Here is a 54,465-nt window from a genome sequence, read left to right as displayed (position 1 = left end):
CCGCGTCGTCCTGTGGGACTTCGACGGCCCCATCTGCCGGCTGTTCGCGGGTTACTCGGCCGACCGGGTGGCGGGCGAACTGGTGGACTGGCTGGAGCGGCTCGGCCTCAAGGAGCTGCTCACCCAGGAGGAGCAGGTCCAACCGGACCCGCACGTCCTGCTGGCCGCGGTCGACCGCAGACACCGGCGGAGCGACCTGGTCGCCGAGTTCGAGGAACGGCTGACCCGGGAGGAACTGCGCGCCGTGCCCACCGCGTGGCCGACCGCGTACGCGGACGCCCTGATCCGCACCTGGTCCGCCCTCGGCGTGGGCCTCGCGGTCACCACCAACAACTCGCCCCGCGTGGTGAGCGAGTACCTGGAGACCCGGGACCTGCTGGGCTGCTTCGCCCCCCACATCTACGGCCGCACCGGGGACCCGCACCTGCTCAAACCCGACCCCCACTGCCTCAACCGCGCCCTCAGCGCGATGGGCGCCGCCCCCGCACGGGCCCTGATGGTCGGCGACTCGGCCTCCGACGTGACCGCCGCCCGACGGGCCGGCGTGCCCTTCCTCGGCTACGGCCACAACGAACGGAAGACCAAGCTCCTCAAACAGGCGGGCGCGGACACGGTCGTCGACTCCCTGGAGCCGGTCCTCAGACTGCTGTGGGAGAACGGGACACCCGCTCCCGCCTGAGCTTGGGAACACCTTCGTCACGCGGCCCTGGGTAACGGGCCGGAGGCGCTACTCTCCGGCCATGCACCGTCTGCCACACCGGGCGCGCAAGGCGCTCGTGCACCACCTCGTGGAGTCGCGGAGACTCCGCGGGAGAGGTGAGGTGCTCACCGGGCACCACAACGTCAACTACGTCCGGCGCTCGGGCCTGGTGCTGGCGCTGCTGTTGGGCGCCGTTCCCTTCACCCGGTTCAAGTACCGGGTTCCGTTGCGGGCGGTCGAGGTTGTGCCGCGCATCTGGCAGAGGGAGGCGGAGGTGCTCGGTGTCGTCTGCCGATATCTGCGTGAGGTGCCGCGCTGCCTGGCCGACCTCGGGAACGGCTCCGTACACGGCTACCGGGCGGGCCGGGTGCTCAGCGACAGCGGTCCCACCGGGCGGGTGGGCGAGGAACTCATGCGATCGTTCGCGTCGTTCTTCGTCCGGACCGCGAGCGTGCCCGTGGCGGAACTGCCGGCCCGCCCCGAGGGGTGGCCGCGGGACGGGGACACGCAGGGCTTCCTGGACTGGCTGGTCCACTTCACGGAGCGGCGGGTGCACCGGCCGAACCGGGACCGCTTCGGCGCACTCTTCGACGCCGTCGGTGTCCCGGAGGACGCGATGGCGCGGTTCGCCGCCGGGCACCGCTGCCGCGCGGTGCGCCCCTTCCGGCTCCTGCACACGGACGTCCACCGGGCCAACGTCGTCGTGCGGGGAAGGCGCCTCGCGGTGATCGACTGGGAGCTGGCCATACTCGGCGACCCGCTGCACGACCTCGCGACCCACCTGGTGCGCATGGCGTACGGGAAGGAGGAACAGGGGCGCATGGTGGACCTGTGGGCCGAGGCCATGGCGGATGCCGGGTTCACCGACCTCACCGCCGGGCTGCACGAGGACCTGCCCGTCTACGTCGCGTTCGAGTACGCCCAGTCGGTGTTCCCCGACGTGATGCGCGCGGCGATCGACCTGCCCGAGGACGCGCGCACCGAGCACTTCCGGACCGCCGCGGACCGCGTGGAGCGGGCCGTACGGCGGGCCCGCGAGCCGCTGCGGCTGGTCGACGTACCGGACCGGGAGCAGGTGGTCGAGGCTCTGCGGGTCTGGCACGCCACGGCACGCTGATCGGTTCCCGCCCCTTCCTGTTCGCCCCGACAGCGGTCACCATGATCTGGCGCGCCAGAACTCGTGGGCCTGTGGGGGGACTTGATGTCTGAGGGCGGATCTTCGCTGAGCGGCAGAATGGCGGCACTCCGGGGCCGTGCCGAGACGACGCTGACCAAGGGGCTGCTCCTGGCGGTCTTCTTCGTCGGCCTCGTCGCCCAGTTCGTCAAGCCCGTGGGAGACGCGCTGGAGGGCAAGACCTACATCGGCGGGGCACTGCTCAGCATCGTGGGGTATGTGCTCTACGCCGAGGTGCTCCGGCTGAACGCGGCGCGCGACGCCGACGGGGAGCAGACGCGGCAGCTCCACGAGGCCGTCCGGCGGCTGAGCGGCGAGGTCCAGGAGCTGACCGCGCGACTGGGCCCGCAGTCGGGTGACGCCGCCACGATGGACCGCTTGATCGAGGAGTGCGCCCAGGCGGTGCTGCGGGGCGGTGAGACCCAGCTGTCGGGCATGTGCTTCACCGGGGAGACCTTCGTCGAACCGCTGCGCCGGGTACTGGAGGACTTGCCGCCCGATCCCTCGAGATCCGTGTCCGTGCGCATCCTGGTCCCGGACTTCACCCGCCCGACCGGAGTCCCCGGCCTGGTAAGGGCCGCGGACGGCAAGCTGACGGACGCGCCCGGATTCCGCCGGCACCTGACCGGAAAGATCGCGGGCTACGCGCAGGACCTCAGGACCACGCGCGGCAGGATGCTCCACAAGAACCAGGGCACGCTGTCGGTCGAGTTCAGGGCGGTGCACATCTCGCCCTTCCTCAAGCTGTACGCCATCGGCGACGACGTGGTGTACGAGGGGATCTACGACACGCTCGAAGTGCGGCCGGACGCATACGTCACCTCCGCTCCCCTCCCGCAAGGACCGGGACCCGAGGAAGGGCAGCTGCTCGACCTCATCGGCCGCGGATCGCTGCTGACCCGCTGGAGTCGCTACGACGGTGAGCCGGGAGGTGTCCTCGTCGACCGCCGGTGCGGCTTCTTCGGCACCCTCTGGGACGCGGCACGGCGCCTGGAACCGGAGGCCGCCCCCGGCGGAAGCGGTGCGTAGGCTCGCCTGCATGAACGCCCCCGGTCTGCGTGAGCGCAAGAGGCAGCGGATGTTCCGGACCCTGTCGGACATCGCCGTCGAACTCTTCCTGGAGAAGGGCTTCGACGCCGTGTCCGTCGCGGAGGTGGCGGCCGCTGCCGAGGTCTCCAAGCCGACGCTCTTCCGGTACTTCCCGGCCAAGGAGGACCTGGTCCTGCACCGGATCGCCGACCACGAGGACGAGGCGGCCCGGGTGGCCGGGGAGGGGCAGCCCGCGCCGGTCGACGCGCTGCGGCGGCACTTCCTGGCGGGGCTCGAGCGGTGCGACCCGGTGACCGGGCTCAACGACCACCCCGCCGTACTCGCCTTCCACCGGCTGCTCTACGGCACCCCCGCCCTGGTCGCCCGGATGCACACCCAGCTGGAGCGGTCCGAGGCCGCGCTCGCCGAGGTGCTCGGCGGCGACCTGGACGCCAGGCTGGCGGCCGGGCAGATCATCGCCGTGCAACGGGTCCTCGCCCTGGACAACTGGCGGCGGATCGCCGCCGGGGAACGGGTGGAGGACGTCCGGGAGGACGCGGTGGCGGCGGCGGAACGGGCGTTCGCCGGGCTGGCCGCCGGGCTGCCCAGATTCGTTACGACAGAAAATATGTAACTCGGTAACGTCGTTCCCCTATGCTTGCCGGAATGACGTCGACCGACACCGCCCTCCAGCGCGCCCTCGACCGCGAACGCGCCCACCACGAACACTGCCGGACCGTCCTCGCCGCGATGGTCGAGGGCGCCCAGGAGCACGTCGTCACCGGCGAGGACGTCTCCGCCTCCGGTGCCGACGCCGAGGTCCTCGGGTACCGGCTGCGCAGCCGGGCCAAGGAGATGCGCGAACTGCCCGCGGGCCCGCTGTTCTTCGGACGGCTCGACTTCGCCGAGGGGGAGGAGACCGGGCGGGCGCTGCACATCGGGCGGCTGCGGATCACCGAGCACCCGGCCGCCCCGCCCCTCGTCGTCGACTGGCGCGCCCCCGTCTCCCGCGCCTTCTACCAGGCCACCGCGGGCGACCCGCGCGGCGTGGCCGTCCGCCGCCGCTTCGGATGGGCGCCCGGCAGCCGCGGCGACGCCGCCGACCTCACCGGCCTGGAGGACGAGCACCTCGGCCGGGGCGAGTCCCGGGCCAGTGCCATCGTCGCGCGGGAGATCGAACGGCCCCGCGTCGGGCCCATGCGCGACATCGCCGCCACCATCCAGCCCGAGCAGGACGACCTGGTCCGCGCCGCTCTCGGCACCACCGTCTGCGTCCAGGGCGCCCCGGGCACCGGCAAGACCGCCGTCGGCCTGCACCGGGCCGCGTACCTGCTCTACACCCACCCGCAGCGCATCAAGCGGGGCGGCCTGCTGATCCTCGGCCCCAACCCGACCTTCCTCTCCTACATCGCCGAGGTGCTCCCCGCCCTCGGCGAGAGCGGCGTACGGCAGTCCACGCTGGACCGGGAGATCGCCCGGCACCCGGTCACCCGCACCGACGACGCACCGGCCGCCGCCCTCAAGCACGACGCCCGGACCGCCGAGGTGCTGCGCCGCGCCCTGTACGCGCGCGTGGATCCGGGCGCCGCGGGCGACCTCGCCGTGCCGGACGGCTCCTACCGCTGGCGGGTCCCGGCCGAGGCGCTGGCCCGCATCGTCGCGGAGGTCCGGGAGGAGGAGCCGCCGTACGGCGTCGGGCGCGAGCGGGTCAGGGCCCGGATCGTGCGGTACGTCCAGGAGCGGGCCGAACGGCGCGCCGGGCCGCAGAGCAACGCCTGGCTGCGCCGCGTCGAACGGTGCCGCCCGGTCGGCGCGGCCCTCGACGCCGTATGGCCACGGGTGCGCCCCGAAGAGGTCGTCGCGCCGCTGCTCGGCGACCCGGGCGAACTGGCGAGGGCGGCCGAGGGGGTGCTGGACGACGACGAGCAGCAGGCCCTGCGGTGGACGGGGCGGGCGCCGCGGTCGTGGAGGTCGGCGCGCTGGTCCGCCGCCGATCTGCTCCTCCTCGACGAGGTCGCCGGACTCCTCGGACACCCCGAGGGCTACGGCCACATCGTCGTCGACGAGGCCCAGGACCTGTCCCCGATGGAGTGCCGGGCCATCGCCCGCAGGTCGGCCTTCGGTTCGCTCACCGTCCTCGGCGACCTCGCCCAGGGGACCACGCCGTGGGCCGCGCGCTCCTGGCGGACCGTCCTCGCCCACCTGGGCCGCCCGGACGCGGCCGTGGTGCCGCTGACCACCGGATTCCGGGTGCCGCAGGAGGTGGTGGGCCTCGCCAACCGGCTGCTCGCACGGCTCGGCGTGGACGTGCCGCCGGCCCGTTCGCTGCGCGGCGACGGCGAGCTGACGCTGCGCGCGTGCGCGCCGGGCGCCGTGCCGGAGACGGTCGTGGACGCCGTACGGCACGCGCTCACCCGGGCGGGCTCGGTGGGTGTCGTCGCCGCCGACCCGGACGTGCCGGGGCTGCGGGCCGCCCTCGACGCGGCCGGCATCGCGGCGGCCGGGCCCGAGGCGCTGGGCGCCCGGGTGGCCGTCGTGCCGGCGAGCGTGGTCAAGGGCCTGGAGTACGACCACGTCGTCGCCGTCGAACCGGCGGCGATCGCGGCGGCGGAGGGCCCCGGCGGGCGGGGCCTGCACCGGCTGTACGTGGTGCTCACCCGCGCGGTGTCCCGGCTGGACGTGGTCCACGCTCGGCCCCTGCCGTTCTGAGCCCCCGGGGACGGTCCCGCCCGCCGCCCACGCGCGCCCGCGACGGGACGCGGCGGGGTCAGGCCGCCAGGCGGGTGCCGCGGCGCCAGACGGCGCGCGTGTTGAGGGTGTCGCCGATGTCGCCGGTCGGATCGCCGTCGACCAGCAGCAGGTCGGCGCGCAGTCCCTCGGCGACGCGGCCCCGGTCGCTGAGGCGGAAGCGCCGGGCGGTGGTCGCCGTGGCCGCGCGCAGGGCCCGCGAGGGCGTGAGGCCGGCCGCCACGAGGTACTGCAGTTCGTGGTGCAGGCTCGCTCCGTGGGCCAGGCCCCCGAAGAACGTCTCGGGCATGGAGACGTCGGTGCCGGCCAGCACGTCGACGCCGGCGGCGTCCAGGGCGCGGACGGTGGCGCAGACGTCCTCGAGGCTGCCCTGCGGGTAGCGGTCGTAGCTGGACCGCAGGGTCCGGTCCCAGCTGTCGTCGAGGCGTGCGGCGACCCGGGGGTCGTCGGCGAGTTCGCTGCCGGTGACGCCCATCATCGAGGCGTTGAGGGTGATGCAGGGAATGACGAACATGCCCGCGTCCCTGATGAGGTCGATGATCTCGGCGGTGTGCGGCTGGTCCATGAACACGTGGGTGACGCCGTCGACGCCCGCCTCCGCGGCCATCCTGGTGGCCTCCACGGTCAGCGCGTGGGCCACCGTGAGGGCGCCGTACTTCCTGGCCTCGGCCACACCGGCGTTCAGGGTGGCCCGGTCGAGCGACGGCAGCCCGGGATGTCCCTCCACGGTGCCGTCGTCGATCATGAACTTGATGAAGTCCGAACCCCGGGCGAGGAGTTGCGGCACGTAGGCGGCGGCCTCCTCCGGGGTCGTGGAGAACGGCATCAGCGGCATCACCGGCGGGAGGTCCCACTTCGGCCGGAACCCCTCGGGCATCAGCTCGCTCGGGTGACCGCCGGGCGGGGTGATGGCGAACCCGGAGGAGCGCACGTCGGCCAGGGTGTCGTCGTCGGCGATGGACCCGCGGTTCTCCCGGGTGTTCATCCCCTGCATCTCCAGCTCGGTCGTCACCCCGAACCGCAGGGCGAGCGCCAGGGAACCCGGGGCGGAGTGCACGTGGGCGTCGATGAGTCCCGGGAGCAGGGTGGCGCCGCTGCCGTCGACGACCTCGCAGTCCCGGGGGACCTCGCCGCCGACGCGGGCGATCCTCGTGCCGTCGATGACCACGGTCCGTACGCCTACGGTCTTCTCCCCGTCGAATACCTGCGCGTTGGTGATCGCGGTGAGTGCCATGGCAGTCCGCCTCGTTTCCTGGCTCGTACACATTTACATACCCGATGCTATGGAGTTGTCGACAGGTATGCAAATGTGCGGGGGCGGCCTAGACTCGGGGCATGAGCAGTGTGTCTTCCTCCGGCCGGTCCGCCGACGATCCGGCGCTGGACCAGATCGGCCCGGCGTTGTCGCGCCTGCGGCGGCGCACACCTGCTTCCAGCAAGGACCTCTCCCGCAACCTGGTCCTCAACGTGATCGCCGACGCGCCGGGCGAGACGACCGTCGGCGGGCTCGCGGTCGAGATGGGTGTCGCCCAGCCGGTGGCCAGCCGGACCGTCGCCGCCTGCATCGAGGACGGGTTGCTGCGCCGGGTGGCGTCCCAGTGCGACGGACGCCGTAGCGTCCTCGAACTCACCGAGTACGGCGAGGCCGAACGCCGCCGGTTCGCCGCCGAGCAGCGGGAGGCGTTCCAGGAGATCACCGCCGCCTGGACGCCCCAGGAGCGCATCCAGTTCGCCCGCCTCCTGGTCCGCTACGGCGCCGACGCCGCCACCTGGTCCAGAAGCAGGACCGCGAGCCGCGACTGAGCCGCCCCGACCCGGCGTGAGCGGCGGACTGTGAGGACGGGGCGACGCGCACACCGCCGGGGTCGAGCCCCGTGTTCCCCCTGCCGTCGCCGGCCCGGCAGGGGCGCCGGGGTGAGGATCGGGTCGGCGCTTGCCGCCTCCGTGGTGCTCGGAGCGCAGGCCGGTCGGGGTCACCCGGTCCGTCGAGCCGCAAGGGCTTCCCGGGTGCGGAGTGCACGGGACCGACCGTACAGGCGTGGATTCTTCAGGGGCCGGACGCACTATTGCAAGCGCGTTGCTTGCAATAGTTAGCAAGGTGCTGCATGGTGGAGGCATGGCATCGCTCAACGTCGGCAATCTCGGTGAGTACCTGCGCGAGCAGCGGCGCAACGCGCAGCTGTCGCTCCGGCAGCTCGCCGACGCCGCGGGCGTGTCCAACCCGTACCTGAGCCAGATCGAGCGCGGGCTGCGCAAGCCGAGCGCGGAGGTGCTCCAGCAGGTCGCCAAGGCGCTGCGGATCTCCGCCGAGACGCTGTACGTCCGCGCGGGGATCCTCGATGCGGAGCGGGACCGGGAGGACGTGGAGACGCGTGCGGTCATCCTCGCCGACCCCTCGCTGAACGAGCGCCAGAAACAGGTGCTGCTCCAGGTCTACGAGTCCTTCCGCAAGGAGAACGGGTTCGGGGCCGACGCGGAGCCGGGCGCCGACGCCGACATCGCCGTCGACGGGGCTGAAACGACACAAAACCCTCATTCGTAAGCAATTCCGGAGGACCATCACCATGGCCATCACCGACGACCTGCGCAAGACCTTCAGCGACCCCACCCCGCTCTACTTCGCCGCGGGCACCGCCGACCTCGCCTTCCAGCAGGCCAAGAAGGTGCCGGTGCTGGTGGAGCAGCTGCGCGCGGAGGCCCCGGCGCGGATCGACGCCGTACGCAACACCGACCCGAAGGCCGTCCAGGAGAAGGCGACGGCCCGCGTCAAGGAGACCCAGGGCAGCCTCCAGGCCAAGGCCAACGAGCTGTTCGGCAACCTCGACGCCGACTTCAAGAAGCTCGGCGAGACCGCCCAGGACCTCGCGCTGCGCTCCGTCGGCGTCGCCGCCGAGTACGCCGTCAAGGCCCGGGAGACCTACGAGAAGGTCGCCGAGCGCGGCGAGCACGCGGTGCGCACCTGGCGCGGCCAGGCCGCCGACGGCATCGAGGACCTCGCCGAGGACGTGGAGGACCTCGCGGTCGCCGTCGAGCCGGCCAAGCCCGCCCCTGCCAGGCCCGCGACGCCCAAGCCGGCGACGGCCAAGTCCGAGCCGGTCCGGGTCACCGAGGACAGGTCCGCGGCGGCGAAGAAGACGCCCGCCCCGCGCAAGGCCCCGGCCAAGAAGAACACCACCGCCAAGAAGACGACGCCGCCCGCCAAGTAGGGCAGGGCGCGACGAGCGGACAGCGGGCCGGGCACCCTTGGGGTGTCCGGCTCGTTCTGCGGGTACGGTGACCGCGTAATGACGATCCGATTCTGGTGGTGGACGTTGTGCTGATGCAGGGGTTCGCAGGCTTCATGTGGCTGCTGAGCATCGCCCTGATTCTTTTCAGCGGCTTCGCTTTGATCGACGCCGCCACGCGCCGCGAGGACGCCTACCGCGCGGCCGACAAGAAGACCAAGCCCTTCTGGCTGATCATCCTCGGGCTCGCCTTCGTGGTGAACCTGATCTTCAACATCCTGTCGTTCCTGCCGATCATCGGTCTCATCGCGACGATCGTGTACATGGTCGACGTACGGCCCGCGCTGCGCGGTCTGTCCGGCGGCGGCCGCAGCAGCCGCCGCGGCTCCAGCAGCGACGGCCCGTACGGCCCGTACAACGGCGGACGCTGACCCCGTACGACGGCGGCGGACACCGGCGGGAGGACCCGCGCGGGATCACCGGAACCGGGACCGGGCGGCTCAGGCCGTCCGGTCCAGCAGGACGACGGCCAGGTCGTCGGCCAGTTCGCCGCCGTTGAGTTCGCGGACCTCGTTGACGGTCGCCCGCAGCAGCTCCTCGCCGGTCAGACCCTCGGCGCGCTGACGCCGCACCAGCTCCACCATGCCGTCCTGGCCGAGCCGCTCCCGGCCTCCGCCGACGTGGCCCTCGATCAGGCCGTCGGTGTACAGCATCAGGCTCCACTCGGCGCCCAGCTCCACCTGCATCCGCGGCCAGCGGGCGCCCGGCAGCAGCCCCAGCGCCGGGCCGTTGTTGTCGTAGGGCAGCAGCCGTGCGGGCATGCCCGGGCGGCTGAGCAGCGGGGACGGGTGCCCGGCCAGGCACAGGCCCGCGCGGCGGCCGTCCGGGGTGATGTCCACGGCGCACAGCGTCGCGAAGATCTCGTCGTCCGAGCGCTCGTGCTCCAGCACCTGCTGGAGCGTGCCGAGCAGCTCGTCGCCGCACAGCCCCGCCAGCGTCAGCGCCCGCCAGGCGATCCGCAGCTCCACGCCGAGCGCCGCCTCGTCCGGGCCGTGCCCGCAGACGTCGCCGATCATGGCGTGCACGGTGCCGTCCGGGGTGCGCACGACGTCGTAGAAGTCGCCGCCCAGCAGCGCGCGCGAGCGGCCCGGGCGGTAGCGGGCGGCGAAGCGCAGCGGGGAGCCGGCCAGCAGCGGGGTCGGCAGCAGGCCGCGCTCCAGACGGCGGTTCTCCTGCGCCCGCAGCCTGCCCTCGGCCAGCCGCCGCTCCGCCGAGTCGGACCGCTTGCGCTCGACGGCGTAGCGGATCGCCCGGCTCAGCAGGCGGCCGTCCAGCTCGTCGCGGAACAGGTAGTCCTGCGCGCCGACCGCCACCGCCTCGGCGCCGCGCTCGGCGTCGCTGGAGGAGGTGAGGGCGAGCACGGCGTGCCGGGGCGCCAGCTCCAGGACGTGCCGGAGCACCGCCAGCTCGTCGTCGCCCTCCGCGTCGCCGCCGTTGCCGCTGCCACCGCCGTCGGTGTTCGTGCGGGCCGGGGCGGGGGCCGACAGGGCGAGGTCCAGCAGGATGCAGTGGACGTCGTCGGTCAGCAGCCGCCCGGCCTCGGTGAGGTTGCGCGCGGTGCGGACGCGGATCGGCTTGCCGGACTGGTCGAGCAGGTCCGGCACGATCGGCGAGCCGGCCGGATCGTCCTCGATCAGCAGCACCGTCAGGTTCGTGGGAGCCGCGCTCTCGGCCCGGACGCCGGGCGCCGGGGTCCGGTCGGTGCCGGTGCCGGTGCTCGTGCCGGTGCTGGTCTCCGTGCTGGTGTCCGTGGGCTTCTCGCGCTTCTCCGTGGGGTTCTCTCGGGTGTTCTCTCGCCGGGTGGCGGCGTTCTCGGCCTGGTGCGTCCCGGGCGGGGCCTGTTCCTTGGAAGGGCCGCTGTCCGGGGACGCGGCGGGCGCCTGACCACACTCCACGGCCGGGATCGCCCTCTGCCGCGGTACGGGTACGGGCATCGTCTTGGGTTCCTTCCCTCCCCCCGAGGGCATGGCGGGGCGAGGGACCTCGACCCACCGACGGGGACCATAGCGGGTGACGGCGCCGCTGCGGAATGGTCCAGAACACGTCGGGCGGCCGAGGGCCACTGTCATATGCCGCGTTTTCCCCCGCAGTTGGACACGTCGGCCCGGGTACGGGGATGACGAAGGTCACGCGGGGGCGGGTGCCGGGCGTGGACTGGGTCACGTGGTCCTTCTCACGCGCCCGGCGCCGGTCGCGTGGCCCGCGTCACTCCTTGGGGGTGGAAGTCCGCTCCGGGGCCGTGTCCGGGCGGACCACGCCGAGGATCGGCATCGAGCCCGCGCCCGCGACGGTGATCGAGCGCCCCGGGCGCGGGGCGTGCACCATGGAGCCGTCGCCGACGTACATGCCGACGTGGCTGGCGTCGTCGAAGTAGATGATCAGGTCGCCGGGGCGCATGTCCTCGACGGCGACGTGCCTGAGCTGCTTCCACTGCTGCTGCGAGGTGCGCGGGATCGTCTGTCCGGCCGCCACCCAGGCCTGCGAGGTCAGACCGGAGCAGTCGTAGGACTTCGGGCCCTCGGCGCCCCACTGGTACGGCTTGCCGATCTGGGCGGTGGCGTACTCGACCGCCTTGCGGCCCCGCTCGGTCGCCCCGGTGTCGAGGTCCTTCAGGATGCCGGAGTCGAGCCAGGCGGTCTGCGCCTTGGCCTGCGCCTCCCGCTCCAGCCGGGCGAGGCGTTCCTTCTCCTCCTTCTCCAGCTCGGACTCCAGCTTCTCGGCCGCCGCGATCTGCTTCTCGATCTTCTTCTGGGCGGTGGCCTTGGCCTTGCGGTTCGCCTCCAGCTCCTTGAAGCGGGCGGAGGCGTCCGCCGCGTAGGCCTTCAGGTCCCGCTGGGCGCGGGTCAGCTCGCCGAGCAGGCCCTTGGTGGCGCGCTGGCCCTGGATCACCCGGCCGGTGCCGTCGAGGAAGTCCTCCGGGTCGTCGCTCAGGATGAGCTTCGCCCCGTCGGGCAGGCCGCCGGTGCGGTACTGGGAGCGGGCCGCGGCTCCCGCGCGGTCCTTGAGGCCGTCCAGCTTCTCCTGACCCTTGACGATCTTCTTGGCCAGCTCGACGATCTCGGCGTTCTGCTTCTCGGCCTTCTCCTCGGCGGCGTTGTACTCCTCCGTGGCCGAGGCCGCCGCGCGGTAGAGCCCGTCGAGCTTCTCGCGTACGGCTTCCAGGTCCTTGCCCTTGCCGGGCGGGGCTGACGGGGCGGCGGGGGCGGACGGGGTGGCGGAGGCGCCGGGAGTGCCCGGCGACTGCGACGGCGAGGACGAGGCCGAGGGGCCCGGGTCCGCGAACGCCGTCCCCGGCGCCGCCAGCACGGTGATCGCGCAGACCACGGTCACGGCAGTCGTCGTCAGGACACGCTTCCCCGTACGCATACCTCGCCCCCAACCTGATTAACCGTCAGTAACATAGCTCGCTCGGGGGATCGTGCCATGCCGGCGCGAAAAGCGACAGAGGCCGTGCTTTCCTCCTGCTTCCCCTCGGGGTGTGACGAACGCCGCAGGGAGATCGTTCCCGGCCGCGGCCTCCGCTCGGCCCCGCTCGCCCCGCCCGCCCCGCTCGCACCGTCCGCGCCGTGGGCTCACCCGCGGGGCGCCAACGCCTCCCACCGCACCGTCACTTCGCCCTGCCGCCACCGCACCGGCCCGTCCGTCACCGGCCAGTCGGCCGTCAGGTCCCGCACCGCCCGCATCCAGCGCTGCCGCGCGCCGTAGGAGGCGTAGGGCGCGGCGGCGGCCCAGGCGCGGTCGAAGTCGCGCAGGAAGGCGTGCACGGGCTCGCCGGGGACATTGCGGTGGATGAGCGCCTTCGGCAGCCGTTCGGCCAGGTCGGAGGGGCGGTCCAGGGAACCGAGCCGGGTCGCGAAGGTGACCGTGCGCGGTCCCTCGGGCCCGAGCGCCACCCACACGTGCCTGCGCCCGATCTCGTCGCAGGTCCCCTCGACCAGCAGTCCGCCGCGCGAGTGCTCCGAGGCCGGCGCGAGCCGCGCGCACAGCCGCCGCCAGACGGCGGCGACCTCGCCCTCGTCGTACTGGCGCAACACGTTCGCCGCGCGGATCAGCAGCGGCGGCGCGGAGACGGGGACCTCGAAACCGCCGTGCCGGAAATCGAGCCCCACGCGCGCGTACGGCTGGGCCGCCGCCACCCGGGCCGGGTCGATCTCGACGCCCACCACGCGCGCGTGCGACGCGACCGTGCGCAGGCGGTGCAGCAGTTCGACGGCGGTCCAGGGCGCCGCGCCGTAGCCGAGGTCGACGGCGACCGGGTCGGCCGCGCGGCGCAGTTCGGCACCGTGCGCGGCCGCGATCCAGCGGTCCATGCGGCGCAGCCGGTTGGGGTTCGTCGTCCCGCGCGTGACCGTGCCCACGGGGCGGGTGGCGGTGGCGCGGGATGGCATGCCTACGAGGGTATGCGGCCGGCCGCCCGGCATTCGGCCGCGGAATGGTGGTACCCGCACACCAGGCGGGGCTTCCGTCGCCGACGACTCGGGCGGCGACCGGGTGGGGACCCGAAGGGCCCTCGAACGGTTGAGCGATCGGCGGTAATGATTCGGCAAAGGCCGGAAAACCGGAATGGAGCACGGCCCGTCCGGTGTTCCCAACCCTTGGAGGGCGACCCAGGGTCCTCCGACCGGCATGCCCGCAGCGAGGAGGAACGGCTCGTGAGCCAGTACGTCAGCAGGCTCGGGCGCCGCTCACCGGCGGCTTCCCCGCGGCTGAGGCTGAACCGAAAGCCCCGCCGCGTCGCCATGCTCTCCGTGCACACCTCACCGCTCCACCAGCCCGGCACCGGCGACGCCGGAGGCATGAACGTCTACATCGTGGAGCTGGCGCAGCGCCTCGCCGCGATCAACATCGAGGTCGAGATCTTCACCCGGGCGACCACCGCCGCCCTCCCGCCCGCCGTCGAACTGGCCCCCGGCGTCCTCGTGCGGCACGTCGACGCGGGCCCGTACGAGGGGCTGGCCAAGGAGGAGCTGCCCGCCCAGCTCTGCGCCTTCACCCACGGCGTGATGCAGGCCTGGGCCGGTCACCGCCCCGGCCACTACGACCTCGTGCACTCCCACTACTGGCTCTCCGGCCACGTCGGCTGGCTCGCCGCCCAGCGCTGGGGCGCGCCCCTGGTGCACGCCATGCACACCATGGCCAAGGTCAAGAACGCCAACCTGGCCGACGGCGACACCCCCGAACCGGCCGCCCGCGTCATCGGCGAGACCCAGATCGTCGCCGCCTCCGACCGGCTGATCGCCAACACGGCCGAGGAGGCCGACGAACTCGTCCGCCACTACGCCGCCGACCCCGACAAGGTCGCCGTGGTCCATCCCGGCGTGAACCTGGAGCGGTTCCGCCCCTTCCCCAAGGGCCGCGTGCCCGGCCCGGGACAGCACGGCAACGCCCGCGCCGCCGCCCGCGCCCGCCTCGGCCTGCCCCAGGACGCGCTGATCCCGCTCTTCGCGGGCCGGATACAGCCCCTGAAGGCGCCGGACATCCTGCTGCGCGCGGTCGCCGTCCTCCTCGACGAACGCCCCGAGCTGCGCTCCCGCATCGTCGTCCCCGTCGTCGGCGGCCCCAGCGGCAGCGGCCTCGCCAAGCCGGAGGGCCTGCAGAAACTCGCCGCGCGGCTCGGCATCGCCGACGTCGTACGCTTCCGCCCGCCCGTCGGCCAGGAACAGCTCGCCGACTGGTTCCGGGCCGCGTCCGTGCTGGTCATGCCGTCCTACAGCGAGTCCTTCGGGCTGGTGGCCATAGAGGCCCAGGCGGCCGGTACGCCGGTGCTCGCCGCCGCGGTCGGCGGCCTCCCGGTCGCCGTACGCGACGGACACACCGGCCGCCTCGTCCACGGCCACGATCCCGCCGCCTACGCGCGCGTGCTGCGCGATTTCGCCGACAACCCCGATCTGACGCCCCGCATGGGCGACGCCGCCGCCCGGCACGCCCAGTCCTTCGGCTGGGACAGCGCCGCCGCCACCACCGCCGACGTCTACACGGCCGCGATCCAGTCGTACCGCCGTCGCGTACGCTCGCACCATGGCTGAGGCACCACAGCAGAAGGCAGCGCAGGCCCTCGAGGAGGCGCTGAAGGACGCCGAGCTGGAGTGGGAGAGCCCCGAGTCCGGCACCTACGTCGTCAAGCTCCCCGGCACCCGCAAGCTGTCGACGACGGTCTCCCTCCGCCTCGGACGCCACTCCCTCTCCCTCAACGCCTTCGTCGTCCGCCACCCCGACGAGAACGAACCGGCCGTCCACCGCTGGCTGCTGGAACGCAACCTCAAGCTCTACGGCATCGGTTACGCCGTCGACCGCCTCGGCGACATCTACGTCACCGCGAAACTCCCCCTGGCCGCCGTCACCCCCGACGAGATCGACCGCCTCCTCGGCCAGGTCCTGGAGGCCGCCGACGGCGCCTTCAACACCCTGCTGGAGCTGGGCTTCGCCTCCGCCATCCGCAAGGAGTACGAGTGGCGCACCGCGCGCGGCGAGTCGACGCGGAACCTGGAGGCGTTCCAGCACCTGATCGAGCGCTCCGGCGACTGACCGGAGGCTGTGGGACGGCTGACCGGCGTCAGGTCCGGACGCCGCCGGCCCGGTACCGCCCCGGCGTGACCCCCACCAACCGCTTGAAGTGCCGGGTCAGATGGGCCTGGTCGTAGAACCCGGTGGCGCCGGCCACGTCCGCCGGAGCCCGTCCGGCCAGCAGCAGCCGCCGGGCCCGGTCGACCCGCCGGGACATCAGGTACTGGTGCGGCGCGATGCCGTACGCGCCGCTGAACGCCCGTACGAGGTGCGCCGGGTGCGCGGGCACGAGCGCGGCCGCCTCCGTCAGCCCGATCCCCGCGACGACCCGCTCGTCGAGCAGCTCCCGCAGCCGCCGGGCGAGCACGGGGTCCCGGCGGGCGCCGGCCGCGCCGGTCCCGGGCCGCAGATGGTCGCGCAGCCGGTCGCCGATCAGGGTCAGCCGGCTCTCCGCCTCCAGTTCGTCCCCGGGCAGCGCGAGCGCCGCGTGCAGCTGCCCGACCCGCCGCCGCAGCACCGGGTCGCGCAGGTCGGGCGCGTCCACCGCCGGTCCGATCAGCTCGTCGCCGAGCCGGGATGCGTCCAGGTACAGGACGCGCTTGCGGAAGCCGTCCGGGGTCGCCGGGGAGCCGTTGTGCGGCACGTGCGGCGGCAGCAGCGACACCGTGTCGTGCGGGGTGCCGTGCTCGTGCCGGTCCAGGTCGTACCGTACGGCGCCGTCGTCGACGATGAGCAGCGTCCAGGCGTCGTGGACGTGCATCGGATAGGCGTACTCGGTGTAGTGGGCGTGGAAGACCTCGACGACGCCGGGGACGCGGGGCCGCCAGGCGGAGACGTTCCGCTGGTCCTTCGATCGGCCGCCCATGCAAAAAACGTACAAGACCGGGCGGGGTGCGGGTCGGCAGTCTCACCGTATGAGCACGCACGAAGCAGCCCCCCAGACTCCCAGGGCTCCCGAGGCCGAGACCCCCGTCCGCTTCGACACCAAGATCGCCGTACTGCTGCGCGAGGACCTGGAGACCTGGCAGCGCCTCAACGTCACGGCGTTCCTGGTCAGCGGCCTGGGCAAGCAGTTCCCCGAGGTGATCGGGGAGCCCTACGAGGACGCGGACGCGGTCGGTTACCTGCCGATGTTCCGCCAGCCTGTGCTGGTCTTCGAGGGCACGAAGGAGACGCTGACGACCGCCCACGCGCGCGTACTGTCCCGCGCCCTGCCCCGCGCCCTCTTCACGTCCGACCTCTTCGCCACGGGCAACGACCGCGACAACCGCGCGGCGGTACGGGCGGTGGCGACGGCGGACCTGGACCTGGTGGGTCTCGCGGTGTACGGCCCGAAGAACGCGGTGGACAAGGTGCTGAAGGGTGCGCGGATGCACCCGTGACCGGATGTACCGGGATGCACCCGGGACCGGACGCACCGGGGCGCACCCGGGACCGGACGCACCGCCCGGCGAGCGGCGGGGTCAGACGGCGCTCGTGTCGGCCCGGGGCACGGGAGCGGCGGACGTGTCCTGTGCCACCGGCGTCTCGTCGCCGTCGCCGCCGTTCGGCAGGCCCCGCATGAGCCCCCAGTACCCGGCCGCCGCCACCGTGCCGACGACGGCGCAGATGCCCCACAGCCACTCGGCGCCCCAGTGGTCGATGACGAACCCGGACATCAGCGGGGCGACGAGCGCGGCGACCGCCCAGGACATGGAGTACATCCCCTGGTACCGCCCGCGCCCGTGCACCGGCGACAGCCGGACGACGAGCCCGGTCTGCGTCGGCGCGTTGACGACCTCGGCCAGCGTCCACACGCACACGGTGAGAGCGAACACCGCGACCGACCCGGCGAAGGCGGTGAGCCCGAACCCGTACCCGGCCAGCAGCGCCGAGCCGATGAGCAGCAGCCGCGGATCACGGTGCTGGATGAACCGCGTGACGGGAATCTGGAGCACGACGATCAGCACACCGTTGACGGCGATCGCCATGCCGAAGTCGGCGGGCGTGAACCCGGCCTCGCCCATGGCGACGGGCAGCCCGACGTAGGCCTGCTGAAAGATCAGCGCGATGAGGAAGGACAGCCCGACGACCCCCATGTACCGCCCGTCGCGCAGCACGGTCCCGAGCGAGACGGGCACCGCGTCCCCGCCGCCGGACGTCTCGGTGGCGTGTTCCTTCGGCCGCGACTCGGGCAGCTTCACGAAGACGAGCACGGCGCACACCAGCGTCATACCGGCCTCGATCATGAACCCGGCGAGATAGCTGTACTCGGCGATGAACCCGGCCGCCATGGAGGAGATCGCGAAGCCGAGGTTGATCGCCCAGTAGTTGAGCGAGAACGCCCGGATACGGTCCTCGGGCCGCACGATGTCCGCCATCATCGCCTGCACCGCCGGCCGGGAGGCGTTGCTCGCCATGCCGACCAGGAAGGCGACGGCGGCGATGGCCACCGGGTCCCGCATGAAGCCGAGCAGCGCGACCGACAGCGCGGTGGAGGTCTGCGCGACCAGCAGCGTGGGCCGCCGCCCCAGCCGGTCGGTCATCACCCCGGCGCCCAGCGAGGACACGACTCCGCCGAGCCCGTGCAGAGCGGCGACCAGACCGGCGTACGAGGCGGAGTAGCCGCGGTCGATGGTCAGGTACAGCGCCATGAAGGTGGCGACGAAGGCACCGAGCCGGTTGACCAGGGTGCTGGTCCACAGCCACCAGAACGCGCGGGGGAGCCCGGAGACGGTCTCGCGTGCGGCACGTCCGAGTCCGGCGACAGGCATGGGTCCCCCGAGGTGATTGAGATCGCCGTAAGCGGCTGATGCGGTAGGCACAACTTACAAACGGCTCTCTCGGGGAAGCCATCCAATTAACACTTCCCGTCAACCGTCCGCCCACCGGGCGCACGCGCGGGGGATCAGGGCCTTGGATTACGCTCGGAAGCATGGCCGACGCACCGTACAAGCTGATCCTCCTCCGCCACGGCGAGAGCGAGTGGAACGAGAAGAACCTGTTCACCGGCTGGGTGGACGTCAACCTCACCCCGAAGGGCGAGAAGGAGGCGACGCGCGGCGGCGAGCTGCTCAAGGACGCCGGCCTGCTGCCCGACGTGGTCCACACGTCCGTCCAGAAGCGCGCGATCCGCACGGCCCAGCTCGCGCTGGAGGCCGCCGACCGCCACTGGATCCCGGTCCACCGCCACTGGCGCCTGAACGAGCGCCACTACGGCGCCCTCCAGGGCAAGGACAAGGCCCAGACCCTCGCCGAGTTCGGCGAGGAGCAGTTCATGCTGTGGCGCCGCTCCTACGACACCCCGCCGCCCGCGCTGGACCGCGACGCCGAGTACTCCCAGTTCTCCGACCCGCGTTACGCGATGCTCCCGCCGGAGCTGCGCCCGCAGACGGAGTGCCTGAAGGACGTCGTCGGCCGGATGCTCCCGTACTGGTTCGACGCGATCGTCCCCGACCTCCTCACCGGCCGCACGGTCCTGGTGGCGGCGCACGGCAACTCCCTCCGCGCCCTCGTCAAGCACCTCGACGGCATCTCCGACGCCGACATCGCGGGCCTGAACATCCCGACGGGCATCCCGCTCTCCTACGAACTCAACGCCGAGTTCAAGCCCCTGAACCCGGGCGGCACGTACCTCGACCCGGACGCGGCCGCGGCGGCGATCGAGGCCGTGAAGAACCAGGGCAAGAAGAAGTAGGCCCGCACGAATAGGCCCCCTACCTGCGGTTTCTCCGCCGGGAGGGGGCTTTTCGCTACCTCTGGGCCGTCGCTGGGCCGTGTTCGGTCATGAGCGGGGCTTCGTGAGGATCTCGGCCTTCACCTGGAAGGCCACCAGGAACGTCGTCAAGGCAGCGGCCGCCATGGGTGCTGCGGACCAGGCGCCGAGGGCGCCGATCGCGCCGCCGACGAGGATGAACGGGAGCTCTCGGGGTGCCAGGTAGAGCGCGAGGCCAGGGCGTGACAACATGTCCTTCTCCAGTTGTGCGTTTCGGCATCCTGCTACGGATCTTGCAATGCGCCGACGGAGACGAGAGCCACCCCAGGCCCGGGGTGGCTCTCACCATTCGGCAGGCAGGACGCTACCCCTTCCGAGGGAGCTCCCACAAATTCCCTGCTAAGGGTCTTCCTTGGGTTTCGCTCTGTCCTTCGTTGGGGGTGCGAGAGTCCTTCTTGGGAGGTGCGGCTAGCTTCCTTCCATGGATGGAACAAGACGTTCCATGGATGGAACGTCTTCCCAGGTGAGCGGGCCGATCCCTCGAAATAATGATCAGGGGTAACCGGCTCGGCAGTTGCTCCTGGCGATGTACTCTCGATGTCTTGTATATCTGCCGCGAAGGATGACTTATCTATCTGCCGTGAAAGATAGCTAATGAGCCTGTTATTTTCTTCGCCGACAGCTATCACGGATAGTGTCTCGCTAAATAGTGAAGCGGATTAGAAGCGGACGACGTCTAATCTGACCAGCTTTCGCTGTAGATATTGTGGACCGCTCTCCGGGTCCACTCGCTACTGGTCGGCATCAGATGCGCGTACACCCGCAGCGTCAGGCCCGGGCCCGAGTGGCCCAGGTACTCGGCGAGGGCCTTGATGTTCTCGCCCGCGTCCAAGAGCACCGAGGCGTAGAAGTGGCGCAGCGCGTGCATGCCGTTCTCGCGTGACTCCGCGTACGGCCGACCTCGCTCGGGCACCGGGATGACGCCGGCCGCGGCGAGCGCCGGTTTCCACGCCTCCTCGTTGAGCGACGTACGCCAGACGTGCCCGCCGCGCGGCCCGGTGAAGACGAGCCGCTTGGTCACCGGAGGCCCGTCGGCCACCTTCCACGGCAAGGTGATCTCGACCGGCGGGAAGCGCTTCGTATGGGCCCGGAGCGCATCAGCGACCGGGCGGGTGAGCGGAACGCCCCGCAGCTTGCCGCCCTTCGGCGGGGCGAACACCGCCTTGCTGCGGCTCAGCTTCAGTTGCTGGACCACGTGGAGCGTGTCCGAGTCGAAGTCGATGGCGTCGACAGCCACGCCCAGAGTCTCGCCCTGGCGGAGCCCGCAGCCATCGCCCGGGTCGACCATGGCTTGGAAGCGCTCGGGCATGGCGGCCCGGACGGCGAAGACCCGTTCCGGTGTCCAGGGCACGACGCGCTTGTTCTCTACGGTCGGCGGCCGGACCGACCAGGCGGCACACGCGTTGCGGGGAAGGTGCCCGTCATCCACGGCCGCACTGAGCGCCGCGCGCACGTTGGAGTAGATCGTCCGGGCATACGACCCGGCGGACGCCGTTCTCTTGCAACTGCCGCACCCCGGCAGGCTGGTGGGCGACCGCGCGCTCGGCCCGACCATGTCGGAGGCGATAAGGCCTATTCGTCACGCCGCAACCGGCGTCACCTGCGCAGACGCCAGATCAAGCACACGATCCCCGAACTGAGAGGCCAGCGGGCCAACCGCCAGCGCCGCGGCAGCCAAGGCGGCCGGCCCGCAGGGTTCGACAAGACGATCTACCGGCGCCGCAACGAAGTCGAGCGGACCATAAACCGGCTCAAGAACTTCCGCGCCGTCGCCACGCGCTTCGACAAGCGGGCGTACGTCTCCCACGGGACGGTCACCGTGGCGGCGATCCGTCTTTGGCTCCGTCCGGAGTGCAGGGCCCCGGCTCAGAGGTCCTTGGCACCCGGGTAGTGGTGGCGAAGTTCGCTGAGTACGCGCTCGTCGACAGCCCTGACCTCCCACGAGGAGCTGTCGAATTCGGTCAGGACGAGCACCAGCTCGTCCCCGGCGAACCCACGTGCTTCGGCATCGATCAGCTGGAGGAAGGGGGTCGTCAGCGACAACAGTGTCAACGTGTCCATGCCGGCGTCGGCGGACCGTCTCTCCATCTCGAGACAGCGAGGATCGACGATCTCGTCGAATTCGACGCGCCACGTCAGGTCCAGGCCGAAGCTGCCGAAGCGAACCAGCAGCTCAGCCAGGGTCACGTAGTGCTTTCCGTGCCAGGCCGGAAACGTGATCCCTTTCATCCCCGTCTCTGCTTCGGCTGTATCGCGCACCATGCGGCCCCCTTCGTTCCAGCGAACAGTAGGCCACGTCCCTGATCAGCTCACACGACCCATCGGACACGACCTAGGGAGGGGGACTCTGCATGTCCGTGCTGGGTGGCGACCAGGGTGAGCCGTCGAGTTGGGCGGCGGAGCGGTTTGGGCGGCATGCCAGCAGGCTCGTCGAAGCGATCCCGGAGCAACTGGCTCGGGCCCACACCCGTGCTCATGCAGTACACCTCGCCGCGAGGCTGAAGAAGCGCAGCCCTTACGGCTCGACGTTGGCGGAGGCTGTGCGCGAGAACCTGGCGGACATCGCGCGGGAACTGGAAGAAGCCGTGCGGGATCTACGCGGGTACGAGTACGCCGTCATCAACGACCATGCGCTCTTTCCCTTCAAGTACGCCAACCGTCTCAGGCCTCTTGAACGGGCGCGCCTGGCTGCTGACGCTTCCCCTACCCGCCGCCGCATGCTCTTGAGTCACGGGCCCGACCCGGAGGACGGCCTTTTCCTGCTGGATGACGAGTACGCGACCGAGGAGTACGGGGTCTGCACGAGACCTTCGAGGCGCTGGGTGCGTCCACGAAGCTGGTGTGCCTGTTCTTCACCGCCGACCCGGAGGGCGGCATCCACGTGATCCATTGGGGAGAAGCACGTCTGGAGCCGGATCGCACTTTCACCTGGCCTCACAGCGAGCAGCTGCGGGTGGCGACCCAGCCGCTTGAGTGAGCGGTTACCAGCGCTGGGCCGTCTGAGGGCCCCCGAGGCCGACCGACGGTGACAGGTGTGCCGCGTCCTCGCAGCAGCGAAACCGCAGGTCAGGGGTTCTAGCGGAACGGGCTTTCCCCCTAGGGGTGGCGGTCGGGCAAGATGGGGTGCTTCTCGCCCTAACACCGAGCTGCAGCGCTCAGTCCATCGAGCGATTGTGGGCACTGCGCCGGCGCTGTACGTTCCCGCTCACAGGTGGATGTAGCTCAGGGGGCGGGATGACTGGATACGGCCGCGCGGACAGTGAATGGGAAGAGCTGGTACATGCCGGTCGTGGCTTCCTCATCGAGCGAGCGAAGCTGGGCAAACTCACCTCGTACACCGAGCTCAACGTGACCCTGGCCAGGCGAACAGGCTGCCGTCCGTTCGACTTCGAGCGTGCTGACGAACGGGCCGCGATGGGGCATCTGCTCGGGCTGATCGTGGAACGAGACCAAGAGGTCGCGCCCTCAGACCCGCCTGTCATGCTCTCGGCCCTGGTGAACTACCTAGGTGCCAACGACGCTGGCTCTGGCTTCTATCAGCTGGCCAAGGAACTCCAGCTTCTGCCCACGAGCGCGTCGGCCGATGAGAAGTTCGGCTTCTGGGTCAAGCAAGTGAAACAGCTCTACGAACGTCATGGAGCTGGTCCAGCGGTCGCCTGAGATCAAGAACCTGAGTGTCTAACCACATGGGGTGCTACGTTCCTCGGAACCCTGTGCTTCATAGGGGCTCAGACAGGTGCGTCGGAAGGCAGAGCAGCCGAGCTTGATGCCCGCTCTGCCGAGCGCCATGGAAGGAAGTCAAAGTGAGTTTCGTGGCGAAGTACGACAGCACCTGCACCCGCTGTAGCGATGCGATCGAGGTTGGCCAAGAGATTCGGACGTCCAGCGTCGGGCGGTACGAGCGGTACGAGCACGTCGTGTGCCCGAGGACGGCCGACGTGACGTGCAGTATCTGCGGGCAGAAGTGGGTCGAGTGCGGCTGCCCCTGAGGCAGCAGTCATGAGCCCCACGGGCTGCGACCGTCGTTATAGCCGGTTGCCCCGCACCACAACCGCACCAGATTGAGCGGGGAACAACGGGGAACGACGGGGAACCCAGGTACCGCGGCAACATCGGGGCCCGACCGTATGCCCAGGTCAGCGACCTTAACAACTCCAAGTGATCGCAGCTTCCCAAGCTGATGGCTCAGGCAGTGTGCTCACGGGCCGGCCGTCCTAGCTTCCTCTGGGTCGGCGACACCTCGACAGCGTGGCTGAGGCCAGTGGGAGTGCGGCAAGGCACACGCGCGCCTGGTCGGTTGGCAAACCCGCCATCGTGGCTGACTGTCGTCGGCTGAGGCACAGACGACTTGAGTCCACGGTGCACCGTGCCGTCCGGCTGAGGCGACGTCTCTGCCCTGCGTGATTTTGCGAGGTGGAAGGGGAATGCAGCCCTGTGGCGGAGTCAGGCCAGGGGAGGGGCAAACAGGTGGCGCAACGGGGCAGCGGCCGAGGCAACGACTATCAGCGGCACCAGCAAGCTTTACGACGTGCCCAGGAGCAACGGGCACGCCAAGCGGAGCGGGAACGCAAGGCCGCTGAGACGGCCAGCAAGCGGCAGGAACGCGAGCGGAAGGCCGCATATCAGGAGCAGCAGGCCGAACAGGCGCAGGTTCGCACGATCGGGGTCGAGCACGAGGTCGAGCAGCTCGGACAGTTGCTCCGTGCCGCGTTGGTTGGCGATCCGCCAACGACCTTTGAGCGCCGGCGGAGGGCTCACACGCCGAGAGCGTTAGACGAGCGTCCTTGGTCTCGTCCGGAGCCTTCACCGCGCTGGGAGGAGTTCGTACCACCGGAACCCGGTGGTCTGGCTGCTGTCCTGGGTCTTGGCAGGAAGCGCTATGAAGCTGAGGTTGCCGAGGCGCGTGTGCGGTTCGTCGAGGCACAAGATCGCCACAGGCGGGCCGAAGAGAAGCGGCTGGCAACGCTGGAGCGGAAGCGTGCCGAGCATCGCCAGGCCGAAGCGCGGGCCCTTGACGAGGTGGCGGCCTTCAACTCGAAGCTGGACGAGGAGCGCGAGGCGTACAGGGCCGGGGAGCCTGCGGCGGTCGAGGCTCATCTAGGAGCCGTTCTGGATGCGTCGGAGTATCCATTGGGCTTCCCCCACGAGCATCGAATCGCCTTCCGTCCTGCCACCGGTGACGTACTCGTTGAGATCCACATGCCGCCTGAGGCGATCGTTCCAACCGCGCGTGGCTACCGGTACGTGAAGAACCGAGACGAGACGACCGTCCTGCCTCGTCCGGAGAAGGAGCGTAAGGAGATCTACGCCTCCGTTCTGGCACAAGTGGCTCTGAGGACAGTGCATGAGGTCTTGACGAGCGATCCGGACCGGATCGTCAATGGCGTGATCCTGAACGGCCATGTGAGAACCATCGACCGGGCCACGGGTCAGGAGGTCTCACCCTGTCTGGTGACGCTCAGCGCCAGCAGGGAGCAGTTCGGGAGGCTCCGTCTCAGTCAGGTTGATCCGGCGCAGTGCCTCAGGGGACTCAACGCTCTGGTGTCTCCCAATCCCTACGATCTCGAACCGATCCGCCCCATCGTCGAGTTCGACCTGTCGAAGTACCGGCTCATGGACAGCATGGATGTAGTCGCCGGCCTGGACAGCAGGCCTGTGCTGGTGAAGCTGACGCCCACCGAGTTCGAGCACCTGATTCGCCAACTGTTCGAGGCCATCGGCATGGAGGCCTGGAACACCCAGGCGTCAAAGGACGAGGGCGTTGATGCGGTGGCCGTCAGCAAGGACCCCGTCTTCAACGGTGAGTGCATCATTCAGGCGAAGCGCTACAGCAAGCTCGTGGGTGTTGAGTCCGTCCAGGCGCTCGCCGGAGTGGTCGAGCACAAGCGTGCTGCCAAGGGGGTCCTGATCACCACATCGTGGTTCGGCAGGGCCAGCCACGACTTTGCCCGCCAACATGGTCGGCTCCAGCTCATCGAAGGACCGGAACTCAAGTACCTGATCAAGGAGCACCTTGGCAAGGATGTGATCCCGGGCCCGGTCCCCCCGAAGAGGCGCCCCTCGCGCTGAGGTCGGCGGGCCGCCCACACTAACGGAGGGAGCTGGGCCGTCTCTGGGCCGTCCGAGGGCGCTCGACAGTGCCCAATGACGACCAACGACGACCACCAGGCGCACGACCTCACCGCCCCTGACCAGCAGAAACCCAGCTCACCAAGATTCCCGGCAGACCCAGGGCAAGAAAAAGTAGGCCCACCTCGGTAGGCCCCCGTCCTGCTGTTGCTCGGCAGGGCGGGGGCCGACTGGCGTTTCGGGTCGGCGCTCGCGTGAGCGGCCGTATCAGGACGGTGGCCAGGCGCCGGACATCTCGAAGGAGACCACCGTTCCGCCGAAGCGGCTGGGACCGGCGTGCCAGGAGTCGGCGACGGAGTCGACCAGCAGCAGCCCGCGCCCGTGCGCGTCGTCGGCCTCGGGGCACCTGAGCCGCACGCTCTCCGGGAGCCCCGGATTGTGCACCTCGACCCGGAGCGACGCCTCCACACGGAACCACTCGACGCGGACGAGCCAGGGTGTGTCCGACGTGCCGTGGACGACGGCATTGGTCACCAGCTCGGAGAGCAGCAGAACACAGTCGTCGACCGAGCACGACAGCTGGTAGGGAGTGACGAACTTTCGGAACCAGCGCCTGGCCCGGGGCACGGACTCGGCGACGGGGTGCAGGCTCATCGCGCCGAGGCGCGGCGACTCCGCACACGGATAACGGTCGATCGCGTAGGCCACCCGTACTCACTCCCCGCCGCTGAGGTCGCAGTGGGGGCGATGAGGCCGCCGTCCGACGTTGCCCCGTCTGTCCGTGCCGACGAACGTCCGAGTCGACGCTCTCGCCACTGCCGATGCGGCAGTCGAAGGACCGATCCCGTACGACGCCATACAACACCCCTCGTTCAGGAAGTCATGCGCGACATCTCTAGATAGGTACTGTGGCTAACATCTCTAGAGACGTCAAGTCCCCTGCTTCGTAGCGCCCTTGGGGAGGCCAAGTGGCTACTCGGAGCGAGCGAGCCCCGGACCTGTGGCCTAAGGTGTCTAGAGAAGGAGAGGAGGCCCACGGGATGGCCAACGCCGCAGACGACCGACGTCCCAAGTACCAGCGGATCGCGGACACGCTGCGCGAAGCGATCCGGTCGGGCGAGTACGGTCCCGGTGATCGACTCCCGGGGGAGAACGACCTCATGGCCACCCACGGCGTGGCCCGCATGACGGCCCGCCAGGCCTTGAGCGTCCTCCGGGACGAAGGCGTCGCCGAGGCCCGCAAGGGCGCCGGAGTGTTCGTCCGGGAGTTTCGCCCGCTTCGACGCCGGGGCATCCAGCGTCTGGCCCGGCAGCAATGGGGCAACGGCAGGTCCATCTGGTCGGCCGACATCGAGGACCGCTCACTCGATGTGGACCAGGTCACGGTGTCCGAGGAAGCCGCGCCCGACGGCGTCGCCGCGGTCCTGGACCTGGCCGACGGGGAGACGGTGTGCGTGCGGCGCCGGCGCTTCGTCCTGGACGGCAAGCCGGTCCTGCTCGCGACGAGCTACCTTCCCGCCGCCCTGGTCGCCGGGTCCGCGATCACTCAGGAGGACACCGGGAAGGGCGGGACGTACGCCCGGCTCGCCGAACTCGGCCACGGGCCGGTGCACTTCCGTGAGGAGATCCGCTCACGCATGCCGTCGAAGGCCGAGGCGAGCCAGTTGAGCGTGGCAGCGGGCACCCCGGTCATCCTCATCTGCCGCACCGCATTCACGGACGAGGGCCGCGCCGTCGAGATCAACGAAATGACGCTGGACGCCGCTTCGTACGTCTTGGAGTACGACTTCGACGCGTAACTCGAGCGGTCTCACCCCACGCCACGGCCTGAGTCACGACCCTGTCTGCGGCAGGCTCGGTCTCACGAGTAGAAGCCGGTCCAGTACTCGTCATGGCCGCAGGTGAAGTCGCCCGGGCGATCCGCCCTCAGGACCGCGTACCTGGCGACGAAGACGTCCAGGGCCTCATGGACAGAGCAGTCCAGATGGTCACGGAGGGTCTTGATACCCCGGATGATCTGGTTGCTGACGATCTGCTCGTCGGCAACGTCGACTGCGGCGCCATCGGTCATGACCGCGATCGAATCCGACAGTCGGCAGTCCTGGCAACGGAGTTTGCCGGCGCCGGGCGCGTCTCGGCCACCAGGTGTACGAACCCTCTGCCGCTGACCAGCAAGCCCTCTCGGAGATCACTTCGGCGGGAGTTCCTACAGGTCGGCGTCGCCCCACTCCTGGATGACGACCTCGTCGCCGACCGACAGCTTGCCCGGCGTGATCACGGAGAACTTCGCGCCGAACACCACGCCGCCGCTTGCCGCCCGCCGGTAGGCCGCGAGTGTGCGCAGTGGCTCCGGGCCCCGCCTTGCTCCGGTCTCCTGCTCAACCAGGGTGACGGCACAGCGCACCGCGAGCTTGGCATAGCCCAACTCGGCGCCGCCGAGGGAGATGCGGCGTGCGCGGTCCTCTGCGTGCGGCAGGGCTGCCGGGTCGCCGCCGCTGTCGTGGTCGTGATCCTCGTGGCTGTCGACGACGATGTTCGGGCGGAAGCGGTTCATCGGCAGGATCGCGGCGCCGCGTTCGGCCAGCCGCTGGTTGAGGAGGGCGAGGGAGGCGCGGGACAGCAGGTGCACCGCGCTGCTGTCGGCATAGCCGGACGGGCCGGGGGTCAGGCCGTCGGTGATCCGGTTGTGCTCCGGCGGTACGCGGACCAGGCGGCTGGGGGCGCCGAGGAACTCCGACAGCCAGGCGGCGGCTTCGTCGCCCTGGTCGATCCCCTGGAAAGCGGTGCCGAACAGATCGACGTCGCGGCGCGGCGCGGATGTCGTCACGTCGAGACACAGTGTGCCGAAGCGGCCCGTGCCGTCAGCACCGTGGGCCGCGTCGAGCGTGAGGCGAGTGCCGTCGGTGCCGATGGCCGGCCGGATCAGGGCGAGGCGGGGGTGCCGGCGTTGCGTGCGGAAGATTCCGTTCTCGCTGATGACCATGAAGCTGCGGTCGTGGGCGAGGCCCGCCGGAGTCAGGAGCGCATCGCTCGTCGACGCACCCGCACACCCCTTGACGGGGTAGCAGATCAGATCCACCACGTTGGCCATGCGGCGCCCCCTCGGTCCGCGACCACAGTAGAACGTACGCCGTTGGCGCATAGCGCCTCCGGACGGCGGAAGCGCGGGTGACGGTCCAGGTGCGGAGGGTAGCCGTGTGTGATTCGCTGGTATGCGCAACTGCCGCTCACGATGCGAGGACGGATCACATGAGTGCAGGTGGAGAAGCTCGCGCCCGGCTCCAGCAGATGCGCGACAAGGCCCAGGAGTTGAAGGCCGCCTCGGAACGGACCAGCGACCCCGACGAGCGGAAGAGGCTCCAGGAGAAGGCCCGAAGGCTGCAGAGCCAGAGCGAAGAGGAAAGCATGGAGCGGGGCGGGGACATCTATCCCTCGGCGTGAGGAAGCGACGGCACCAGCGGTGCACGTCGAGAATTGGGCTATGTTCTGGAGTCATGACTACCGGGACGGCCTCGCGCCACACACGGATTGGTGACCCGGTGCTCTTCTGAGTGCCGTACGGGCCGGTACGGGCCCGCTGTCCGACCGAGGAACCCGCGCTGCCGCGAGGGCTCCGCCTCCGTCGTGTTGATCACAAGCTCGACACATCAACCACGACAGGAGAATGCATGCCCACCCAGTCCAAGTCGCTGCGGATTCCTACCGCGGACGGACAGGCCGACGCGTTCGCCGCCTTCCCGGGCGGCGGGGAACGGCACCCGGGGGTGCTGATGTACGCGGACGGCTTCGGGATCCGGCCCGTGCTGAGGGAGCTGGCCCGCGAACTGGCCGGGCACGGGTACTACGTACTCGTGCCCAACTTCTTCTACCGGCACGGCCCGGCGCCGGTCATCGAGCTGCCCGAGTACATCGGAGAAGAGGCGCGCGGCGCGGTCTTCGCCCAGCTGATGCCCTTGATCGAGGCGCACACGGCGGAGCGGGTGCTGCGCGACGCCGACGCCTTTCTCACGTTCCTCACCGCTCGGCCCGAGGTGGGTCCAGGGCCGGTCGGGGTGACCGGCTACTGCATCGGCGGCCTCTTGGCGACGCGCACCGCGGTCGCGCACCCGGGCCAGGTGGCCGCCCTCGCCGCGTTCCACGCGCCCGTGGGAGCCGACGGGCCCGAAAGCCTCGCCAAGCTCACCGCAGAGGTCCACTTCGGGCACGCCGAGAGCGACTTGACGCCCGAGGGCCTCGGCGAGCTGAACCAGGCCCTGGAGGCGGCAGGTGTCGGCTACACCTCGGAGATCTATCCCGGCACCGTCCACGGTTTCACCATGTCCGACACCGGTGCCTTCGACGCCGCCGCACTGCGGCTCCACTGGGAGCGCCTGCTGCCTCTTCTCGGCCGCACCCTGGATCGCGGTGGGGAACTCGGTCGGTCGCGTCGTTGACGAGTGCGCGGTCGGCGCTGGCAGGTCTCGCTCTTGGCCATCGACCAAGCCCGGCCGTCGGTTGGGTCCCGGGCTGTTCCCGGGCCGCCCCCGGACAGAACCGGGGATGCAGCCGCACTGCGGAGCTGGGCACCTCGGATGCCGACCGCGCGTCCGCGACCCTAGCCGTAGCCACTGACAACGGCCCGCTCATGAGCAGTCGGCGGGGAGCCTCTGAGCAGACGGGGCCAGGCTGCGTACGACGTCGAACTCGTTGCCCTCGGGGTCGGCCATGACCACCCAGCTCCGGCCTGGTCCCTGGCCCACGTCCACCCTGGTGGCGCCGAGGGCGAGGAGCCTGGCCGCCTCGTCTTCCGTACTGGCGTCGATCGGGCTCACGTCCAGGTGGAGCCGGTTCTTCACGGTCTTGCCCTCCGGCACCCGGATGAAGACGAGGGTGGGCGGCATCTGGCGGGCGCGGACCTCCCCGACCGTCGGCTGCCAGGAGCCGATCTCGACCTTGCCCTCGCCCCGGTCGATGACTTCGAAGTCCAGGACCGCGCACCAGAAGGCCGCGAGTCGCTCCGGGTCGTGGCAGTCGAGGACCAACTCCGTGAACCTACTGGTCATTTCTCCCCCAGGCAGTGCGGACGGGCGCTCAGAGTATGAGGTCTCCGCGGGCGCCGAGCGGACTTTCAGTTCCCGGCGTTCCGCGCACCGGAGCCGTCCTGCTCGGCGTCGGCGTCGGCGTCGGCGACCGCGTACCCGGGCACGGACGGCCACCGCACCGTCAGGACCACGGACTCCTCCTCCGCGTACCAGGAGTGGTCGACGCCCCTGCCCCACACGACGTAGTCGCCCTGTTCGGCCAGTACGACGCTGCGGCCGGGGAAGTCCACCCGGAAGCGTCCGCTGACGAGGACCTGGAGCGCGGTGCGGTCTTCGCCGGTGACCCAGTGGGCGCGCTCGTCCCCCTTCGGATGGACGCCCCACTTGATCTCGACGTCCTCGCTGTGCCGGAGGTCGGAGGGGTCCTTGAAGTGCCCCAGCAGCCATCCCCGGTCCAGTGCCGCGTCCTTGCCCGCGTTGCCCGCGTACACGATGTCCGTCATGGTTCCGGAAGCTAGCAGTGGAAAAGCCTTCGCCCCCGGCCGACCCTCCAGGTACGGTCACCAGCGCGTTCGTACCCGTGCTTCCCGCGTCGAGAGCAGGTTTCGGTCATGGCTTGTCGGATCAGTGAGCTGGTGCTCGGTTGTCGTGACCCCGAGGCGCTGGCGCGGTTCTGGTGCGAGGTGCTGGACTTCGTCGTGCTCGACCGTGAGGACAACGAGTACTTCGAGATCGGGCCGCGGGAAGGGTTCGGCGGGCCGCAGCCGACGATCATCCTCAGTCGCCGGGACGAGCCGGAGCCCGGCAAGTCCCGGCTGCACATCGACGTCAACGCCACCGACCGGGATCAGGACGCCGAGCTGGAGCGCCTGCTGGAGCTCGGGGCGCGGCCGACCGACATCGGGCAGACCGGCGAGGAGCAGTGGCACGTCCTCGCCGATCCCGAGGGCAATGAGTTCTGTCTGCTCAAGGCCCGGCTCAGTCCCCTGTGAGTCGGTCCCCTGGGAGTCGCCGGCTCGTCAGGCCGGTTCCACCGGGAGCCACAGTTCCGTCGTCGCCGTCGTGAAGTCGTCCGCGCGGTCCAGGACGGCGACGATCGACGGGCCGGGGCGCAGGCGCCACGGGTTGGAGGGGAACCACTCGGACGCCGTGGACGCCCAGGTGGTCTGGAGGGCGTCCGGGTAGGGGCCCGAGCTGCGGAAGACCGCCCACGTGCCGGCCGGGACCTCGATGGCGTCGAGGTCGTCGGGGGCCGGGGTGCCGGCGCTGACGGCCACGCCGTGGAGGTAGGTCAGTTCGGTGCCCTCCGGACTGTCCTGGGCCACGTCGTCGCTGACCTGGAGCAGGCCGGCCGGTTCCGTGTCGCCGAGGGACTTCAGGCGGGCGTGGGCCTCCCGGGGGAGCGCGGCGATGTGCTGCTGGATGTGCGGGTTGACGCCCTCGTGGATGAGCGGGACGCGGGTCGCGTGTCCGATCAGGCGGAAGGCGGGGCGGTCGGTGAAACGGGTGGCCATGGAGGCGCTCCCTTCGACGGTCAGGCGGAACCTGAGCTGCGGCTGTGACCGAAGGGGGCCTCCCGCGCGGCGGACGTCGCGCGGGGCGGCGCCGTGGACCGACCGGAACGCGCGTCCGAACGCCTCCGTGGAGCCGTAGCCGTACCGGACGGCGATGCCCAGCAGGTCGTCCCCGCCCCGTACGACGTCGGCGGCGGCGACGGTCATGCGGCGCCTGCGGACGTACTCCGACAGCGGCATGCCCGCCAGCGACGAGAACATCCGGCGCAGGTGGTACTCGGTCGTGCCGTGCCCCGCGGCCAGCGCGGGGACGTCCGGCTCCTCGCCGAGGTGGTCCTCGACCAGGTCGACCAGGCGGTTCAGTGCCGAGATCATGCGGCCTCCCTTCGGCATCCACCGTGGCAGGGGGCACATCGGCGGCGCCCGATCGCCGTGGTCCGGTTCGGTCGGTTCGCTCGGTTCGGTCAGGCGGGTACCGGTACCGGGGGCTGGTCGGGCCAGGCGAAGGCGTACGCGGGGTCGCCGCCACGGGCCAGGCGTACGTAGCGGAGCAGTTCGCGGACGATTCCCGCGTTGCCCATCGCCCAGCCGAGCTGCGGTTCGAGCTCGCCCGGCGTGGACCGGAAGTCGACGTTGGACCAATGGGCACCCTCGCGGCCCCGGGTGGCGCGGGCGGTCAGGTCCGTGACCAGGACGTCGGCGAAGTCGAACGCGTCCCGCTGCTCGGCGATCCGGTCGCAGGCCAGGGCCAGGACGCCCGCCGTGCCGCAGCAGCGGCCGTTGTTGTCCCAGAAGCCGGGGCGCAGCCGCCGCGGCAGGCCGGAGCGGGTCACCGTGTGCCAGCAGCGGTCGGCCAGGGCGGTCCAGGCGGGATCGGACGTGACGTCGCGCAGGGTGCGGAAGAGCTGGGCGTCGCCGGAGGGGCCGTGGCACCAGCCGTAGCTGACCGGATCGATCAGGTCCGGGAGGAACTGCGGGGTGGAGTGCGGGGCCAGGAAGCCGTCGGGGCCGGCGGAGTCGCGGGAGACGACGTCGGCCACCGCGGCCAGCGCCAGGTCGAGCAGGTCCGCGCGGCCGGTGGCGCCGCCGACGCGGGCGAGGGCCAGGGCGATGCCGAGGGTGCCGTGCGAGACGTGGTGCAGGCGGGAGTCGGTGTCCGGGCGGTGGGGCCAGTGGACGCCGTGCGCGGTCTGCTCCGCCGTACGCAGGTACGGCTCCACGGCCAGGACGGCCAGGTCGGGGTCGCCGGCCAGGAGGGCGCCCAGGCCGATGCCCGCGTTGCCGCCCATCAGCTCGAAGAGGTCGCCCCAGCGCGTGCCGTCGAAGCGGGAGCGGACCAGGCCGAGGGCACGGTCGGCGGCCTCGCCCGACGCCGGGTCGCCCAGTTCGGCGTGGACCGTCCGCAGGACCAGGGCGAGTCCCGTGCGGCCGAAGTAGAGGGAGTCGTCCTCCAGGTCGTCGACCCGGGCGGCCAGGGCCCGGGCCGCGCGCAGGGCGGTGTCGGCGTACGCGTCGTCGCCGAAGTGCCGCCACGCCTCCAGGAGCACGGGGACGATGCCGGCCGTGCCGTTGTAGAGCATCGGCTCGACGGCGCCGTCCGAGGGCCTGACCGGCCAGGCGAGGCCGCCGCCGGGGGTCTCCCGGGCCGCCCCCGTCAGCCGGCGCAGCCCGTCCACCGCGATGTCCTCGACCTCGTCGACCGCCACGACCGTGGTTCCTGGTGCCGTCATGGGGCCACTCTCGCATCCGCGTCCGGCCCGGAAGCCGGCGGAGGCCGCGCAGGGAAGACGGGGGAGGGGGCGGAGGGGGCGGATCAGTGCGCCGTCGTCAGGTGGCGGCGGTTGTCCCGGCGCCCGCGCAGGACCCGCCAGACCGTCCCCAAGGCCAGCGACTGGACGAGCGCCGAGAGCACGATGCCGCCGACGAAGAACCACGTCGGGGCGTCACCGCCCCAGCCCGCCTCGCCGAGCCAGGCCACGAAGCCGAAGGCCGGGAAGGTGAACAGGGCCGGCCAGACCCAGACGAGGGACGCGTCGGGGCCGGTCCCGAAGAGGGGCTGCGCCGCGGCGACCGCCATCGCGCCGCCGACCACGGTGAGGTACACCGCCGAGACGCGGTTGGCGAGGGTCAGGCGGGCGAGGCCGCGTATCCGGTCGGTCCCGCCGGTCCGGTCGGCTCGGGCGTTGTTCGGCTGGGTGCTGTTCATGGGATCCGGGCTCCCCGGGGTGGTGGTCGTGGTCGTGCTCCTGAACCAGGGTCGACCGGGAGCCCGCCCCGGGCCTGAGTACCCGTACTCAAGTCCGGGGTGTCGCGGTACCCGCCTGCGGGAAGCCTGTCCGGCCTATGCCGACAGGGGGACTTCGTGGATCTCGTCCGCCTTGTGGCCCGCGCGTTCGTGCACGCGCTGGACCGCCTCGGCCGACGGCCCCTCGGAGAGGCAGTAGATCGTGCCGGAGGCCGGGTCCGCCCACGCCTGTTCGAAGTGGACGTTCTCGCCCTTCTCCACGGCGAGGTCGGCCTGGTGGGCCTGGTGCAACTGGTCCGAGGTGATGCCGTGCATCCCACGGTGTACGTCCATGAAGTGAGCCATGGCGTCTCGCACCCCCTTCAGGGTCCTCCTTCCAGGGTGCGCCCGTGCGGCGGCCGGGGCGCACCGGCCGCCGCACCACTGTCGACCGTGTGCCACCGCATACCGCGGCCTGCCTCGGTCTACCGTGTCAGCCGCACTGGCAGGGGCTGCCCGACTGGCAGCCGCAGCCGCAGCCCGAGCCGCAGCCGCAGGCGGCGATCAGCGGGAGGCTGCGGATCTCGGTGGGCTGCTCGGTGGGGCGTTCCTGTGCGGGGTCGGGCTTCGTGCTGGGGGAATCGGCCATGGTTCCTCCTGGAAGCGGGTGCCTGGGGTCCTGGGACCCGGGCCCTGGGGTCCTGGGTTCCGGGCCCTGGGGTCCTGAGTCCATTGCACGCCCCGAGTGGCCGTCGCATCAACGGCGCACTGGGGCGAACGCGCGCCCCCGCTGCGCTCCGCGCGGGTGCGCTCAGGCTCCCTCGACCTGCGTCGCCGGCTGGATGTCCGCCTGGAGGTCGTCGGCGTGCTCGCCGGTGACCAGGTAGACCACCCGCTTGGCGACCGAGACCGCGTGGTCGGCGAAGCGCTCGTAGTAGCGGCCCAGCAGCGTGACGTCGACCGCCGTCTCGATGCCGTGCTTCCAGCGGTCGTCCATCAGGTGCTGGAAGAGGGTGCGGTGCAGGAGGTCCATCGCGTCGTCGTCCTGCTCCAGCTGGAGCGCCAGGTCGACGTCCTTGGTGATGATCACCTCGGCGGCCTTCGCCATCAGGCGCTGCGCGAGCTGGCCCATCTCCAGGATGGTCGCGTGCAGGTCGTGCGGCACCGCGCGCTCCGGGTAGCGCAGCCGGGCCAGCTTGGCCACGTGCTGGGCCAGGTCGCCCGAACGCTCCAGGTCGGCCGACATCCGCAGCGAGGTCACGACGATGCGCAGGTCGGTGGCGACCGGCTGCTGCCGGGCCAGCAGGGTTATCGCCCGGGCCTCCAGCTCGTGCTGGAGGTTGTCGACCTTCTGGTCCGCCTCGATGACGGCCTCGGCCAGCTTGAGGTCGGAGTCGAGGATCGCGGTCGTGGCGCGTCCGATGGCCGACCCGACCAGCCGGGCCATCTCCACCAGACCGTCACCGATCGAATCAAGTTCCTCGTGGTACGCGTCCCGCATCAGGATTCCCTCTCGTACGTCCGTTTCGGGGGCTCGAAGACGGCTTCGCGCCCCCCGCCGTGCCCCCACGCTTACACGTTCCGGCCTGTACGCGTCCGTTTCCGGCACCCCAAATGAACCGTCCCTGGCTCCAAGGTGAACTCTGGGCGACGAGTGTTCGAGGTCGCACCCGGATGGCTGGGGCCGGACGGTTCGCCGTGCCTAACCTGGAGACATGGACGTGAACGCGGCGGTCGCCGCAGTGGCAGCGATCGCCGGAGTACTCACCGGCGTCATCGCCGTGCTGGCGTTCCGCTGGAGCGAGCGGGAGCAGAAGCGCCCCACCCGCACCTCGCTCCACACCGATCCCGTGCTGCCGCCCGGTGTCGACACCGTCCTCTCCGTACTGCGCTCCTCCGCCGTCGTCCTCGACGAGGCCGACGCGGTGGTCAAGGCCAGCTCGGCGGCGTACGCCCTCGGCCTGGTCCGGGGCGGCAGGCTCGCCGTCGAGCCGATGCTGCAGATGGCCAGGGACACCCGGCGGGACGGAGAGATACGGCAGGTCGAGCTGGACCTGCCCCGGCGCGGCAACGGGCGGGGGGAGGCCCTCGCCGTCTCCGCACGCGTCGCGCCCCTCGGGTCGAGGCTGGTGCTGCTGCTGGTCGAGGACCTCACCGAGGCCCGCCGCATCGAGGCGGTACGGCGGGACTTCGTCGCCAACGTGAGCCACGAGCTGAAGACGCCGGTGGGGGCGCTCTCGCTGCTGTCCGAGGCCGTGATGGACGCGGCGGACGACCCGGAGGCCGTGGAGCGGTTCGCCGGGCGGATGCAGATCGAGGCGACCCGGCTGACGAACCTGGTGCAGGAGCTCATCGACCTGTCCCGGGTGCAGAACGACGACCCCCTCGACGACGCCGAGCCCGTCCGGGTGGACGAGCTGGTCGCCGAGGCCATCGACCGCTGCCGGCACGCGGCCGGCACCAAGCAGATCACCATGGCCGCCGGAGGCACGGCGGATCTGCACGTACGCGGCAACCGCGGCCAGCTCGCCGCCGCTCTCGGCAACCTCGTCGAGAACGCCGTCAACTACTCGCCGGCCCGCACCCGCGTCGGCATCGCCGCCCGCCGCGTCGCCGCCCCCGGCGGCGACCTGATCGAGATCGCCGTGACCGACCAGGGCATCGGCATCTCGGAGAAGGACAAGGAGCGCGTCTTCGAGCGCTTCTACCGCGTCGACCCGGCCCGCTCCCGGGCCACCGGAGGCACCGGTCTGGGTCTCGCGATCGTCAAGCACGTGGTCGCCTCGCACGGCGGGGAGGTCACGGTGTGGAGCGCCGAAGGCCAGGGCTCCACGTTCACCCTGCGACTGCCGGAGGCGGGCCTCGCCCGCGACCGCGCGCAGCGGCGGTCCGACCGCGCCGGACTCAGCGCCGAGACCGAGCGGTCGTCCTCAGCCCCGCAATCCCCCCATACAGCCCCGTTCGAAACGTTTCCCGCCCCGGAGGTCCTTCCGTGACCCGTGTGCTCGTCGTCGAGGACGAGGAGTCCTTCTCCGACGCCCTGTCGTACATGCTCCGCAAGGAGGGCTTCGAGGTCGCCATCGCGACCACCGGCCCCGACGGACTCGACGAGTTCGAGCGCAACGGCGCCGACCTCGTGCTCCTCGACCTGATGCTGCCCGGCCTGCCGGGCACCGAGGTCTGCCGCCAGCTGCGCGGCCGCTCGAACGTTCCCGTGATCATGGTGACCGCCAAGGACAGCGAGATCGACAAGGTCGTCGGGCTGGAGATAGGGGCCGACGACTACGTCACCAAGCCCTTCTCCTCCCGCGAGCTGGTCGCCCGCATCCGAGCCGTACTGCGGCGGCGCGGCGAGCCGGAGGAGGTCGCCCCGGCCGCCCTGGAGGCCGGGCCCGTCCGGATGGACGTGGACCGGCACGTGGTGACCGTGGGCGGCACCAAGGTCGACCTGCCGCTGAAGGAGTTCGACCTGCTGGAGATGCTGCTGCGCAACGCGGGCCGCGTGCTGACCCGCATGCAGCTGATCGACCGGGTCTGGGGCGCCGACTACGTCGGTGACACCAAGACCCTCGACGTCCACGTCAAGCGGCTGCGCGCCAAGATCGAGCCCGACCCGGGCGCGCCGCGGTACCTGGTGACGGTGCGCGGGCTGGGTTACAAGTTCGAGCCGTAGGCCGGCCCGCGGGCCGCCCGACCGGGGCGGTCCACCGGACACGGCGAAGGGCGGGACCTCACGGAGAGGTCCCGCCCTTCGGTCGTGCGCCGGTGCGTCGGTACGGCTTCCGTACGGACGCACCGTACGGCGTCCCTACGGTGCACCGCCCGCAGGGTGCTCAGTGGCCGGCTTCGGTGCCCGGGCCGGTCTCGGTGCCGGTGCCCGTGCCGGTCTCGTCCGTGTCGCCGGTGGCCCCACCGGTGGCGTCGTCCGTCCCGGGGGCGGTCTCGCCGTCCGCCGGGGTGCCCGAGGCCTCGCCGTCCGCCGGCTCGCCCGAGGTCTCCGCGGAGGCCTCCCCGGAGGGCTGCGCGGAGGCGCCCGGGGCCGCCGGGGTCTCGCTCGGGCCCCACTCGGCGAAGAAGCTCTCGGCGGGGACGACGAACGCGCGCAGGCTCACGGCGCCGGTCTTGCTGAAGTTGAAGGTGATCTTCTGGGCGTTGCCGTCCTGGACCGCCTCGCGGCTGCTGGGCAGGACCGCCGCGGCGTTGTCCTTGCCGCCGAGGACCAGGCTGCCGCCGGCCGGGACGGTCAGGTCGCCCTTCTCGCCCTTGGCGGGCTTCAGCTCGGCCGACTTGTCGGTTCCGGCCACGGTGACGGATTCGAGGGTCTGGTCCTTGTCACCGCTGTTGAACAGGGTGGCGGAGACCACGGCCGGGCCGGTCGACTCCAGGTCGGGCTGGGTGATGACGACCGCGTTCTGGACCTTGATGTCGCCCACGGACGTCGCAGCGTTGTCCGGCTTGATCTCCAGCGTCTGGGCGTTGTGACCGGCGCCGCACGCGGCGAGCGAGGCGATCGAGAACGCGATGGCGGCGGCGGCGAGGGCACCGCGTCGAAGGCTGCTGCTCACGGCGGCGGCAACTCCTTGGACTCGAGCGGGGTGGCGGCAACGGATAAAGCCGCCCTAAGTGGCTGTCAGCGGCCTCAGGCTACCGAGCCGTTGTTGAGCCGCCGCACCCGACCCTCCCCGAAGACATCCGGCTTCGCTCGGCAGGCGGTAGGCGCCGGGGGCGGCACGGGACGACGGGGAGGCGCGGCACCGGTGCGCCCAGGGCGCCGTTCCCGCACGGGCGGGGCGCCCGTACGCGTTGTTCCGGTGGGCCGTTTAGCGGCTCGTACTCGTCCGACATTCAGCTATGAAGCCCTCCGCCATACAGGTCGGGATCGGTACGCGAAATTTCCGTGAAGGAATGCGCGGACGGCCAGGAAATTGATCACCGGGGGACGGCCGGGGGGCGTGTCGTGATCAATTCCGGATTCGTCCGGAACCCTGCAGCGGCCTCCGAACGGAGTAGCGGAAGTCGCACACGCGGAACCGGACATATCGGGATCTTCGGGCGGGTGGCGAGGGCTCCGGATGTGTGTGACGTGCGTGTTTCGACCGGCCTGGACAGCGGCTCCGACCTGCGAATACTTTCTTCCGCTCGCTCGGCGCAGCACGTTCCTGTTGCTGTTGTCAAGCCCCGAGATATGCCCTGACCTGCGAAAACGCCATTCAGAAGACGCCGTTTCCGTGTTACTCTGGATAGCCACGGAAGGGGTACCTGTCACATGACGTTCAAGGTTGGCGACACCGTGGTCTATCCCCATCACGGGGCCGCGCTGATCGAGGCTATCGAAACTCGCCAGATCAAAGGCGTGGACAAGACCTACTTGGTGCTGAAGGTCGCCCAGGGCGACCTGACGGTACGTGTGCCAGCGGACAATGCGGAGTTCGTCGGCGTGCGTGATGTGGTCGGTCAGGACGGGCTGGACCGGGTCTTCGAAGTACTGCGCGCGCCGTACGCCGAAGAGCCCACGAACTGGTCGCGTCGTTACAAGGCAAATCTGGAGAAGCTCGCCTCCGGCGACGTCATCAAGGTCGCGGAAGTCGTGCGCGACCTGTGGCGCCGCGAGCGCGAGCGCGGACTCTCCGCAGGTGAGAAGCGCATGCTCGCCAAGGCCCGCCAGATCCTGGTGAGCGAGCTGGCTCTCGCGGAGAACACCAACGAGGACAAGGCGGAGGCCCTGCTCGACGAGGTGCTCGCCTCCTGATCCGACTGGATCCGGGGCGAGGCGCAGACCGTCACCCACTCGGTTCAGCGCACTGAAATGCCGCGGTGCCCGATGACATCCTTGCTGTCGCCGGGCGCTGCGGCATGTTCGTACCCGGACACGGTTTCCGGCATCCGGACGTCCGGATGTTGATGATCCTCGTACGCTCGTCCCGGGAGGTTTCCCCGGGTCCTGGCGTGCCGGGCCCGGGCTGCTGGCTCGACCAGGGTCACGGAAGGGTCCGGTCAAGGCATCGCGCCCGGCACGGTGAGGCCATACCCAACTAGGTCGAGCACACAAACCTGACAGGAACCGATGTCTGACGAATCGCGTCCCTCACCCGCCGAGACGCCTGCGACGACGTCCGCGGAGACATCCGCGGAGACGTCCGCCGCGGGCCGTTCGCCCGCCAGGACCGCCGCCGTGATTCCGGCGGCGGGCCGGGGAGTGCGGCTCGGTCCGGGCGCCCCCAAGGCCCTGCGCGCGCTGGGCGGCACGCCGATGCTCATCCACGCGGTCCGGGCGATGGCCGCCTCCCGCGCGGTCTCCCTCGTCGTGGTCGTCGCCCCGCCCGACGGCGCGGGCGAGGTCAAGAGCCTCCTCGACGCGCACGCGCTGCCCGAGAGGACGGACTTCGTCGTGGTGCCCGGCGGCGAGACCCGGCAGGAGTCGGTACGGCTCGGCCTGGACGCGCTGCCGCCCGAGTACGGCATCGTCCTCGTGCACGACGCGGCCCGGCCGCTGGTGCCGGTGGACACGGTGGACGCGGTGATCGACGCCGTACGGGAGGGGGCGCCCGCGGTGGTGCCGGCGGTGCCGCTCGCCGACACCGTCAAGCAGGTCGAGCCCGCGGCGGCGCCGGGCGAGCCGGAGCCGGTGGTGGCCACGCCCGAGCGGGCGCGGCTGCGCGCGGTGCAGACCCCGCAGGGTTTCGACCGCGCGACGCTGGTGCGGGCCCACGGGACGGTGACCGACGACGTCACCGACGACGCGAGCATGGTCGAGCAGCTGGGTCTCGCGGTGGTGGTGGTGCCGGGGCACGAGGAGGCGTTCAAGGTGACGCGCCCGCTCGACCTGGTGCTCGCGGAGGCGGTACTGGCGCGCAGGAGGCTGAACGATGGGTTCTGAGAGTTCCGGTACGGCAGAGCTGCCGCCGCTGCCGCAGGTCGGGATCGGTACGGACATCCACGCCTTCGAGGACGGGCGTGAGCTGTGGTGCGCCGGGCTGAAGTGGGAGGGCGAGGGGACCGGGCTCGCCGGGCACTCCGACGCGGACGTCGTCGCGCACGCGGCGTGCAACGCGCTGTTCTCCGCGGCGGGGGCCGGGGACCTGGGGCAGCACTTCGGCACCGGGCGGCCGGAGTGGTCCGGGGCGTCCGGAGTGACGCTGCTGACGGAGGCGGCGCGGATCGTACGGGCGCGCGGGTTCCGGATCGGGAACGTCGCGGTGCAGGTGGTCGGGGCGCGGCCGAAGATCGGAAAGCGGCGGGACGAGGCGGAGGCGGTGCTCTCCGCGGCGGTGGGGGCGCCGGTGTCCGTGTCGGGGGCGACGACGGACGGGCTGGGGTTCCCGGGGCGGGGGGAGGGGCTGATGGCGGTGGCCACGGCGTTGGTCGTGCGGGGGGCTTGAGCGCGGTGGCTTGAGCGCGGTGGCTTGAGCGCGGTGGCTTGAGCGCGGGGGCGGGTACCCCGCGTCGCCCTGCCGTGCGGGGCTCCGCCCCGCACCCCGCCAGGGGCTCCGCCCCTGGACCCCGGCCTATGCCCACCCACCACCCGACTCGCGGGGACAAGAAGCGGGCCAGACGCCCCGGTGTGCCGACTCGCGGGGACAAGAAGCGGGCCCCGCGCCTCGGAGTGCCGGCTCGCGGGGACAAGAAGCGGGCCCCGCGCCTCGGTGTGCCGGCTCGCGGGGACAAGAAGCGGGCCCCGCGCCTCGGTGTGCCGGCTCGCGGGGACAAGAAGCGGGCCCCGCGCCTCGGTGTGCCGGCTCGCGGGGACACGAAGCGGGCCCCGCGCCTCGGAGTGCCGGCTCGCGGGGGTGTGGCTCGGTCCGGCAACGACGGCGCACGTGTGCCCCTGGCACTGCTCGGCGCCTACTACCCTGGACACGTGACTATTCGCCTGTACGACACCAGCGCCCGGCAGATCCGTGACTTCGCCCCCCTCACGCCGGGCTGCGTCTCGATCTACCTGTGCGGTGCCACCGTGCAGGCCGCCCCGCACATCGGGCACATCCGGTCGGGGCTGAACTTCGACATCATGCGCCGCTGGTTCGCGTACCGCGGCTACGACGTCACCTTCGTCCGCAACGTCACCGACATCGACGACAAGATCATCAGGAAGGCGGCCGAGCAGAACCGCCCCTGGTGGTCCATCGGTTACGAGAACGAGCGGGCGTTCAACGACGCCTACGCCGCCCTCGGCTGCCTGCCGCCGACGTACGAGCCCCGCGCGACCGGCCACATCACCGAGATGGTCGAGATGATGCGCGGTCTCATCGAGCGCGGCCACGCCTACGAGGCCGACGGCAACGTCTACTTCGACGTGCGGTCCCTGCCGGGCTACCTGTCGCTGTCCAACCAGGACCTCGACGAGCTGCGCCAGCCCTCCGAGGACGGCGAGACCGGCAAGCGGGACCTGCGCGACTTCGCCATGTGGAAGGCGGCCAAGCCCGGGGAGCCCAGCTGGGAGACGCCGTGGGGCCGGGGGCGGCCCGGCTGGCACCTGGAGTGCTCCGCGATGGCGCACAAGTACCTGGGTGAGGAGTTCGACATCCACGGGGGCGGGATCGACCTGATCTTCCCGCACCACGAGAACGAGATCGCCCAGGCCAAGGGGTTCGGCGACGCCTTCGCCCGCTACTGGGTGCACAACGCCTGGGTCACCATGAGCGGCGAGAAGATGTCCAAGTCGCTCGGCAACAGCGTGCTCGTGAGCGAGATGGTGAAGAAGTGGCCCCCGGTCGTGCTGCGGTACTACCTCGGCACCCCGCACTACCGCTCCACCATCGAGTACAGCGAGGAGTCCCTGCGCGAGGCCGAGTCCGCGTACGGGCGGATCGAGGGCTTCGTGCAGCGCGTCACCGAGCTGGCCGGCCATGCCGTCGAGCCGGCCGCCGAGGTGCCGCCCGCCTTCGCCGAGGCGATGGACGACGACCTGGGCGTCCCGCAGGCGCTGGCGATCGTGCACACCACCGTCCGGCAGGGCAACAGCGCGCTGGCCGCCGACGACAAGGACGCCGCCGTCGCCCGGCTCGCCGAGGTGCGGGCCATGCTCGGCGTGCTGGGGCTCGACCCGCTGGACGCGCAGTGGGCCGGGGAGCAGGCGCAGGGCGAGGACCTGCGGCACGTCGTCGACAGCCTCGTACGGCTCGTGCTCGACCAGCGCGAGGGCGCGCGGGCGCGGAAGGACTGGGCCACGGCCGACGCCATCCGCGACCGGCTCGGGCAGTCCGGACTGGTCATCGAGGACAGCCCGCAGGGGCCCCGCTGGAGCCTCGGCTCCCGCTGACCCGGGCCCGGAATCGTAGATCACGCAGTAGATCGATTGTGCCGCCCGGCCCTCCGGGCGGCACACTGCATAAGACGCACCACCACGCCAAGCACCACGCACACTCCCGTAGAGAGCGGAGACAGGTAACTCATGGCCGCGAACAACCGCCGCATGTCCGGCAAGAAGGGCGCGCAGGTCGGCAGCGGCGGCAAGCGACGCCGGGGCCTGGAAGGCAAGGGGCCGACGCCCCCCGCCGAGATGCGCAAGGGGCACGCCAAGCAGCGCGCCGCCAACGCCAAGGCGCGCCGCACCACCGGCGGCCGCCCGCAGCAGCGGCGCGGCGGCGGGCGTTCGACGTCCGAGCTGGTCGTCGGCCGCAACCCGGTCTACGAGGCGCTGCGCGAGGGCGTGCCCGCCTCCACGCTCTACGTCCAGCAGTTCATCGACAACGACGAGCGGGTGCGCGAGGCCCTCCAGCTCGCCGCCGAGCGCGGTGGCATCAACCTCATGGAGGCGCCGCGTCCCGAGCTGGACCGCATGACCAACGGGCTCAACCACCAGGGGCTCGTCCTCCAGGTCCCGCCGTACGAGTACGCGCACCCCGAGGACCTGGTCGCCGCCGCCCACGACGAGGGCACCGACCCGCTGATCGTCGCCCTCGACGGCGTGACCGACCCGCGCAACCTGGGCGCCGTCGTCCGCTCCGTCTCCGCCTTCGGCGGCCACGGCGTCGTCGTGCCCGAGCGGCGCGCGGCCGGCATGACGGCGGGCGCCTGGAAGACGTCCGCCGGTACGGCCGCCCGTACGCCGGTGGCCCGCGCCACCAACCTCACCCGGGCGCTGGAGCAGTACCAGAAGGCCGGCATCACGGTCGTCGGCCTCGCCGCCGACGGCGAGGCCGAACTCGGCGACCTGGCGGCCCTGGACGGTCCCGTGGTCATCGTCGTGGGCAGCGAGGGCAAGGGACTGTCGCGGCTCGTCGGCGAGACGTGCGACTTCCGCGTGCGCATTCCGATGCCGGGCGGGGCCGAGTCCCTCAACGCGGGTGTGGCGGCCGGGATCGTGCTGTACGAGGCGGCGCGTCGGCGCTCCTGAACAAGCGTTCGCCGTATAGCCCAAACGGGGTGTTCGAGGCTGTCCGGACATGCTTGACGCGGTCCGGACAGATCGGGCCGGTCAAGGCAGTGTCCTAACGACACATCACTCGGTTAGATGAGTGTGGACACCAGAACACCCCGCACACCCACGGGGGACCGCTCGTCGGGATACGACGACGCTCCCGCGCTGAGCATGGTGAAGGTGCCGAGCGATCCGGCCCAGGTCATCGTCAACCACGCGAGCTTCCGCGTGCAGTTCGGTGCCTCCGCCCGGCGGACCCAGTCCCCGCGGATCGCGCGGCACCTGAGCGCCACCCAGGACCCCGCCCGCATGCCCGGCGCCCCGGGCCGTCGCCGCGCCGTCGTGTGGAGCGGGCGGTCCGACCCGGACGACACCGGCGCGCACCGGCTGCTCCAGGCGGTGCGGGCGGGAGCCGGTCAGTACGCCGAGGACCCGGCCGCCGACCACGCGGGCGACGCCGGAGCCACGCAGGTCATCCCGCGGGTCGACCTCGACGGCGGCCCCCTGGACTACGACGACGGCCCCGCCACCCAGACGCTGGAGACCCCGCTCGTCGGCGCCCAGCGCGGCCCCGTGCCCGACGGCACCCGGCTGCTGCCCGCCATGCGCACCGTCGGCAGCGCGTACGACGAGCCGGCCTACGACGACTCCGCCTACGGCACGCAGGAGTTCGGCACCGGCTACGGCTCCGACGACTACGGCTCCGACGGCTACGGCGAGGACACGGACCCGGGCGAGCCCCGCAGCAGGCGCCGCACCGACGACCCGGCGCGGCACGCCTACTTCCCCGGCCGCCGCATGAACCTCGGCGTCGTCCTGCTTCCGCTGCGCGTCTTCCTCGGCTTCATCTCCATCTACGCCGGCATGGGCAAGCTCTGCGACCCCGTCTACTTCGACGGCGGCGAACGCGGCTCGATGGTCAAGTGGCTCAACACCCTGCACCCCTGGGACGTCGCGGAGCCGCTGCGCCAGTTCGCCCTCGCCCACCCGGTGGGCGCCGGGCTGGTCATCGCCTTCCTCCAGGTGCTGGTGGGCGTCCTGACCGTCCTCGGCTGCTGGCAGCGGGTGGCCGCCGTGATCGGCGCCGGCCTGTCCGCCGCGCTCCTGGTCACCGTCAGCTGGAAGAGCGTCCCGGTCTACGACGCGCCCGACATCATCTACCTCGCCGCCTGGTCCCCGCTGATCATCGCCGGGGCGCCCGTCTACTCCGTGGACGGCAGGCTCGCGGGCAGCGCCTGGCGCCGGCTCGGCCCCCGCTCCGACATCTGGGACCTGCGCCGCTACGTCCTGCGCCGCGGTGCGCTCATCACCTTCCTCGTCGCCGGTGTCACCCTCCTCGTCGGCTCCGTCCTCGGCGGTGCCGTCCGGGACGCCGACCGCGTGGTCGTCCCCGGGCCCGGCGAGTCCCCGCGCAACGAACTGCCCGGCTCCCCGCTCCCGCAGGAGCCCGGCACCCGCGAGCCGAAGGCCTCCTCTCCGGAGGCCTCCGCCTCACCCACCCAGGGCGCCACCAGCGGGGCGTCCACGCCCTCCGGGGACTCCGCGACCACCCCGGGAGCGACCCGCGACAGCAGCGGCACCGCCACCGGCGGCGGTACGCCGAGCCAGACCCAGGGCACCACGGGTCAGGCCCCGCCCCGCCAGTCCTCCCCGGTCGGCCAGGCCCCGAGCACCACGGCCGGACCGACCGCGGGCGGCACCTCGACCGGCGGCGGCAGCGGCGGCTCCACCGGCTCCACCGGAAGCGGTGACGGCGGCGGCTCCTCCACCACCGGAGAGCCCGGCAGCCGCCTCGTGGGCGGCCTCCTGGGCTAGCCGCAGCGCGCGCTCCGCGCCGTACGACAGCGGGGCCCCGCACGGGATGTGCGGGGCCCCGCCGTCGTACGGCATGGGTCCGGGGCGGTCAGCGGCCGGACAGGGCCGCCAGCTCCCGGGCCGCTTCCGTCAGGTCCTTCGCGGTGTCGATCGCCCGCCAGTAGGAGCCCTGCGGGATCGGGAAGCCGGCCAGCCGGTGTTCACGGGCCAGCCGGGGGAAGGTGGTGCGCTCGTGGTCGCCGCGCTCCGGGAGCATCGCGGCGAACTCGGGGGAGAAGACGTAGACGCCCGCGTTGATCTCGAAGGTCGACGGCGGTGCCTCGATGAAGTCGGTGATGTGCCCGAAGCCGTCCGTCTGCACGGCGCCCCACGGCAGCCGCGGGCGGGCCAGGGCGAGGGTCGCGACGGCGTCCCGCTCGGCGTGGAAGTCGGCCATGTCGCGCAGCGAGAACCGGGTCCAGATGTCGCCGTTGGTGGCGTACCAGGACCGGTCCGGGTGCGGGAGGTGGGCGGCGGCGTACCGGAGGCCGCCGCCTCGGCCCAGCGGCTCGGTCTCCACGACGGTGGTGACGGAGAGCGGCAGATCGGCGCTCTCCAGCCACTTCTGGAGCACCTCGGCCAGATGACCGCAGGAGACGACGACGTCGGTGACGCCCTCCTCGGCGAGCCAGGCGAGCTGATGGCCGATGATCGGGGTCCCGGTGCCCGGGATCTCGACCATCGGCTTGGGCCGGTCGTCGGTGTAGGGGCGCAGCCGGGAACCCTGCCCGCCGGCCAGGACGACGGCTTGAACGGGGCGGCGGGACGCGGCGTTCGGATCGGTCATGCCCGAACTGTACGCGGCGCCCCAGCCGCCTCCGGAGGGTCCTAGCCGTGCGCGGCCAGGACGCCCGAGGCGAAGGCGGTGTCGCAGACGGGACGGGCGTACGACTGGGCGCGCGTCGGGCCGTAGACCTTCACCGCGGCGCGGCCGAGGGCGCGGGCGATGGTCGCGCAGTGGTCGGCCAGCGACGGGCGCTCGTTCACCGCCTGCTGGAGGTGGGTCAGCGCGACGCCCGGGTCCTCCTCCTGCAACTCGGTCAGCAGCCGGTCGCGCAGCACCTCGTGCGGGGCGCGGGCGGAGGAGGCCTTGGGCGAGGTGGCCTCCGACGCGGCGAGCACCGAGTCCGAGGGATCCCCGGACCAGTTGACGCGGGTGACCGCGAGAGTCCCGGAGAGCACCAGGACGACGGGCAGGACGAAGGCGAGAGAGCGGCCGATCCGGCGGGCGGGGCCCCGGCCGCGTCGCGTCTGTCGGGTGGTGGAGTGCTTCACGGAGTGCTTCACGCGAGTGAGGGTAGCGCCCGGTAATGATTTGGCGACATTTAGTCACCCTAACGGGGGATGAAGAGCGGCCGAGAACGGGATAGGAGATTGACGAACATCGGTCGAAACGTCCGTTGTGCCGGGGTATTTGTCGACAACGAAAAGAGCCCCGCAGCAGGCCGCGGGGCTCTTTTCGTCAACGCGGGTGAAATCACCCGGTCGCGTGGTTTCTCAGTCGGTGAGGCGCTCGCCCGTGGAGGACGAGAACACGTGGATCTCGCCCGGACGCGGCACGACGTGGACGGTCGCGCCCTTCTCCGGCACCGCGCGGCTGCTGACGCGGACCACGAGGTCCTTCGTCTCGCCGCCGACCTCGACCGTGCCGTAGATGTAGCCGTCGGCGCCGGTCTCCTCCACGACGTTCACCGAGACCGCGAGGCCGGCCGGGGCGTCCGCCGAGTCCTTCGACAGGGTCTTGGCCGCGCCGCCGTTCAGCTCCACGACGTCGAAGTGCTCCGGGCGGACACCGACGGTGACCGTGCGGTCGCCCTTGTCGGAGGCGGCCTTCAGGGCGTCGCGGTTGACCGGGACGACGCTGTTGCCGAACTTCACGCCGCCGTCGGTGATCGGGACCTCGACCAGGTTCATGGCCGGGGAGCCGATGAAGCCGGCGACGAAGAGGTTCGCGGGCTTGTCGTACATGTTCCGCGGGGAGTCGACCTGCTGGAGCAGACCGTCCTTGAGGACCGCCACGCGGTCGCCCATCGTCATGGCCTCGACCTGGTCGTGGGTGACGTAGACGGTGGTGATGCCCAGGCGGCGCTGGAGCGAGGCGATCTGCGTACGGGTGGAGACGCGGAGCTTGGCGTCCAGGTTGGACAGCGGCTCGTCCATGAGGAACACCTGCGGCTCACGCACGATCGCGCGGCCCATCGCCACACGCTGGCGCTGACCGCCGGAGAGCGCCTTCGGCTTGCGGTCCAGGTACTCGGTGAGGTCGAGGATCTTCGCGGCCTCCTCGACCTTCTGCCGGATCTCCGCCTTGTTGACGCCGGCGATCTTCAGGGCGAAGCCCATGTTGTCGGCGACCGACATGTGCGGGTACAGCGCGTAGTTCTGGAACACCATGGCGATGTCCCGGTCCTTCGGCGGCAGGTGCGTCACGTCGCGGTCACCGATGCGGATGGCGCCGCCGTTCACGTCCTCGAGCCCGGCGAGCATCCGGAGCGAGGTGGACTTGCCACAACCGGACGGGCCGACCAGGACGAGGAACTCGCCGTCCGCGATGTCGATGTCGAGACCGTCGACGGCGGGCTTCGTGGAACCCGGGTACACACGGGTCGCCTTGTCGAACGTAACAGTGGCCATGGTGAAAGGGCCCCCTTCTACCGGCAGGAACGTGCCGGACGATCCGTTGTAGGAAGGTGGTGGTGTAGTCCACACGGGTGAAGCTGAGCAGGACGGTACCCGGCGTTCACCTGATCTGTCAGTAGCTGGGAGTCTGTGAATTCCGCCGAAATTTTCGCATCACATCGTTCACCGGCTCTGTGTACAGTGGAGCAGCCTGCGCGCGCCCGACGCGCGCGTGCCTCCTTAGCTCAGCTGGTCAGAGCGCCGCTCTTGTAAAGCGAAGGTCGTCGGTTCGAATCCGACAGGGGGCTCCGAAGCCGGCCCGCCGACGCCCCCGCGATCCTGGATCGCGGGGGCGTCGGCGTTGGTCCGGGGCGCTACTTGCCCTCCGGCAGGGGTTCGGCCTCGCAGACCGTGCCGGGCTTCGGGAGGGTGCCGTTCAGCAGGTAGGCGTCGACGGCGTTCCGGACGCAGGTGTTGCCGCTGTCGTAGGCGCCGTGGCCCTCGCCCTCGTACGTCAGCTCGACGCCCACCTTCTCGCCGAGGCGCCGCGCCATGCGGGCGGCGCCCTCGTAGGGGGTGGCGGGGTCGCCGGTGTTGCCGACGAGGAGGACCGGGGGCGCGCCCGGGGCGCTGACCTCGGGGTGCCGGGCCGCTCCGGGGACCGGCCAGCCGTCGCAGGACAGGGTGCTCCAGGCGAGGCCGGGGCCGAAGAGCGGGGAGGCCTCGATGAAGTCCGGCAGGCGGGACAGGACGTCCGCGACCGTGTAGCGGCTGCTGGAGTCGGCGCAGGTGATGGCCCGGAAGGCGTCGTCCTCGTTGCTTTCCTCGTCGGTCGTGCCGTCGTCCGTGCCGCCACCGGTGCCGTGCTGGCCGAGGGCTTCGGCGAGGTCGTGCAGGACGTCGCCGTCGTCGTCGTCGGCGGCTTCCAGACCGACCCGGAGCGCGGGCCAGTAGTCCTGCCGGTAGAGGGCGCCGGTGACGGCCGCGACGAGGGCGTCGCCGTCGAGTTCGCCGTCGTCCGGGGTGGACAGGGGGGTGTCGTCCAGGGCCGCTTCCAGGCCGACGACGAGGTCCACGATGTCCTCGGCGTCCTCGCCCAGTGTGCAGCCCTGCCGGGCGCACCAGGCGGCGAAGTGCTCGAAGGCGAGCTGGAAGCCGCCGGCCTGGGCGAGGGCTTCCTCCATCGTGTCCTGGGTCGGGTCGACGACACCGTCGAGTACGGCGCGGCCGACGTGCTCCGGGAACAAGTGCGCGTAGACGCCGCCGAGTTCGGTGCCGTAGGAGATGCCGAGGTAGTGCAGCTTCTCGTCGCCGAGGGCCTGGCGCATCAGGTCCATGTCCCGGGCGGCCTGGGTGGTGCCGACGTAGGGGAGGGTGTCGCCGGAGTTCTTCTCGCAGGCGGCCGCGGTCTCCCGGTTGAAGCGGACGAGCGCGTCGGTCTCGTCGCCCCCGTCGTCGGGGATGCCGTCGATCTCGTCCTCGTCGGGGAGGCCGGCGTCCGGGCAGCGCACGCCGCCGCTGTTGCCGACGCCGCGCGGGTCGAAGCTGACGAGGTCGTAGCGGGTGCGGAGTTTCTCGTAGTCGGCGGCCAGGCCCGGAAGGGTGGCGACGCCGGAGCCGCCGGGGCCGCCGAAGTTGAAGAGCAGGGAGCCGATCCGGTCGTCCGGGGTGCCGCTGGTGCGGGCCCGCACGAGTGCGAGGTCCATGGTCTCGCCGGAGGGGTTCTTCCAGTCCAACGGCGTGCGCAGGGTGGCGCATTGCCACGGGGTGCCGTCGGGGAGCGCGCCGGGGGCTTCGCCGCCGCCCTGGATCGGGGCCGGGGCGGGGCAGTCCCGCCAGTGCGGGGACTGGGCGCGGAGGTCGTTCAGGGCCTGTGCGTCGCTGGTGGTGCCGCCGGTGTCGCCCTGCCGGTCGCCGTCCCGGTCCGTGGGCGCGCAGGCCGTCAGGGAAGAGGCGAGCAGGGTGGCCGTGGACAGCAGGACGGCGGTGGATATCGCTCGTGCTGGGGGCATGGCCTCAGCCTCCGGTGGCCCGGAGGGGGGCGCATGGTGTGGCGTCCGTTCGGGTGGGGCGCGGCCGCTTCCGGGTTCGCGCGGGGCCCCGCCGACGGCGGCAGGGCCCCGGCCCGGGTCAGGAGGAGCGGTTGGCGCTGGACGGGCCGAAGAACTCGATCTCGGAGATGGCCACCTGCTTCTTGGCGGACGCCGCGTGGGCGGACTCGATGGTGAAGCGGACCTTGGTGACCTCGCCGACGCGGAACGGACGTCGCTGGCCGCCGGCGCCCTGGTCCAGGGTGAGGTCGCGGGTCTTGACCGACCCGTCCTTCATGGTGATCGTCGCCTTGACGCGGTGCGGCAGGGCCGACTCCCGCAGCTTGTCGGCGCGGGTGGAGACGCCGGGGGTGATGATCACGTCGAGCAGCCGGGTCGGCTCGGTGAAGCTCGCCTCGACCCACTGGCCCTGGCCGGACTCCGTGATGCCCGGCCCCCACCAGGTGTTGCTGAGCTTGTCGATGAGGAGCTCGGGATTGTGGCCGGGGAAGGAGCGCGAGGCCTTGATGCCGTCCGGGGAGACGGGGGCGCGCTTGGCGAAGTGGTCGCGGGTGTTCTGGACGCCGTCGGGGATGTACATGAAGCCGAGGACGGCCAGGGTGGCCACGACGGCGACGGTGATCCAGGTGCCGATGCGGTCGAAGACGCGGCGCAGGCGGGGACGGTCGCCGGCCCACGGGGTCTCCTGACGCCGTCCGCCGAAGAGCCGCCGCCACCAGGGGGCCCGCAGGGAGGCCTGGTCGCCGCTCGCGACCAGGGGCATGGCGCAGCGGGCGCAGTAGTGGCGGTCGGGGCGGTTGGGGGTGGAGCACCACGGGCAGGGCGGGCCGTTGGCGATGTCCGGCTGGTGGCCGGGGGCGCGGACCTGCGGCCGGTCCGCGTCGGGGCGGCCGGGCAGGACGGGGGCGACGGCGGGGGGCGCCGCCGGGGCGGGTGCCTCGGGGTCGGCGACGGGGACGAGCAGCGAGCGGGCCCGGTCGGACATGGTGTCGGTGAGCGCGTTCGGGGCGGGCGCGGAGGCGGCGGCGGACGGCACCGGGGCGGTGGGGGCGGTCTCGTCGGTGCCGGGCGCCGGGCGGGCGGCGGCTCCCGGAGCGGCGTCCGGGTCCGCGGCGGCTCCCGCGCCGGGGGCGGCGCCCGGGGTGTTCCCGGTGCCGGGTGTGTCCCCGGTGGTGGCCGCGGCGTCTCCGGCCGGGCTGTCCGCGTCGCCGGCCGTACGGCGCTGCTGGGGCAGCGTCGGGTTCTCCCCGATGGCGCCGGCCGGTTCGTCGGCGGGTGCCGTGGCCGGGCGGCCGGTGCGGGCGGGGGGCACGCCCGCGCCCGCGAAGGCGTCGAAGCCGGGGCGCTGGTCGGACGTGGCGGCGGCGGGCCGCGCGGTGCGGGCGGCACCGGCCTGGTCCCAGCTGAGCACGGCGCCGCACGCGTCGCAGAAGGACTGGCCCGGTTCCGCGGGGGTTCCGCACTCGGCGCAGTTCTGCGTGGTCATCTCTCCGGGGTCCTTTCGGAGGCGGTCACTTCGACCGTGTAGGGCATGTGGGCGGGGCGGGCGGCGGCGACGAGGGCGTCCAGCCGGTGGACGTCGACGGGCCTGGGTTCGGGCAGCCGGAGCGCGACGTGCAGCTGCGGGCGGGGACGGCCGGGGAACGGGCCGAGCGGCCGGGCGTTCCAGGTGGCGCCGCCGCTCTCGGTGATCTCCGGCGCGACACCGAAGGCGAGCCGGACGGTTTCGGACAGGCCCTGGAGCGTGCCGCGTACGCGGTGCAGCCGGGCGGCGGCGGCGACGGCGGCGCGCAGCATCGGTTCGGCCTCGGTGCCGTCGGTCTCCGCGCCGACCCAGGTGCCGAGCCACTGCGCGAAGTCCGCCGGGGTGAGGGCGGGGTCGAAGTAGGTGTCCAGGCAGTCCAGGACGTTCAGGATGGGTGCGAGGACGTCGTCGAGCCCGGCGACGAAGCGCAGCGCGAGGTCGTCGTCGGCGAAGACGGCCGGCAGCATCGACGCGATGGGCAGCGACGAGCCGAGTCCGTCGACGGAGCCCCGTTGTGAGGCGGGCTTCACGCGCTGTCCCCGATCACGCGGACCCGGTGGTCGTAGGAGAAGACCAGGGCGGGTGCGTCGAGGTCGATGCGGTTGGTGGGGTCGCCGCGCTTTCCGGTGAGCGGGTCGGCCGGGTGCAGGACGACCTCGTCGACGAGTTCGACGCCGGGGACGCGCTGGAGGACGGCGAAGAGCTCACCGGTCTGCACGGGGCGTCCGAAGGGCCAGCCCTTGCCGTCGGAGCCGCCGGTGAGCGGGTCGAGGTGGCGGTAGAGGGCGTCGTGGGTCTGCCGGCGCACCCGGTCGGCGTCGACGTCGCGGAAGGCGTGCACGGTGGCGACGACGGTGACGCCCTGGTAGTAGGGCGGGCCGACGGCGAGCCGGGTGCCGATCAGGCGGCGTTCGTCGAGGTGGCGGGTGATGCGGTTCAGGAGGGCGTCGCCGGGGACGAGTTGCTCGAAGCGGAGGCGTCCGCCGGGGTCCGGGACGGCCTGGGGGACGACGAGGACGCGGACGGCGTGGGCGCCGTACTCGTTCTCCGCGCCCTCCAGGCAGGTGATGCGGGCGGTCTCGGGGGCGGCCCGGCGGGCGAGTTCCTCGTAGTCGCGCAGCGTGACGGCGCGTTCCTGGGCGCGCAGGGTGATGGGGGCCCGCAGCTTGGCCTCCTCGATGGTCTCGCCGTCGACGCCGCCGAGGGCGGCCTCGCGGTTGACGACCTCGGAGACGTACGGGATGGAGGTGCGCAGCACCTGCACCGCGCCGCGGGCCACGTTGCCCGCCCGGCCCCCGCCGGTGCGGTAGCGGCGGGCACGGATGACGGCGCCCTTGGGCGGGACGGCTCCGTACTGGCGCAGGGTGCCGTCGGCCTCGCGGACGGCGGGGCCGAAGGCGATCTCGCCGGTGGTGGCGTCGACGGTGATGTGGTGGTCGTCCGGGTGGGAGCCGGAGAAGTGCGGGACGACCTGCCAGTCCTGCCAGCCGTCGTCGGCGGCGGTCTGGAGGAGGACGGACGGTTCGCCGGCGACGACGGGGGCGTGTTCGAGCCGCAGCCGCTGGCCGGGCAGGCCGGTGGACTCGCCGAGGGGCTCGTCGAGGACGGTTTCGGCGTGGATGGAGCCGGTGGTGCCGCCGATGGTGTAGGCCTCGGCGGAACGGATGGTCGGCGAGGTGGTGTAGAAGGGCTGGCCGCTCAGCGGTTCGGTGACCCGGCAGCGGATCCAGCCGGCTTCGTGGCCGCCGTTGCGGGAGAGCACGTGCCCGCCGGGTATGTGGAGCACGACGTCGCCGGGCCGGTTGAGACCACCGGTGCCGTCGCGGTCGACCTCGCAGGACTGCCAGCCGTCCTCGGTCCAGGCCTCCCAGACCAGCGGCGGCTGGCGCGGGTCGACACCGACGCCGTCGACGCGGCTGTCGAGTTCGAGCGCGAGCGCGCAGTCCGGGACGGCGGCGCTGAGGCCGATGAGCATGCAGTCGCCGGGATTGGGCGCCTCGGCGAAGCACAGCACGTCCTTGCTCTCGGCGAGGTC

General features: G+C 71.7%; 55 protein-coding genes, 1 tRNA gene and 2 pseudogenes (2 of these 58 only partly in view). 30 read left to right on the top strand and 28 right to left on the bottom strand.

Annotation, left to right across the window (positions count from 1 at the left end; genetic code table 11):
• The 5 genes from R2E43_RS17450 to R2E43_RS17430 form a co-directional block, all read left to right on the top strand.
• Positions 1-679, top strand: the 3' portion of a protein-coding gene (locus R2E43_RS17450) for an HAD family hydrolase (protein ID WP_319129950.1). 143 nt of this gene lie to the left of the window's left edge; only the last 679 of its 822 coding nucleotides appear in the window; its start codon lies off the left edge, out of view; it ends in the stop codon at positions 677-679.
• A gap of 61 nt (positions 680-740) precedes the next feature.
• Positions 741-1,817 (top strand): phosphotransferase family protein, encoded by a 1,077-nt coding sequence (locus R2E43_RS17445; RefSeq protein ID WP_093456620.1) that lies wholly within the window; start codon positions 741-743, stop codon positions 1,815-1,817.
• Positions 1,818-1,934: 117 nt separating this feature from the next.
• Complete coding sequence (locus tag R2E43_RS17440; protein WP_016326812.1) at positions 1,935-2,903, top strand: hypothetical protein; 969 nt, start codon at positions 1,935-1,937, stop codon at positions 2,901-2,903.
• A gap of 10 nt (positions 2,904-2,913) precedes the next feature.
• Positions 2,914-3,537 carry a TetR family transcriptional regulator gene (locus R2E43_RS17435; RefSeq protein WP_030868454.1) on the top strand — a complete coding sequence of 208 codons (624 nt, stop codon included), beginning with the start codon at positions 2,914-2,916 and terminating at the stop codon, positions 3,535-3,537.
• Between the two features lie 32 nt (positions 3,538-3,569).
• On the top strand, positions 3,570-5,612 hold the full coding sequence (locus R2E43_RS17430) for a HelD family protein (protein WP_093456622.1): 2,043 nt from the start codon (positions 3,570-3,572) through the stop codon (positions 5,610-5,612).
• Positions 5,613-5,670: 58 nt separating this feature from the next.
• On the opposite strand, the gene R2E43_RS17425 is transcribed toward R2E43_RS17430, so the two are convergent.
• On the bottom strand, positions 5,671-6,885 hold the full coding sequence (locus R2E43_RS17425) for a metal-dependent hydrolase family protein (protein WP_011029495.1): 1,215 nt from the start codon (positions 6,883-6,885) through the stop codon (positions 5,671-5,673).
• A gap of 101 nt (positions 6,886-6,986) precedes the next feature.
• Between R2E43_RS17425 and R2E43_RS17420 the strand changes: the two genes are divergently transcribed.
• The 4 genes from R2E43_RS17420 to R2E43_RS17405 all read left to right on the top strand — a co-directional run bounded on the left by R2E43_RS17420 (position 6,987) and on the right by R2E43_RS17405 (position 9,306).
• Entirely contained in the window at positions 6,987-7,454 is a 468-nt protein-coding gene (locus tag R2E43_RS17420; RefSeq protein WP_003974774.1) for a MarR family winged helix-turn-helix transcriptional regulator, read from the top strand.
• A gap of 313 nt (positions 7,455-7,767) precedes the next feature.
• Complete coding sequence (locus tag R2E43_RS17415) at positions 7,768-8,193, top strand: helix-turn-helix domain-containing protein (protein ID WP_011029496.1); 426 nt, start codon at positions 7,768-7,770, stop codon at positions 8,191-8,193.
• Between the two features lie 22 nt (positions 8,194-8,215).
• Positions 8,216-8,857 (top strand): hypothetical protein, encoded by a 642-nt coding sequence (locus tag R2E43_RS17410; protein WP_003974772.1) that lies wholly within the window; start codon positions 8,216-8,218, stop codon positions 8,855-8,857.
• 113 nt (positions 8,858-8,970) lie between these two features.
• Entirely contained in the window at positions 8,971-9,306 is a 336-nt protein-coding gene (locus tag R2E43_RS17405) for a DUF2516 family protein (protein WP_030868443.1), read from the top strand.
• Positions 9,307-9,375: 69 nt separating this feature from the next.
• Here the strand turns inward: R2E43_RS17405 and R2E43_RS17400 are convergent, their stop codons facing one another.
• The 3 genes from R2E43_RS17400 to R2E43_RS17390 form a co-directional block, all read right to left on the bottom strand.
• Positions 9,376-10,869, bottom strand: coding sequence for a PP2C family protein-serine/threonine phosphatase (locus R2E43_RS17400; RefSeq protein WP_332056341.1), 1,494 nt, complete (start codon positions 10,867-10,869; stop codon positions 9,376-9,378).
• 271 nt (positions 10,870-11,140) lie between these two features.
• Complete coding sequence (locus R2E43_RS17395; protein WP_332056340.1) at positions 11,141-12,301, bottom strand: C40 family peptidase; 1,161 nt, start codon at positions 12,299-12,301, stop codon at positions 11,141-11,143.
• 206 nt (positions 12,302-12,507) lie between these two features.
• Entirely contained in the window at positions 12,508-13,323 is an 816-nt protein-coding gene (locus R2E43_RS17390) for a class I SAM-dependent methyltransferase (protein WP_332056339.1), read from the bottom strand.
• 264 nt (positions 13,324-13,587) lie between these two features.
• Between R2E43_RS17390 and mshA the strand changes: the two genes are divergently transcribed.
• Entirely contained in the window at positions 13,588-14,961 is a 1,374-nt protein-coding gene (gene mshA / locus R2E43_RS17385; RefSeq protein WP_016326818.1) for a D-inositol-3-phosphate glycosyltransferase, read from the top strand.
• The gene (locus tag R2E43_RS17380; RefSeq protein ID WP_136207970.1) at positions 14,954-15,460 is read left to right on the top strand and encodes a type III secretion system chaperone family protein; all 507 of its coding nucleotides are present in this window, start codon (positions 14,954-14,956) and stop codon (positions 15,458-15,460) included. Before mshA ends, R2E43_RS17380 begins: the two co-directional genes overlap by 8 nt.
• Before the next feature lie 28 nt (positions 15,461-15,488).
• Here the strand turns inward: R2E43_RS17380 and R2E43_RS17375 are convergent, their stop codons facing one another.
• The gene (locus R2E43_RS17375) at positions 15,489-16,304 is read right to left on the bottom strand and encodes an AraC family transcriptional regulator (RefSeq protein ID WP_332056338.1); all 816 of its coding nucleotides are present in this window, start codon (positions 16,302-16,304) and stop codon (positions 15,489-15,491) included.
• A 49-nt stretch (positions 16,305-16,353) separates the two neighbouring features.
• Here R2E43_RS17375 and R2E43_RS17370 point away from each other — a divergent pair, with 49 nt between their 5' ends.
• A complete protein-coding gene (locus R2E43_RS17370) occupies positions 16,354-16,821 on the top strand; it encodes a DUF2000 domain-containing protein (RefSeq protein WP_189284236.1) in 468 nt (155 codons plus the stop codon).
• Between the two features lie 81 nt (positions 16,822-16,902).
• Here the strand turns inward: R2E43_RS17370 and R2E43_RS17365 are convergent, their stop codons facing one another.
• The gene (locus R2E43_RS17365; RefSeq protein WP_003974763.1) at positions 16,903-18,192 is read right to left on the bottom strand and encodes an MDR family MFS transporter; all 1,290 of its coding nucleotides are present in this window, start codon (positions 18,190-18,192) and stop codon (positions 16,903-16,905) included.
• A 161-nt stretch (positions 18,193-18,353) separates the two neighbouring features.
• Between R2E43_RS17365 and R2E43_RS17360 the strand changes: the two genes are divergently transcribed.
• Positions 18,354-19,115, top strand: a complete 762-nt coding sequence (locus tag R2E43_RS17360; protein ID WP_003974762.1) for a phosphoglyceromutase — start codon at positions 18,354-18,356, stop codon at positions 19,113-19,115.
• 87 nt (positions 19,116-19,202) lie between these two features.
• Here the strand turns inward: R2E43_RS17360 and R2E43_RS17355 are convergent, their stop codons facing one another.
• On the bottom strand, positions 19,203-19,385 hold the full coding sequence (locus R2E43_RS17355) for a hypothetical protein (protein WP_030868429.1): 183 nt from the start codon (positions 19,383-19,385) through the stop codon (positions 19,203-19,205).
• A gap of 484 nt (positions 19,386-19,869) precedes the next feature.
• A pseudogene (locus R2E43_RS17350) lies at positions 19,870-20,725 on the bottom strand (tyrosine-type recombinase/integrase); the annotation flags it as partial.
• Between R2E43_RS17350 and R2E43_RS17345 the strand changes: the two are divergent.
• Positions 20,707-21,084: pseudogene (locus R2E43_RS17345) on the top strand (transposase); the annotation flags it as partial. The pseudogenes R2E43_RS17350 and R2E43_RS17345 overlap by 19 nt on opposite strands.
• Here the strand turns inward: R2E43_RS17345 and R2E43_RS17340 are convergent.
• Entirely contained in the window at positions 21,060-21,455 is a 396-nt protein-coding gene (locus tag R2E43_RS17340) for a hypothetical protein (protein ID WP_234328668.1), read from the bottom strand. The pseudogene R2E43_RS17345 and the gene R2E43_RS17340 sit on opposite strands and share 25 nt — an antisense overlap.
• Before the next feature lie 89 nt (positions 21,456-21,544).
• Here R2E43_RS17340 and R2E43_RS17335 point away from each other — a divergent pair, with 89 nt between their 5' ends.
• The 3 genes from R2E43_RS17335 (at position 21,545) to R2E43_RS17325 (ending at position 25,262) form a co-directional block, all read left to right on the top strand.
• A complete protein-coding gene (locus R2E43_RS17335; protein ID WP_234328667.1) occupies positions 21,545-22,078 on the top strand; it encodes a hypothetical protein in 534 nt (177 codons plus the stop codon).
• Between the two features lie 349 nt (positions 22,079-22,427).
• Positions 22,428-22,853 (top strand): hypothetical protein, encoded by a 426-nt coding sequence (locus tag R2E43_RS17330; protein WP_030868425.1) that lies wholly within the window; start codon positions 22,428-22,430, stop codon positions 22,851-22,853.
• An 807-nt stretch (positions 22,854-23,660) separates the two neighbouring features.
• On the top strand, positions 23,661-25,262 hold the full coding sequence (locus R2E43_RS17325; RefSeq protein ID WP_234328666.1) for a restriction endonuclease: 1,602 nt from the start codon (positions 23,661-23,663) through the stop codon (positions 25,260-25,262).
• A gap of 267 nt (positions 25,263-25,529) precedes the next feature.
• Here R2E43_RS17325 and R2E43_RS17320 read toward each other — a convergent pair whose 3' ends face one another.
• On the bottom strand, positions 25,530-25,970 hold the full coding sequence (locus R2E43_RS17320; protein ID WP_011029506.1) for an ATP-binding protein: 441 nt from the start codon (positions 25,968-25,970) through the stop codon (positions 25,530-25,532).
• A 332-nt stretch (positions 25,971-26,302) separates the two neighbouring features.
• Here R2E43_RS17320 and R2E43_RS17315 point away from each other — a divergent pair, with 332 nt between their 5' ends.
• Entirely contained in the window at positions 26,303-27,061 is a 759-nt protein-coding gene (locus R2E43_RS17315; RefSeq protein WP_011029507.1) for a GntR family transcriptional regulator, read from the top strand.
• Positions 27,062-27,123: 62 nt separating this feature from the next.
• Here the strand turns inward: R2E43_RS17315 and R2E43_RS17310 are convergent, their stop codons facing one another.
• On the bottom strand, positions 27,124-27,333 hold the full coding sequence (locus tag R2E43_RS17310; RefSeq protein ID WP_093456632.1) for a hypothetical protein: 210 nt from the start codon (positions 27,331-27,333) through the stop codon (positions 27,124-27,126).
• Positions 27,334-27,468: 135 nt separating this feature from the next.
• Positions 27,469-28,353, bottom strand: coding sequence for an MOSC domain-containing protein (locus tag R2E43_RS17305; RefSeq protein WP_093456633.1), 885 nt, complete (start codon positions 28,351-28,353; stop codon positions 27,469-27,471).
• Positions 28,354-28,511: 158 nt separating this feature from the next.
• Here R2E43_RS17305 and R2E43_RS17300 point away from each other — a divergent pair, with 158 nt between their 5' ends.
• Together R2E43_RS17300 and R2E43_RS17295 are read left to right on the top strand one after the other, a co-directional pair.
• Positions 28,512-28,703: a DUF6381 family protein gene (locus tag R2E43_RS17300; RefSeq protein WP_003974757.1), complete on the top strand. Its 192-nt coding sequence runs from the start codon at positions 28,512-28,514 to the stop codon at positions 28,701-28,703.
• Positions 28,704-28,930: 227 nt separating this feature from the next.
• Positions 28,931-29,695 (top strand): dienelactone hydrolase family protein, encoded by a 765-nt coding sequence (locus R2E43_RS17295; protein WP_332056337.1) that lies wholly within the window; start codon positions 28,931-28,933, stop codon positions 29,693-29,695.
• A 189-nt stretch (positions 29,696-29,884) separates the two neighbouring features.
• On the opposite strand, the gene R2E43_RS17290 is transcribed toward R2E43_RS17295, so the two are convergent.
• The gene (locus tag R2E43_RS17290) at positions 29,885-30,304 is read right to left on the bottom strand and encodes a VOC family protein (protein ID WP_136207956.1); all 420 of its coding nucleotides are present in this window, start codon (positions 30,302-30,304) and stop codon (positions 29,885-29,887) included.
• A gap of 65 nt (positions 30,305-30,369) precedes the next feature.
• On the bottom strand, positions 30,370-30,786 hold the full coding sequence (locus R2E43_RS17285; protein WP_332056336.1) for a cupin domain-containing protein: 417 nt from the start codon (positions 30,784-30,786) through the stop codon (positions 30,370-30,372).
• A 108-nt stretch (positions 30,787-30,894) separates the two neighbouring features.
• Between R2E43_RS17285 and R2E43_RS17280 the strand changes: the two genes are divergently transcribed.
• Positions 30,895-31,275, top strand: a complete 381-nt coding sequence (locus R2E43_RS17280) for a VOC family protein (RefSeq protein WP_011029513.1) — start codon at positions 30,895-30,897, stop codon at positions 31,273-31,275.
• Between the two features lie 27 nt (positions 31,276-31,302).
• On the opposite strand, the gene R2E43_RS17275 is transcribed toward R2E43_RS17280, so the two are convergent.
• The 6 genes from R2E43_RS17275 to phoU all read right to left on the bottom strand — a co-directional run bounded on the left by R2E43_RS17275 (position 31,303) and on the right by phoU (position 35,522).
• Complete coding sequence (locus R2E43_RS17275) at positions 31,303-32,172, bottom strand: AraC family transcriptional regulator (protein ID WP_161270146.1); 870 nt, start codon at positions 32,170-32,172, stop codon at positions 31,303-31,305.
• 89 nt (positions 32,173-32,261) lie between these two features.
• Complete coding sequence (locus R2E43_RS17270) at positions 32,262-33,527, bottom strand: lanthionine synthetase LanC family protein (RefSeq protein ID WP_011029515.1); 1,266 nt, start codon at positions 33,525-33,527, stop codon at positions 32,262-32,264.
• Between the two features lie 83 nt (positions 33,528-33,610).
• Complete coding sequence (locus tag R2E43_RS17265; protein ID WP_136207952.1) at positions 33,611-34,003, bottom strand: SCO4225 family membrane protein; 393 nt, start codon at positions 34,001-34,003, stop codon at positions 33,611-33,613.
• 135 nt (positions 34,004-34,138) lie between these two features.
• Positions 34,139-34,387 (bottom strand): SCO4226 family nickel-binding protein, encoded by a 249-nt coding sequence (locus R2E43_RS17260; protein WP_332056335.1) that lies wholly within the window; start codon positions 34,385-34,387, stop codon positions 34,139-34,141.
• Positions 34,388-34,514: 127 nt separating this feature from the next.
• A complete protein-coding gene (locus tag R2E43_RS17255) occupies positions 34,515-34,670 on the bottom strand; it encodes a hypothetical protein (RefSeq protein ID WP_164883312.1) in 156 nt (51 codons plus the stop codon).
• 162 nt (positions 34,671-34,832) lie between these two features.
• Positions 34,833-35,522 (bottom strand): phosphate signaling complex protein PhoU, encoded by a 690-nt coding sequence (gene phoU / locus R2E43_RS17250; RefSeq protein ID WP_003974747.1) that lies wholly within the window; start codon positions 35,520-35,522, stop codon positions 34,833-34,835.
• A gap of 214 nt (positions 35,523-35,736) precedes the next feature.
• Between phoU and R2E43_RS17245 the strand changes: the two genes are divergently transcribed.
• Both R2E43_RS17245 and R2E43_RS17240 read left to right on the top strand, forming a co-directional pair.
• Complete coding sequence (locus R2E43_RS17245; RefSeq protein WP_003974746.1) at positions 35,737-37,017, top strand: sensor histidine kinase; 1,281 nt, start codon at positions 35,737-35,739, stop codon at positions 37,015-37,017.
• On the top strand, positions 37,014-37,694 hold the full coding sequence (locus R2E43_RS17240; protein ID WP_003974745.1) for a response regulator transcription factor: 681 nt from the start codon (positions 37,014-37,016) through the stop codon (positions 37,692-37,694). Before R2E43_RS17245 ends, R2E43_RS17240 begins: the two co-directional genes overlap by 4 nt.
• 160 nt (positions 37,695-37,854) lie before the next feature.
• On the opposite strand, the gene R2E43_RS17235 is transcribed toward R2E43_RS17240, so the two are convergent.
• Positions 37,855-38,586, bottom strand: a complete 732-nt coding sequence (locus R2E43_RS17235; RefSeq protein ID WP_030868393.1) for a copper chaperone PCu(A)C — start codon at positions 38,584-38,586, stop codon at positions 37,855-37,857.
• A gap of 701 nt (positions 38,587-39,287) precedes the next feature.
• Here R2E43_RS17235 and R2E43_RS17230 point away from each other — a divergent pair.
• From R2E43_RS17230 to R2E43_RS17205, 6 genes are all read left to right on the top strand, one after another.
• Entirely contained in the window at positions 39,288-39,770 is a 483-nt protein-coding gene (locus R2E43_RS17230) for a CarD family transcriptional regulator (RefSeq protein ID WP_003953493.1), read from the top strand.
• 315 nt (positions 39,771-40,085) lie between these two features.
• A complete protein-coding gene (ispD, locus tag R2E43_RS17225; protein WP_030868388.1) occupies positions 40,086-40,898 on the top strand; it encodes a 2-C-methyl-D-erythritol 4-phosphate cytidylyltransferase in 813 nt (270 codons plus the stop codon).
• Positions 40,888-41,400: a 2-C-methyl-D-erythritol 2,4-cyclodiphosphate synthase gene (gene ispF, locus R2E43_RS17220; protein ID WP_003974741.1), complete on the top strand. Its 513-nt coding sequence runs from the start codon at positions 40,888-40,890 to the stop codon at positions 41,398-41,400. Before ispD ends, ispF begins: the two co-directional genes overlap by 11 nt.
• A gap of 479 nt (positions 41,401-41,879) precedes the next feature.
• Positions 41,880-43,280, top strand: coding sequence for a cysteine--tRNA ligase (gene cysS, locus R2E43_RS17215; RefSeq protein WP_030868385.1), 1,401 nt, complete (start codon positions 41,880-41,882; stop codon positions 43,278-43,280).
• A gap of 132 nt (positions 43,281-43,412) precedes the next feature.
• Entirely contained in the window at positions 43,413-44,357 is a 945-nt protein-coding gene (gene rlmB / locus R2E43_RS17210; protein ID WP_003974739.1) for a 23S rRNA (guanosine(2251)-2'-O)-methyltransferase RlmB, read from the top strand.
• 117 nt (positions 44,358-44,474) lie between these two features.
• Entirely contained in the window at positions 44,475-46,196 is a 1,722-nt protein-coding gene (locus tag R2E43_RS17205; RefSeq protein ID WP_189284241.1) for a DoxX family protein, read from the top strand.
• Between the two features lie 88 nt (positions 46,197-46,284).
• Here the strand turns inward: R2E43_RS17205 and R2E43_RS17200 are convergent, their stop codons facing one another.
• From R2E43_RS17200 to msiK, 3 genes are all read right to left on the bottom strand, one after another.
• Complete coding sequence (locus R2E43_RS17200) at positions 46,285-47,022, bottom strand: nucleotidyltransferase family protein (RefSeq protein ID WP_003974737.1); 738 nt, start codon at positions 47,020-47,022, stop codon at positions 46,285-46,287.
• A gap of 41 nt (positions 47,023-47,063) precedes the next feature.
• Complete coding sequence (locus R2E43_RS17195) at positions 47,064-47,510, bottom strand: membrane protein (RefSeq protein WP_011029526.1); 447 nt, start codon at positions 47,508-47,510, stop codon at positions 47,064-47,066.
• A gap of 222 nt (positions 47,511-47,732) precedes the next feature.
• Positions 47,733-48,869, bottom strand: a complete 1,137-nt coding sequence (gene msiK, locus R2E43_RS17190) for a diacetylchitobiose ABC transporter ATP-binding protein MsiK (RefSeq protein WP_011029527.1) — start codon at positions 48,867-48,869, stop codon at positions 47,733-47,735.
• Between the two features lie 219 nt (positions 48,870-49,088).
• Between msiK and R2E43_RS17185 the strand changes: the two genes are divergently transcribed.
• Positions 49,089-49,162: transfer RNA gene (locus tag R2E43_RS17185), tRNA-Thr, on the top strand.
• Between the two features lie 66 nt (positions 49,163-49,228).
• Here R2E43_RS17185 and R2E43_RS17180 read toward each other — a convergent pair.
• The 4 genes from R2E43_RS17180 to R2E43_RS17165 form a co-directional block, all read right to left on the bottom strand.
• Positions 49,229-50,866 (bottom strand): alpha/beta hydrolase, encoded by a 1,638-nt coding sequence (locus R2E43_RS17180; RefSeq protein ID WP_332056334.1) that lies wholly within the window; start codon positions 50,864-50,866, stop codon positions 49,229-49,231.
• 118 nt (positions 50,867-50,984) lie between these two features.
• Positions 50,985-52,391: a zinc ribbon domain-containing protein gene (locus tag R2E43_RS17175; protein WP_003974733.1), complete on the bottom strand. Its 1,407-nt coding sequence runs from the start codon at positions 52,389-52,391 to the stop codon at positions 50,985-50,987.
• The gene (locus R2E43_RS17170; protein WP_173668821.1) at positions 52,388-52,897 is read right to left on the bottom strand and encodes a phage tail protein; all 510 of its coding nucleotides are present in this window, start codon (positions 52,895-52,897) and stop codon (positions 52,388-52,390) included. The genes R2E43_RS17175 and R2E43_RS17170 overlap by 4 nt, the downstream gene beginning before the upstream one ends.
• A gap of 59 nt (positions 52,898-52,956) precedes the next feature.
• A protein-coding gene (locus R2E43_RS17165) for a putative baseplate assembly protein (protein ID WP_003974731.1) crosses the window boundary here: on the bottom strand, positions 52,957-54,465 show its 3' portion. 450 nt of this gene lie beyond the right edge of the window; 1,509 of the gene's 1,959 nt are visible here — the last part of the coding sequence; its start codon lies off the right edge, out of view; its stop codon occupies positions 52,957-52,959.

The organism is Streptomyces violaceoruber, assembly GCF_033406955.1.
Classification (GTDB): Bacteria; Actinomycetota; Actinomycetes; order Streptomycetales; family Streptomycetaceae; genus Streptomyces; species Streptomyces violaceoruber.
Note: the sequence above shows the minus strand (reverse complement) of the source record. Positions and strands in the feature narration are given on the sequence as shown.

Coding starts and splice junctions, on each gene's coding strand:
- R2E43_RS17445 (WP_093456620.1), top strand. CDS start 741: ATGCACCGTCTGCCACACCGGGCGCGCAAGGCGCTCGTGCACCACCTC.
- R2E43_RS17440 (WP_016326812.1), top strand. CDS start 1,935: ATGGCGGCACTCCGGGGCCGTGCCGAGACGACGCTGACCAAGGGGCTG.
- R2E43_RS17435 (WP_030868454.1), top strand. CDS start 2,914: ATGAACGCCCCCGGTCTGCGTGAGCGCAAGAGGCAGCGGATGTTCCGG.
- R2E43_RS17430 (WP_093456622.1), top strand. CDS start 3,570: ATGACGTCGACCGACACCGCCCTCCAGCGCGCCCTCGACCGCGAACGC.
- R2E43_RS17425 (WP_011029495.1), bottom strand. CDS start 6,885: ATGGCACTCACCGCGATCACCAACGCGCAGGTATTCGACGGGGAGAAG.
- R2E43_RS17420 (WP_003974774.1), top strand. CDS start 6,987: ATGAGCAGTGTGTCTTCCTCCGGCCGGTCCGCCGACGATCCGGCGCTG.
- R2E43_RS17415 (WP_011029496.1), top strand. CDS start 7,768: ATGGCATCGCTCAACGTCGGCAATCTCGGTGAGTACCTGCGCGAGCAG.
- R2E43_RS17410 (WP_003974772.1), top strand. CDS start 8,216: ATGGCCATCACCGACGACCTGCGCAAGACCTTCAGCGACCCCACCCCG.
- R2E43_RS17405 (WP_030868443.1), top strand. CDS start 8,971: ATGCAGGGGTTCGCAGGCTTCATGTGGCTGCTGAGCATCGCCCTGATT.
- R2E43_RS17400 (WP_332056341.1), bottom strand. CDS start 10,869: ATGCCCGTACCCGTACCGCGGCAGAGGGCGATCCCGGCCGTGGAGTGT.
- R2E43_RS17395 (WP_332056340.1), bottom strand. CDS start 12,301: ATGCGTACGGGGAAGCGTGTCCTGACGACGACTGCCGTGACCGTGGTC.
- R2E43_RS17390 (WP_332056339.1), bottom strand. CDS start 13,323: ATGCCATCCCGCGCCACCGCCACCCGCCCCGTGGGCACGGTCACGCGC.
- R2E43_RS17380 (WP_136207970.1), top strand. CDS start 14,954: ATGGCTGAGGCACCACAGCAGAAGGCAGCGCAGGCCCTCGAGGAGGCG.
- R2E43_RS17375 (WP_332056338.1), bottom strand. CDS start 16,304: ATGGGCGGCCGATCGAAGGACCAGCGGAACGTCTCCGCCTGGCGGCCC.
- R2E43_RS17370 (WP_189284236.1), top strand. CDS start 16,354: ATGAGCACGCACGAAGCAGCCCCCCAGACTCCCAGGGCTCCCGAGGCC.
- R2E43_RS17365 (WP_003974763.1), bottom strand. CDS start 18,192: ATGCCTGTCGCCGGACTCGGACGTGCCGCACGCGAGACCGTCTCCGGG.
- R2E43_RS17360 (WP_003974762.1), top strand. CDS start 18,354: ATGGCCGACGCACCGTACAAGCTGATCCTCCTCCGCCACGGCGAGAGC.
- R2E43_RS17355 (WP_030868429.1), bottom strand. CDS start 19,385: ATGTTGTCACGCCCTGGCCTCGCGCTCTACCTGGCACCCCGAGAGCTC.
- R2E43_RS17340 (WP_234328668.1), bottom strand. CDS start 21,455: ATGGTGCGCGATACAGCCGAAGCAGAGACGGGGATGAAAGGGATCACG.
- R2E43_RS17335 (WP_234328667.1), top strand. CDS start 21,545: ATGTCCGTGCTGGGTGGCGACCAGGGTGAGCCGTCGAGTTGGGCGGCG.
- R2E43_RS17330 (WP_030868425.1), top strand. CDS start 22,428: ATGACTGGATACGGCCGCGCGGACAGTGAATGGGAAGAGCTGGTACAT.
- R2E43_RS17315 (WP_011029507.1), top strand. CDS start 26,303: ATGGCCAACGCCGCAGACGACCGACGTCCCAAGTACCAGCGGATCGCG.
- R2E43_RS17310 (WP_093456632.1), bottom strand. CDS start 27,333: ATGACCGATGGCGCCGCAGTCGACGTTGCCGACGAGCAGATCGTCAGC.
- R2E43_RS17305 (WP_093456633.1), bottom strand. CDS start 28,353: ATGGCCAACGTGGTGGATCTGATCTGCTACCCCGTCAAGGGGTGTGCG.
- R2E43_RS17300 (WP_003974757.1), top strand. CDS start 28,512: ATGAGTGCAGGTGGAGAAGCTCGCGCCCGGCTCCAGCAGATGCGCGAC.
- R2E43_RS17295 (WP_332056337.1), top strand. CDS start 28,931: ATGCCCACCCAGTCCAAGTCGCTGCGGATTCCTACCGCGGACGGACAG.
- R2E43_RS17290 (WP_136207956.1), bottom strand. CDS start 30,304: ATGACCAGTAGGTTCACGGAGTTGGTCCTCGACTGCCACGACCCGGAG.
- R2E43_RS17285 (WP_332056336.1), bottom strand. CDS start 30,786: ATGACGGACATCGTGTACGCGGGCAACGCGGGCAAGGACGCGGCACTG.
- R2E43_RS17280 (WP_011029513.1), top strand. CDS start 30,895: ATGGCTTGTCGGATCAGTGAGCTGGTGCTCGGTTGTCGTGACCCCGAG.
- R2E43_RS17275 (WP_161270146.1), bottom strand. CDS start 32,172: ATGATCTCGGCACTGAACCGCCTGGTCGACCTGGTCGAGGACCACCTC.
- R2E43_RS17270 (WP_011029515.1), bottom strand. CDS start 33,527: ATGACGGCACCAGGAACCACGGTCGTGGCGGTCGACGAGGTCGAGGAC.
- R2E43_RS17265 (WP_136207952.1), bottom strand. CDS start 34,003: ATGAACAGCACCCAGCCGAACAACGCCCGAGCCGACCGGACCGGCGGG.
- R2E43_RS17260 (WP_332056335.1), bottom strand. CDS start 34,387: ATGGCTCACTTCATGGACGTACACCGTGGGATGCACGGCATCACCTCG.
- R2E43_RS17255 (WP_164883312.1), bottom strand. CDS start 34,670: ATGGCCGATTCCCCCAGCACGAAGCCCGACCCCGCACAGGAACGCCCC.
- phoU (WP_003974747.1), bottom strand. CDS start 35,522: ATGCGGGACGCGTACCACGAGGAACTTGATTCGATCGGTGACGGTCTG.
- R2E43_RS17245 (WP_003974746.1), top strand. CDS start 35,737: ATGGACGTGAACGCGGCGGTCGCCGCAGTGGCAGCGATCGCCGGAGTA.
- R2E43_RS17230 (WP_003953493.1), top strand. CDS start 39,288: ATGACGTTCAAGGTTGGCGACACCGTGGTCTATCCCCATCACGGGGCC.
- ispD (WP_030868388.1), top strand. CDS start 40,086: ATGTCTGACGAATCGCGTCCCTCACCCGCCGAGACGCCTGCGACGACG.
- ispF (WP_003974741.1), top strand. CDS start 40,888: ATGGGTTCTGAGAGTTCCGGTACGGCAGAGCTGCCGCCGCTGCCGCAG.
- rlmB (WP_003974739.1), top strand. CDS start 43,413: ATGGCCGCGAACAACCGCCGCATGTCCGGCAAGAAGGGCGCGCAGGTC.
- R2E43_RS17205 (WP_189284241.1), top strand. CDS start 44,475: ATGAGTGTGGACACCAGAACACCCCGCACACCCACGGGGGACCGCTCG.
- R2E43_RS17200 (WP_003974737.1), bottom strand. CDS start 47,022: ATGACCGATCCGAACGCCGCGTCCCGCCGCCCCGTTCAAGCCGTCGTC.
- msiK (WP_011029527.1), bottom strand. CDS start 48,869: ATGGCCACTGTTACGTTCGACAAGGCGACCCGTGTGTACCCGGGTTCC.
- R2E43_RS17180 (WP_332056334.1), bottom strand. CDS start 50,866: ATGCCCCCAGCACGAGCGATATCCACCGCCGTCCTGCTGTCCACGGCC.
- R2E43_RS17175 (WP_003974733.1), bottom strand. CDS start 52,391: ATGACCACGCAGAACTGCGCCGAGTGCGGAACCCCCGCGGAACCGGGC.
- R2E43_RS17170 (WP_173668821.1), bottom strand. CDS start 52,897: ATGCTGCCGGCCGTCTTCGCCGACGACGACCTCGCGCTGCGCTTCGTC.